Annotated in this window: 43 protein-coding genes and 2 pseudogenes (1 of these 45 running past the window's edge); 21 read left to right on the top strand and 24 right to left on the bottom strand. The window is 62.8% G+C overall.

All coding sequences use genetic code 11. The annotated features are described in order from the left end of the window. A protein-coding gene (locus tag BVH03_RS16580; protein ID WP_083640081.1) for a non-ribosomal peptide synthetase crosses the window boundary here: on the top strand, nt 1–12,242 show its 3' portion. 2,812 nt of this gene lie to the left of the window's left edge; the window shows 12,242 of its 15,054 coding nt (coding positions 2,813–15,054); its start codon lies beyond the left edge, outside the window; it ends in the stop codon at nt 12,240–12,242. A gap of 66 nt (nt 12,243–12,308) precedes the next feature. Continuing rightward, entirely contained in the window at nt 12,309–13,268 is a 960-nt protein-coding gene (locus BVH03_RS16570; protein ID WP_075962187.1) for an alpha/beta hydrolase, read from the top strand. Nucleotides 13,269–13,798: 530 nt separating this feature from the next. Here BVH03_RS16570 and BVH03_RS16565 read toward each other — a convergent pair. From BVH03_RS16565 to BVH03_RS16535, 7 genes are all read right to left on the bottom strand, one after another. Next, complete coding sequence (locus BVH03_RS16565) at nt 13,799–15,790, bottom strand: TonB-dependent siderophore receptor (RefSeq protein ID WP_256574729.1); 1,992 nt, start codon at nt 15,788–15,790, stop codon at nt 13,799–13,801. A gap of 1,393 nt (nt 15,791–17,183) precedes the next feature. Continuing rightward, complete coding sequence (locus BVH03_RS16560) at nt 17,184–19,646, bottom strand: TonB-dependent siderophore receptor (RefSeq protein WP_075962185.1); 2,463 nt, start codon at nt 19,644–19,646, stop codon at nt 17,184–17,186. Nucleotides 19,647–19,748: 102 nt separating this feature from the next. Beyond that, the gene (locus BVH03_RS16555) at nt 19,749–21,398 is read right to left on the bottom strand and encodes a cyclic peptide export ABC transporter (RefSeq protein WP_075962184.1); all 1,650 of its coding nucleotides are present in this window, start codon (nt 21,396–21,398) and stop codon (nt 19,749–19,751) included. Nucleotides 21,399–21,416: 18 nt separating this feature from the next. Beyond that, nucleotides 21,417–22,742, bottom strand: coding sequence for a lysine N(6)-hydroxylase/L-ornithine N(5)-oxygenase family protein (locus BVH03_RS16550; protein ID WP_075962183.1), 1,326 nt, complete (start codon nt 22,740–22,742; stop codon nt 21,417–21,419). Continuing rightward, on the bottom strand, nt 22,739–23,815 hold the full coding sequence (locus BVH03_RS16545; protein ID WP_075962182.1) for a GNAT family N-acetyltransferase: 1,077 nt from the start codon (nt 23,813–23,815) through the stop codon (nt 22,739–22,741). Before BVH03_RS16545 ends, BVH03_RS16550 begins: the two co-directional genes overlap by 4 nt. A 484-nt stretch (nt 23,816–24,299) precedes the next feature. Further along, complete coding sequence (locus BVH03_RS16540; protein ID WP_075962181.1) at nt 24,300–25,163, bottom strand: formylglycine-generating enzyme family protein; 864 nt, start codon at nt 25,161–25,163, stop codon at nt 24,300–24,302. 58 nt (nt 25,164–25,221) lie between these two features. Then, nucleotides 25,222–26,565: a dipeptidase gene (locus tag BVH03_RS16535; protein WP_177344917.1), complete on the bottom strand. Its 1,344-nt coding sequence runs from the start codon at nt 26,563–26,565 to the stop codon at nt 25,222–25,224. Nucleotides 26,566–26,697: 132 nt separating this feature from the next. Between BVH03_RS16535 and BVH03_RS26910 the strand changes: the two are divergent. Beyond that, nucleotides 26,698–26,860: pseudogene (locus BVH03_RS26910) on the top strand (DDE-type integrase/transposase/recombinase); the annotation flags it as partial. A gap of 72 nt (nt 26,861–26,932) precedes the next feature. Here BVH03_RS26910 and azu read toward each other — a convergent pair. Further along, nucleotides 26,933–27,382, bottom strand: coding sequence for an azurin (azu, locus tag BVH03_RS16525; protein WP_075962180.1), 450 nt, complete (start codon nt 27,380–27,382; stop codon nt 26,933–26,935). A 208-nt stretch (nt 27,383–27,590) separates the two neighbouring features. Between azu and BVH03_RS16520 the strand changes: the two genes are divergently transcribed. Then, entirely contained in the window at nt 27,591–29,210 is a 1,620-nt protein-coding gene (locus BVH03_RS16520; protein ID WP_168175633.1) for a PvdJ/PvdD/PvdP-like protein, read from the top strand. Nucleotides 29,211–29,440: 230 nt separating this feature from the next. Here BVH03_RS16520 and BVH03_RS16515 read toward each other — a convergent pair whose 3' ends face one another. Further along, a complete protein-coding gene (locus BVH03_RS16515) occupies nt 29,441–30,403 on the bottom strand; it encodes a FecR family protein (RefSeq protein ID WP_075962179.1) in 963 nt (320 codons plus the stop codon). Between the two features lie 162 nt (nt 30,404–30,565). On the opposite strand from BVH03_RS16515, the gene BVH03_RS16510 reads away from it, so the two are divergent. Further along, the gene (locus BVH03_RS16510; protein ID WP_256574724.1) at nt 30,566–31,075 is read left to right on the top strand and encodes a sigma-70 family RNA polymerase sigma factor; all 510 of its coding nucleotides are present in this window, start codon (nt 30,566–30,568) and stop codon (nt 31,073–31,075) included. 21 nt (nt 31,076–31,096) lie between these two features. On the opposite strand, the gene BVH03_RS25990 is transcribed toward BVH03_RS16510, so the two are convergent. Continuing rightward, nucleotides 31,097–31,309: a hypothetical protein gene (locus BVH03_RS25990; protein ID WP_143485983.1), complete on the bottom strand. Its 213-nt coding sequence runs from the start codon at nt 31,307–31,309 to the stop codon at nt 31,097–31,099. 307 nt (nt 31,310–31,616) lie between these two features. On the opposite strand from BVH03_RS25990, the gene BVH03_RS16505 reads away from it, so the two are divergent. Both BVH03_RS16505 and BVH03_RS16500 read left to right on the top strand, forming a co-directional pair. Continuing rightward, nucleotides 31,617–33,908 carry an acylase gene (locus tag BVH03_RS16505; protein ID WP_083640079.1) on the top strand — a complete coding sequence of 764 codons (2,292 nt, stop codon included), beginning with the start codon at nt 31,617–31,619 and terminating at the stop codon, nt 33,906–33,908. A gap of 370 nt (nt 33,909–34,278) precedes the next feature. Then, on the top strand, nt 34,279–35,064 hold the full coding sequence (locus BVH03_RS16500; RefSeq protein ID WP_075962178.1) for a sulfite exporter TauE/SafE family protein: 786 nt from the start codon (nt 34,279–34,281) through the stop codon (nt 35,062–35,064). On the opposite strand, the gene BVH03_RS16495 is transcribed toward BVH03_RS16500, so the two are convergent. Beyond that, nucleotides 35,065–35,583: an O-acetyl-ADP-ribose deacetylase gene (locus tag BVH03_RS16495; RefSeq protein ID WP_075962177.1), complete on the bottom strand. Its 519-nt coding sequence runs from the start codon at nt 35,581–35,583 to the stop codon at nt 35,065–35,067. Next, entirely contained in the window at nt 35,580–35,708 is a 129-nt protein-coding gene (locus tag BVH03_RS26905) for a hypothetical protein (protein WP_256574723.1), read from the bottom strand. The genes BVH03_RS16495 and BVH03_RS26905 overlap by 4 nt, the downstream gene beginning before the upstream one ends. Before the next feature lie 280 nt (nt 35,709–35,988). Here BVH03_RS26905 and pdxY point away from each other — a divergent pair, with 280 nt between their 5' ends. Both pdxY and BVH03_RS16480 read left to right on the top strand, forming a co-directional pair. After that, entirely contained in the window at nt 35,989–36,867 is an 879-nt protein-coding gene (gene pdxY, locus BVH03_RS16485; RefSeq protein WP_075962176.1) for a pyridoxal kinase PdxY, read from the top strand. Then, nucleotides 36,864–37,265, top strand: a complete 402-nt coding sequence (locus BVH03_RS16480) for a hypothetical protein (RefSeq protein ID WP_143485982.1) — start codon at nt 36,864–36,866, stop codon at nt 37,263–37,265. Before pdxY ends, BVH03_RS16480 begins: the two co-directional genes overlap by 4 nt. Before the next feature lie 101 nt (nt 37,266–37,366). On the opposite strand, the gene BVH03_RS16475 is transcribed toward BVH03_RS16480, so the two are convergent. Then, on the bottom strand, nt 37,367–37,675 hold the full coding sequence (locus tag BVH03_RS16475) for a DUF2845 domain-containing protein (protein ID WP_083640078.1): 309 nt from the start codon (nt 37,673–37,675) through the stop codon (nt 37,367–37,369). Between the two features lie 290 nt (nt 37,676–37,965). Here BVH03_RS16475 and BVH03_RS16470 point away from each other — a divergent pair, with 290 nt between their 5' ends. Genes BVH03_RS16470 through rbsD form a run of 6 tightly spaced genes read left to right on the top strand, consistent with a single transcriptional unit; the run spans nt 37,966 to nt 43,828 of the window. Continuing rightward, nucleotides 37,966–38,922 (top strand): sugar ABC transporter substrate-binding protein, encoded by a 957-nt coding sequence (locus tag BVH03_RS16470; RefSeq protein ID WP_075962174.1) that lies wholly within the window; start codon nt 37,966–37,968, stop codon nt 38,920–38,922. After that, a complete protein-coding gene (locus BVH03_RS16465; RefSeq protein ID WP_075962173.1) occupies nt 38,919–40,472 on the top strand; it encodes a sugar ABC transporter ATP-binding protein in 1,554 nt (517 codons plus the stop codon). The genes BVH03_RS16470 and BVH03_RS16465 overlap by 4 nt, the downstream gene beginning before the upstream one ends. Before the next feature lie 11 nt (nt 40,473–40,483). Further along, a complete protein-coding gene (locus BVH03_RS16460; protein WP_075962172.1) occupies nt 40,484–41,464 on the top strand; it encodes an ABC transporter permease in 981 nt (326 codons plus the stop codon). A gap of 6 nt (nt 41,465–41,470) precedes the next feature. Next, nucleotides 41,471–42,469 (top strand): LacI family DNA-binding transcriptional regulator, encoded by a 999-nt coding sequence (locus BVH03_RS16455; protein ID WP_075962171.1) that lies wholly within the window; start codon nt 41,471–41,473, stop codon nt 42,467–42,469. 49 nt (nt 42,470–42,518) lie between these two features. Next, a complete protein-coding gene (rbsK, locus tag BVH03_RS16450) occupies nt 42,519–43,427 on the top strand; it encodes a ribokinase (protein ID WP_075962170.1) in 909 nt (302 codons plus the stop codon). Continuing rightward, nucleotides 43,424–43,828 carry a D-ribose pyranase gene (gene rbsD, locus BVH03_RS16445; protein ID WP_075962169.1) on the top strand — a complete coding sequence of 135 codons (405 nt, stop codon included), beginning with the start codon at nt 43,424–43,426 and terminating at the stop codon, nt 43,826–43,828. Before rbsK ends, rbsD begins: the two co-directional genes overlap by 4 nt. A gap of 574 nt (nt 43,829–44,402) precedes the next feature. On the opposite strand, the gene BVH03_RS16440 is transcribed toward rbsD, so the two are convergent. The 6 genes from BVH03_RS16440 to BVH03_RS16415 form a co-directional block, all read right to left on the bottom strand. After that, complete coding sequence (locus BVH03_RS16440; protein WP_075962168.1) at nt 44,403–45,056, bottom strand: HAD family phosphatase; 654 nt, start codon at nt 45,054–45,056, stop codon at nt 44,403–44,405. Further along, the gene (locus BVH03_RS16435) at nt 45,056–46,042 is read right to left on the bottom strand and encodes an ABC transporter ATP-binding protein (RefSeq protein ID WP_075962167.1); all 987 of its coding nucleotides are present in this window, start codon (nt 46,040–46,042) and stop codon (nt 45,056–45,058) included. Before BVH03_RS16435 ends, BVH03_RS16440 begins: the two co-directional genes overlap by 1 nt. Continuing rightward, nucleotides 46,039–46,836 (bottom strand): ABC transporter permease, encoded by a 798-nt coding sequence (locus tag BVH03_RS16430; RefSeq protein WP_075962166.1) that lies wholly within the window; start codon nt 46,834–46,836, stop codon nt 46,039–46,041. The genes BVH03_RS16435 and BVH03_RS16430 overlap by 4 nt, the downstream gene beginning before the upstream one ends. Beyond that, on the bottom strand, nt 46,823–47,671 hold the full coding sequence (locus BVH03_RS16425; protein WP_075962165.1) for an ABC transporter permease subunit: 849 nt from the start codon (nt 47,669–47,671) through the stop codon (nt 46,823–46,825). The genes BVH03_RS16430 and BVH03_RS16425 overlap by 14 nt, the downstream gene beginning before the upstream one ends. Next, nucleotides 47,668–48,474 carry an alkaline phosphatase family protein gene (locus BVH03_RS16420; protein WP_075962164.1) on the bottom strand — a complete coding sequence of 269 codons (807 nt, stop codon included), beginning with the start codon at nt 48,472–48,474 and terminating at the stop codon, nt 47,668–47,670. Before BVH03_RS16420 ends, BVH03_RS16425 begins: the two co-directional genes overlap by 4 nt. Before the next feature lie 106 nt (nt 48,475–48,580). Continuing rightward, nucleotides 48,581–49,639 carry an ABC transporter substrate-binding protein gene (locus tag BVH03_RS16415; RefSeq protein WP_027904654.1) on the bottom strand — a complete coding sequence of 353 codons (1,059 nt, stop codon included), beginning with the start codon at nt 49,637–49,639 and terminating at the stop codon, nt 48,581–48,583. A gap of 294 nt (nt 49,640–49,933) precedes the next feature. On the opposite strand from BVH03_RS16415, the gene BVH03_RS16410 reads away from it, so the two are divergent. Together BVH03_RS16410 and BVH03_RS16405 are read left to right on the top strand one after the other, a co-directional pair. After that, complete coding sequence (locus BVH03_RS16410) at nt 49,934–50,650, top strand: UTRA domain-containing protein (RefSeq protein WP_075962163.1); 717 nt, start codon at nt 49,934–49,936, stop codon at nt 50,648–50,650. 443 nt (nt 50,651–51,093) lie between these two features. Continuing rightward, entirely contained in the window at nt 51,094–52,284 is a 1,191-nt protein-coding gene (locus tag BVH03_RS16405) for a sugar transporter (protein WP_075962162.1), read from the top strand. A 17-nt stretch (nt 52,285–52,301) separates the two neighbouring features. Here the strand turns inward: BVH03_RS16405 and BVH03_RS16400 are convergent, their stop codons facing one another. Then, nucleotides 52,302–52,847 carry a GNAT family N-acetyltransferase gene (locus tag BVH03_RS16400; protein ID WP_075962161.1) on the bottom strand — a complete coding sequence of 182 codons (546 nt, stop codon included), beginning with the start codon at nt 52,845–52,847 and terminating at the stop codon, nt 52,302–52,304. A 67-nt stretch (nt 52,848–52,914) separates the two neighbouring features. Continuing rightward, the gene (locus BVH03_RS16395; RefSeq protein ID WP_075962160.1) at nt 52,915–53,502 is read right to left on the bottom strand and encodes an NAD(P)H-dependent oxidoreductase; all 588 of its coding nucleotides are present in this window, start codon (nt 53,500–53,502) and stop codon (nt 52,915–52,917) included. A gap of 154 nt (nt 53,503–53,656) precedes the next feature. Here BVH03_RS16395 and BVH03_RS16390 point away from each other — a divergent pair, with 154 nt between their 5' ends. Both BVH03_RS16390 and BVH03_RS16385 read left to right on the top strand, forming a co-directional pair. Beyond that, entirely contained in the window at nt 53,657–53,962 is a 306-nt protein-coding gene (locus BVH03_RS16390) for a putative quinol monooxygenase (RefSeq protein ID WP_075962159.1), read from the top strand. A gap of 84 nt (nt 53,963–54,046) precedes the next feature. Next, nucleotides 54,047–54,631: a DUF4157 domain-containing protein gene (locus BVH03_RS16385; RefSeq protein WP_075962158.1), complete on the top strand. Its 585-nt coding sequence runs from the start codon at nt 54,047–54,049 to the stop codon at nt 54,629–54,631. 7 nt (nt 54,632–54,638) lie between these two features. On the opposite strand, the gene BVH03_RS16380 is transcribed toward BVH03_RS16385, so the two are convergent. Both BVH03_RS16380 and BVH03_RS16375 read right to left on the bottom strand, forming a co-directional pair. Further along, entirely contained in the window at nt 54,639–54,995 is a 357-nt protein-coding gene (locus tag BVH03_RS16380; RefSeq protein WP_075962157.1) for a DoxX-like family protein, read from the bottom strand. Further along, complete coding sequence (locus BVH03_RS16375) at nt 54,988–55,413, bottom strand: thiol-disulfide oxidoreductase DCC family protein (protein WP_075962156.1); 426 nt, start codon at nt 55,411–55,413, stop codon at nt 54,988–54,990. Before BVH03_RS16375 ends, BVH03_RS16380 begins: the two co-directional genes overlap by 8 nt. Nucleotides 55,414–55,634: 221 nt before the next feature. On the opposite strand from BVH03_RS16375, the pseudogene BVH03_RS27265 reads away from it, so the two are divergent. Both BVH03_RS27265 and BVH03_RS27260 read left to right on the top strand, forming a co-directional pair. Then, nucleotides 55,635–56,537: pseudogene (locus BVH03_RS27265) on the top strand (PAS domain-containing protein); the annotation flags it as partial. Further along, nucleotides 56,517–57,074 (top strand): methyl-accepting chemotaxis protein, encoded by a 558-nt coding sequence (locus BVH03_RS27260; protein WP_371915370.1) that lies wholly within the window; start codon nt 56,517–56,519, stop codon nt 57,072–57,074. The pseudogene BVH03_RS27265 and the gene BVH03_RS27260, both read left to right, overlap by 21 nt. A gap of 36 nt (nt 57,075–57,110) precedes the next feature. Here BVH03_RS27260 and BVH03_RS16365 read toward each other — a convergent pair whose 3' ends face one another. Further along, entirely contained in the window at nt 57,111–57,548 is a 438-nt protein-coding gene (locus tag BVH03_RS16365) for an Lrp/AsnC family transcriptional regulator (RefSeq protein WP_075962154.1), read from the bottom strand. Nucleotides 57,549–57,671: the final 123 nt, after the last annotated feature.

Raw genomic sequence — 57,671 nt, 5'->3', positions numbered from 1 at the left:
ACGGCCCGACCGGCCCGCAACTGGTGGGCTACGTGGTGCCGGCGTCCGGCGAAGCGCTGGATGCCGACGGTGAAGCCGTGTTGCGTGCTGCACTCAAGGCCAGCCTCAAGGCTGAATTGCCGGAATATATGGTGCCGGCGCACTTGCTGTTCCTCACGCAACTGCCGCTGACTCCCAACGGCAAAGTCGACCGCAAGGCCTTGCCGGCGCCCGACGCCAGCCAGTTGCAATCGACCTACATCGCGCCGCAGACCGCCACCCAGCGCACCGTCGCCGAAATCTGGCAAGCGGTGCTGAAACTCGAGCAGGTGGGGCTTGGCGACAACTTTTTCGAACTCGGCGGCCATTCGCTGCTAGTGACCCAGGTCGTTTCGCGCGTGCGTCAGGCGCTCAACGTAGAGGTACCGCTGCGTACGTTGTTCGAGCACGGCACGCTGATTGATTTCGTCGCCGCCCTCGGCGTTGAACAGGTGCAGCAGGAACCGCCGATTGTTGCGCTGCCGCGTCTGCAACCGCTGACGCTGTCCTACGCTCAGGAACGCCAGTGGTTCCTCTGGCAACTGGAGCCGACCAGTACTGCTTACCATGTGCCGGCAGCATTGCGTCTGCGCGGTGAACTGGATCTTCCGGCGTTGCAGCGCAGCTTCGATGAACTGATCGCCCGCCACGAATCCCTGCGTACCTGCTTTGTCGAGGAGCAGGGCCAGACCCATCAAGTGATCCAGGCTCAGGCAGCGGTGGCGATCGCCGTTGAACGCATCGACAGCGAAATCGATGAATTCGCGCTACAAGCCCTGGTTGCCGAAGAGACTCTGCGCCTGTTCGACTTGCAGAAAGGGCCGCTGTTGCGGGTGAAGCTGCTGCGCCTGGCCGGCGATGACCACGCACTGATCATCACCCTGCACCACATCGTTTCCGATGGCTGGTCGATGGGCATCATGGTCAACGAGTTGGTGGCGTTGTATGCCGCGCAAAGCGAGGGCAAGACCGCGCAGTTACCGGCATTGCCGGTGCAGTACGCCGACTATGCGGTGTGGCAGCGCCAGTGGATGGACGCTGGTGAGCGCGAGCGCCAACTGAGTTACTGGATCGCGCAACTGGGTGACGGCGATCAGCCGTTGCTGGAACTGCCGACCGACCGTCCGCGTCCGCCGGAGCGAAGCTATCGGGGCGCGCGTCAGGACATTCCGCTGAGCGCGGAACTGGTCGTCGGCCTCAAGCAAGTCGCGCAGCGGGAAAACGTCACCCTGTTCGCGCTGCTGCTGGCGTCGTTCCAGACCCTGTTGCATCGCTACAGCGGCCAGGCCGACATTCGCGTCGGCGTGCCGGTGGCCAACCGCAACCGGGTCGAGACCGAGGGCCTGATAGGCTTCTTCGTCAACACTCAAGTGCTGAAGGCTGAGTTCGACAGCCAGCAGAGCTTCCGCAGTCTGCTGCAACAAGTGAAGAACACCGTGTTGGGCGCCCAGGCCCATCAGGATCTGCCGTTCGAGCAGCTGGTCGACGCACTGCAACCGGAACGCAGCTTGAGCCACAGTCCGCTGTTCCAGGTGCTGCACAACCACCAGAGCCAGGCCCGTCAGGCCGAAGGCGCAACGCGTCTGTCGAAGATCGAGATCAAAGGACTGAGCTGGGTGTCGCACACGGCGCAGTTCGACCTGACCCTCGACACTTTCGAGTCGACCGACTACGTCTGGGCCGAACTGACCTACGCCACCGACCTGTTCGACGCGGTCACCATGGCGCGTCTGGCGCAGCACTGGACGAATCTGCTGCACGGCATCGTTGCCGACTGTGCCCAGCGCATCGCCGAGCTGCCGCTGCATGACGCGGCCGAGCGTGAGGCCACGTTGTTACAATGGAACCCGACCGTGGCCGACTTTCCGGGCGAGGCGTGCCTGCACCAATTGATCGAAGCGCAGACTGCGGCTGCGCCGCAAGCGGTGGCCGTGACGTACGGCGAACAAAGCTTGAGCTACTTTGAACTCAACCGTCGTGCCAACCAGTTGGCCCACAAGCTGATTGCCAGTGGTATCGGTCCGGACGTGCGCGTCGGTCTGGCCGTGGAGCGCAGCCTGGAAATGCTCGTCGGGCTGCTGGCGATTCTCAAGGCCGGTGGCGCCTATGTGCCGCTGGACCCGACCTATCCTGAAGATCGCCTGGCCTACATGATCGGCGACAGCGGCATCGGCCTGCTGCTGACTCAGAGTCATCTGCTTGGCCGTCTGCCAGTGCCGGATTCGGTGCGCAGCCTGATGCTCGATCAGGAGCGCGACGGTCTCGAAGGCTACAGCGACAGCAACCCGCAGGTGTCCATGAGCCCGGACAACCTGGCTTACGTGATCTACACCTCCGGTTCCACCGGCCAGCCGAAAGGCACCTTGCTCGCCCATCACAACGTGCTGCGCCTGTTCAAGGCCACCGATGCCTGGTTCGATTTCGGCCCGCAGGATGTCTGGAGCCTGTTCCATTCCTACGCGTTCGACTTCTCGGTCTGGGAGATCTTCGGTGCGCTGCTGTACGGCGGAAAACTGGTGGTGGTGCCTTACGAGACCAGCCGTTCGCCGGAAGATTTCTACGCCTTGCTGTGCCGTGAAGGGATTACTGTCCTCAATCAGACGCCGTCGGCGTTCAAGCAACTGATGCAAGTGGCGTGCGCCCCGGAACACGCGGCAGCGCAGCCGTCCCTGCGCTACGTGGTGTTCGGCGGCGAGGCGCTGGAAGTCAAGAGCCTGCGCCCGTGGTTCGAGCGCTTCGGCGATCAGGTCCCGCGACTGATCAACATGTACGGCATCACCGAAACCACGGTTCACGTGACGTATCGCCCGATCTCGCTGGCGGACCTGCAACGCGATGCCAGCAGCCCGATCGGCGAGCCGATTCCGGACTTGTCCTGGTATTTGCTCGACGGTGACCTGAACCCGGTGGCCAAGGGTTGCATCGGTGAGCTGTACGTCGGTCGCGCCGGTCTGGCCCGGGGGTATCTGAACCGTCCGGACCTGACCACGCTGCGCTTCATTCCCGATCCGTTCGCCGCCGATGGCGGGCGCCTGTATCGCACCGGCGACCTGGCGCGCTATCGCGCCGACGGCGTGATCGAATACATCGGCCGGATCGACCACCAGGTGAAGATTCGCGGCTTTCGCATCGAACTCGGCGAGATCGAAGCGCAGCTGTTCGAACAAAACGCCGTGCGTCAGGCCGTGGTGCTGGCGCAGCCGGGCCTCAGTGGTCAGCAACTGGTGGCGTACCTGGTACCCAGAGATGCTGCATTGCTTGATGCCGACGCTGCTGAACAGGGCCAGTGGCGTGACAGCGTGCGGGCCGCGCTCAAGGAAAACCTGCCGGATCACATGATCCCGGCGCACCTGCTGTTGCTCGAGCAATTGCCATTGACCGCCAACGGTAAACTCAATCGCAGCGCCTTGCCGTCGCCGGATGCGAGTCAGGCACAACAGGCCTATCAGCCGCCGCAAAGCGAACTGGAACAGCGCCTGGCCGAGATCTGGCAGGACGTGCTGAAACTGCCGCAGGTCGGTCTGAACGACAACTTCTTCGAGCTGGGCGGCGATTCGATCATCTCGATTCAAGTGGTCAGCCGCGCCCGTCAGGCCGGCATTCGCCTGAGCCCCAAAGATCTGTTCCAGCACCAGACGGTGCAGCGTCTGGCTCTGGTCGCCCAGACCGGCGACAGCGAATTGACCATCGATCAGCAGCCGGTCACCGGCCCGGCGTTGCTGCTGCCGATCCAGCAGCAGTTCTTCGAGGATGAAATCCCCGAGCGTCACCACTGGAACCAGTCGGTGCTGCTCAAGCCGCGTCAGGCGCTGACGGCCGAAAAGGTCGAGCAAGCATTGCGTGCTCTGCTCATCCATCACGATGCCTTGCGCCTGAGTTTCCGTCAGCACGGCAGTGTCTGGCAGGCCGAACACCTATCGGTCGATGCCTTGCCGCAAGACCTGCTCTGGCAGGAAACCATTGCCGACATCGCCGATCTTGAAGACGTGGGTAACCGTGCCCAGCGCAGTCTCGACTTGCAAAACGGCCCGCTGCTGCGGGCGGTGCTGGCGAATCTGGCCGATGGCAGCCAACGTCTGTTACTGGTGATCCATCACTTGGCGGTGGACGGCGTGTCGTGGCGGATTCTGCTGGAAGACCTGCAAAGCGCGTATCAGCAAGCCAGCAACGGTCAGGCCTTGAGCCTGCCGGCCAAGACCAGTGCCTTCAAGGACTGGAGCGAGCACTTGCAGCGCCATACCAACAGCCCGGCAATGCACGAGGAGCTGGCTTATTGGCAGGCCTGCCTGGGCGACGTCAGCACTGACTTACCCTGCAAACGTATCGACGCCGGCCAGCAGAACCGACTGGCGCAAACCGTACAGACCCGCCTCAGCGCGGAGCTGACCCGGCAGCTGTTGCAAGAAGCCCCGGCGGCCTATCGCACCCAGGTCAACGACCTGTTGCTGACTGCACTGGCCCGGGTGATCGGACGGTGGAGTGGACAGCCGTCGACGCTGATTCAACTGGAAGGTCACGGTCGCGAAGAGTTGTTCGACGGCGTTGACCTGACCCGCACCGTGGGCTGGTTCACCAGCCTGTTCCCGGTGCGCCTGACCCCGGCTGAAGGGGCCGGGGATTCGATCAAGCAGATCAAGGGACAACTGCGCTCGATCCCGAACAAGGGCATCGGTTTCGGCGCGTTGCGTCACCTCGGTGATGGCCACGCGCAAAACAGCCTGAAGGCGTTGCCGGTTCCGCGTATTACCTTCAACTACCTCGGTCAGTTCGACGGTAGCTTCGAAGCCGATGACGGCGCGCTGTTCGCACCGGCTCCTGACAATGCCGGCCTTGAGCAAAGCCCGGAGGCGCCATTGGGCAACTGGCTGACCCTCAACGGTCAGATCTATGGTGGCGAATTGAGTGTCGGCTGGACCTTCAGCGAAGAGCGTTTTGACAGCGCCACCGTTGAAGCATTGGCCCAGGATTACACCGATGAACTGGCTGCATTGATCGCCCATTGCCTGACACCGGGCGTGGAAGGCCTGACCCCGTCGGACTTCCCGCTGGCCGGCCTGACGCAGGCACAACTCGACAGCTTACCGCTGCCGGCTCCGCAGATTGCCGATATCTATCCATTGTCGGCGATGCAGCAGGGCATGCTGTTTCACAGTCTGTACGAGCAGGCGACCGGCGATTACATCAATCAGGTTCGCCTGGATGTCGAAGGCCTCGACCCGCAACGTTTCCAGCAGGCCTGGCAAGCGGCGGTGGACAGCCACGACATCCTGCGTACCAGTTTCGTCTGGCAAGGCCAGGTGGCGCGTCCGGTGCAAGTGGTGCACAAGCAACTGGAAATGCCGTTCAGCGTGCTCGACTGGCGTGAGCGCAGTGCCGATCCGGTAGCACTGGATCAGTTGGCGGCCAGTGAGCAGGCGCAAGGTTTCGACCTGAGCCACGGCCCGCTGCTGCGTATGGTCGTGGTGCGTTTGGACGATCAGCGTTGCCACCTGATTTACACCAACCACCACATCCTTATGGACGGCTGGAGCAACTCGCAGCTGCTCGGTGAAGTGCTCCAGCGTTATGCCGGGGAAACCCTGCCGGCGCTGGCCGGGCGTTATCGCGACTATATCGAATGGCTGCAACGCCAGGACGCCAGAGTCAGCGAACACTACTGGACCGCGCAACTGGCCAACCTGCAAGAGCCGACTCGTCTGGCTCAGGCGATTCAGGCTCGGCGAGACGACGAGCCGCGTGAAGGTCATGGCGAGCGCTACGTGTTCATCGACGCCGAGCAGACCCGACGCCTGGGCGAGTTCGCCCGGCAGCAGAAAGTTACGCTCAACACCTTGATCCAGGCCGCATGGCTGCTGCTGTTGCAGCGCCTGACGGGGCAGGAAAGCGTAGCGTTCGGCGCCACCGTGGCGGGCCGACCGGCCGAGCTCAAAGGCGTCGAGCAGCAGATCGGCCTGTTCATCAATACTTTGCCGGTGATCGCCAGCCCGCGTTCGGACTACAGCGTTGGCCAGTGGTTGCAGAACGTGCAGGCGCAGAACATCGGCCTGCGCGAACACGAACACACGCCGTTGTTCGACATCCAGCGCTGGGCCGGGCAGAGCGGAGAAGCGCTGTTCGACACCATTCTGGTGTTCGAGAACTACCCGGTGTCTCAGGCCCTGGAGCAGGGCGCCCCTCAGGGGCTGCGTTTTGGCGGCATCGACAATCACGAGCAGACCAACTACCCACTGACCCTGGCAGTGAACGCCAGTGATGAGCTGTCGCTGCACTACAGCTACCAGCGTAGGCACTTCACCGATTCGGTGATCGAGCAATTGATTGCGCAACTGCACAATCTTTTGCAGCAAATGGTGCAATCGGGCGATGCCATGCTCGGCGCGCTGGATCTGCTCGACAGCGCCGGCCGGCGCTTGATGGTCGAGCAGTGGAACGCCACCGGCATCGACTATCCGCTGGAGCAGGGCGTGCACACGCTGATCGAGACTCAGGCCCGGCGTACTCCAGACGCACCAGCGCTGGTATTCGCCGGCCAGACCCTGAGTTACGGGCAGCTCAATGCCCGCGCCAACCAGTTGGCGCATGCGTTGATTGCACGCGGGGTCGGTCCGGATGTGCTGGTGGGCATGGCATTCGAGCGCAGCCTGGAAATGGTCATCGGCCTGCTGGCGATCCTCAAGGCCGGTGGCGCCTACGTGCCGCTGGATCCTGAATACCCGCGTGATCGCCTGAGCTACATGATCGCCGACAGCGGTATCGACCAGTTACTCACCCAGCCGCACCTGCTGGCCAGCCTGCCGATGCCCGACGGCTTACAGACCCTGTGCCTGGAACCGTCCGGCGCGGACTTTGCCGAGTTGCCGACGCATAACCCGCAGGTTGAATACGACGCCAGCAACCTGGCCTACGTGATCTACACCTCCGGCTCCACCGGCCTGCCGAAAGGCGCGGGCAACGCTCATCGCGCCCTGACCAACCGCTTGATGTGGATGCAGCAGGCCTATGCTCTGGACGCCAGCGACACCGTGTTGCAGAAAACCCCGTTCAGCTTCGATGTGTCGGTGTGGGAGTTCTTCTGGCCGCTGATGACCGGCGCCCGACTGGTGGTCGCAGCACCGGGCGATCATCGCGACCCAGCGAAACTGATCGCGCTGATCAATGCCGAGCGTGTCACCACGCTGCACTTTGTGCCGTCGATGCTGCAGGCCTTCCTGCAGGACGCCAACGTGTCGAGCTGCACCGGTTTGAAGCGCATCGTTTGCAGTGGTGAAGCGCTGCCGGTGGATGCGCAGGTGCAGGTGTTCGCCAAATTGCCGCAGGCCGGTCTGTTCAATCTGTACGGCCCGACCGAAGCGGCCATCGACGTGACCCACTGGACCTGCCGCGACGAAGGGCGCGACGGTGTGCCGATCGGTCAGCCGATTGCCAACCTGTCGACCTTCATTCTTGACAGCGGTCTCAATCCGCTGCCGGTGGGTGTGGCTGGCGAGTTGTACCTCGGCGGCATCGGTCTGGCGCGTGGCTATCACCGTCGTTCGGGATTGAGCGCCGAGCGGTTCGTCGCCAACCCGTTCGTAGCCGGCGAACGCATGTACCGCACTGGTGACCTGGCGCGCTATCGCGCCGACGGCGTGATCGAGTACGTCGGGCGCATCGACCATCAGGTCAAACTGCGCGGTTTGCGGATCGAGCTGGGCGAAATCGAAGCGCGCCTTATGGAGCACGCCGCCGTACGCGAAGCGGTGGTCGTTGCCCGTGATGTGCTGGGTAGCCAGCAACTGGTGGCTTACCTGGTGCCGAGCGATCCGGCGACTGCCGACGCAACCGATGCCGCGTGCAACGAATTGCATGACAGTCTGTCGACCTGGCTGGGCGCGAGCCTGCCGGATTACATGGTGCCGACGCACCGGAGGTGGCTGGCGCAGATGCCGCTGAGCCCCAACGGCAAGCTTGATCGCAAGCGTCTGCCGGCGCTGGAGTTCTCGGCGTCGCAGCAACATGTCGAACCGGTCAACGCGATCGAGCAAGCGTTGGTGCAGATCTGGAAAGAAGTGCTGGGCCTTGAGCGAATCAGTACCACCGACAGCTTCTTCGCCTTGGGCGGCGATTCGATCATCTCGATTCAGGTGGTCAGCCGCGCCCGTCAACAAGGCATCGAACTGAGTCCCAAAGACCTGTTCCAGCAGCCGACCATCCAGCAGCTGGCCGTGCGTGCCCAAGCTATCGAAGGTACACAGGCACCGGTGGCCGCGCTGGCCGATCTGCCGCTGCACGGTTTGAGCGAGGCGCAGATTGCCGAGCTGCCATTGCCGGAAGGGCAACTGGACGGGTTGTACCGCTTGTCGCCGATGCAGCAGGGTATGTTGTTCCTCGGTCTGAATTCGCCGGACGGCGACCTCTACGTCAACCAGGTGAGCATTCCGGTGCAGGGGCTGGAGCCAGCACGCCTCAGGGCGGCGTGGGAGGCGGTGAGCCGTCGCCACGACATTCTGCGCACCGGTTTCCTCTGGCAGGACATGGCCGAGCCGCTGCAATTTGTGCTCGCCGATCCGCAACTGCCGGTGAGCCTGCTCGACTGGCGCGATCAGGATCACTCGAAAGAAGCTTTGCAGGCACTGGCCGCCAGCGAACGGGCCAAGGGTTTCGACCTCGACCGTCCGCCACTGCAGCGTCTGACGCTGGTGCAGGTGGGCGAGGGCAGCTATCAGCTGATCTGGACCTATCACCACATCCTGATTGACGGCTGGAGCAGTTCGCAGTTGATCGGTGAAGTACTGGGCGAATATTCCGGACAGCCACTCGCCGAAGCGGTGCCGTACCGTCGCTACATCAACTGGCTGCAACAGCAGGATGCCAACGCCAGCGAAGGTTTCTGGCGTGAACACCTGAGCCTGCTCGACGAGCCGACCTACCTTGCCGACGCCGTGACGCGCACCGGCGAAGGTCGCGGTCATGAAGCGCTGTACAGCCGTCTCGGCGAAACCCGCACCGAACAGCTCAAAGCCTTCGCCCAGTCCCAGCAGATCACCCTCAACACGCTGGTGCAGGGGGCGTGGCTGATGCTGCTTAGCCGTTATAGCGGTCAGCGCTGCGTGGCGTTCGGCGCTACGGTGGCCGGGCGTCCGGCGAGTCTGCCGGCGTCGGAGTCGATCATCGGCCTGTTCATCAACACCTTGCCGGTGATCAAGGACGTGCCGGCCGAACAGGCGGTCGGCCACTGGCTGCGCGACTTGCAGGATTTCAACCTGGAAATGCGCGAGCGCGAATACACGCCGCTGTCCGATGTTCAGCGCTGGGCCGGGCGCATCGGGCAGTCGCTGTTCGACAGCATCATCGTGTTCGAGAACCACCCGATCGATCAGGCGCTGCGCGACTGGCGCGACGACTCGCTGAAGTTTGGCGAGAGCGCCAGCGCCGGCCTGACCAACTTCCCGATGGACCTGATGGTCACCCTCGAAGAAGGGTTGGTGATCGAGTACATGTTCCTGCGCGAGCACTTCGACCGGGCCACCGTGGAAGGCATTCGCACTAATCTGGAGGGGCTGCTGGTTGCGCTTACGCAAAACCCTGCGCAACCGCTGGGCCGTATCGGCCTGCCAACTGCGCAGGTGGCAGACTCGCCGGTGGTTGCGGTGCAGCCGCCAGCATTGGCGGTGCATCAGCGCATCGGTCAGTGGGCCGCGCAACGCAGCGAGCAAACGGCGGTGGTCTTCAACGATCAGGCATTCAGCTACGGCCAGATCGATGCGCGGGCCAATCGACTGGCCCACGCGCTGCTCGCCGAGGGGGTCGGCCCGGAAGTACGGATCGGCGTGGCATTGCCGCGCAGCGAGAACATGATCGTCGCGCTGCTGGCGATACTCAAGGCTGGCGCCACCTACGTGCCGCTGGATGCGACCTATCCTCGTGAGCGTTTGAGTTATCTGATGCGCGATTCCGGCATCGCACTGCTGCTCAGCGATTCGAGCCTGCGTCAGGTGATGCCTTCGCAAGACAACCTGCACGTGCTGGAGCTGGATCAACTGGACTTGAGCGCCCTGCCGAGTACCGCGCCGCAGGTTTCGGTAGAACCGGGCAACCTCGCGTACGTGATCTACACCTCCGGCTCCACCGGCCTGCCGAAAGGCGTCGGCGTGGCTCACGGGCCGCTGGCGATGCACTGCGAGGCGATTGGTCAGCGTTATGAAATGAGCGAAGCCGATTGCGAATTGCACTTCATGTCGTTCGCGTTCGACGGCGCTCATGAGCGCTGGCTGACCACCCTGACTCACGGCGCGCGGCTGCTGATCCGTGACGACAGCCTGTGGACCGCCGAGCAGACGTACAACGCCATGCATCAACACGGTGTGACTGTGGCAGCGTTCCCGCCGGTGTACCTGCAGCAACTGGCCGAACATGCCGAACAACACGGCAATCCACCGCCAGTGCGGGTCTACTGCTTCGGTGGTGACGCGGTGCCGGTGGCGAGTTTCGAGTTGGCCAAACGTGCGCTCAAGCCACAGTACATCATCAACGGTTACGGCCCGACCGAAACCGTGGTCACGCCGCTGATCTGGAAGGCCGGTGCCGAAGACGTCTGCGGTGCCGCCTACGCGCCAATCGGCAGCGTGGTCGGTGAGCGCGACGGCTACGTGCTCGACAGTGATCTGAACCGGCTACCGGTCGGTATCGCCGGCGAGTTGTACCTCGGCGGCGCGCTCGCCCGTGGTTATCTGGGACGCGCTGGCGGCACCGCCGAGCGCTTCGTGGCCAACCCGTTCAGTAGCGATGGCAGCCGTCTGTATCGCACCGGCGACCTGGTGCGCCAGCGCGCCGATGGCACGATCGACTACCTTGGCCGGATCGATCATCAGGTGAAGATCCGTGGTTTCCGTATCGAGCTGGGCGAAGTCGAAGCACGTCTCAAGCAGCAGCCGGATGTGCGCGATGCCGCCGTGGTCGCCCGCGAAGGCGTCAGCGGCAAACAACTGCTCGGCTATGTGCTGGCCAGTGTCGATGCGCCGGTGGACGGTCTGTGCGAACGCCTGCGCGAACAACTCAAGGCCAGCCTGCCGGACTACATGGTGCCTGCGCACCTGATGTTGCTCGAACGCATGCCGCTGACGCCGAACGGCAAGCTCGACCGCAAGGCCTTGCCGGATCCAAACGCCGAACAGCGTCAGGACTACGTGGCGCCACGCACCGAGCTGGAAAAAGCCCTGGCGAATATCTGGCAGGAGGTGCTGAAAATCGAACGTGTCGGCCTCACCGACAACTTCTTCGAACTGGGCGGCGATTCGATCCTCAGCTTGCAAGTGATCGCTCGCAGCCGGGTGCTCAAGTCCCAGGGACTGAGCCTGAAATTGCGCGACCTGATGCAGAAACCGAGCATCGCCGAACTGGTGGCCAGCGTTCAGGGTTCTGCCGAGAAGGCCTCAGGGCTGCTGGCGATGAACGCCGAGGTCAAGAGCCGGGCACCGTTGTTCTGCATCCACGCCGGTTTTGGCACGGTGTTCGACTACGAGCCGTTGGCCCGTCGTCTGAGCGGTCAGCGCCAGGTGTTGGCGATCCAGTCGCGGATGTTGCTCGACCCGGGCTTCAGCGATACGTCGCTGGAAAGCATGGCGGGTGATTACGTGGCACAGATTCGCGAGAAACAGCCGCAGGGGCCGTATCACCTGTTGGGCTGGTCGCTTGGCGGTACGCTGGCGATGCTGATGGCGGCGCGGCTTGAGCGGGAAGGGCAGCAAGTGAAGTTCGTCGGTCTAGTGGACAGCTTCGTGGCTTCGGCTGCGATCAATGCCGGGGCCGTGGATGACTGGCGAGCCGATCTGCGGGAGTTCCTGCAGGTCACTTTGCCTGACGCCGCGGACGTGGCCATCGATGGCGAGGAAACCGCACAGAACCTGCGTGCGGTGTTCAACGCTGCCATGGGCGCCGAGAATGAGGCATCGACCTACGTGGCGCTGGGGGCCGATGAACTGGCCCATGTGTTCAGCGTGGCGCGCCGGCTCAAGCAGTTGTCACTGCAGCTCGACCGCAGCCCGCCGCTGGCAGTGCAGCCGGCTTGCTGGTGGACGTTCGGCCGCGAGGAGGAAGCGGTCGAACTGGCAGCGCAACTCGAACAGCCGGGCATGGGAGGCGAATGGTTGGACTGCGGGCATTTCCAGATCCCGCGCGATGAAACTTTCCTGTCCGAGGCTGAAGAAATGCTCGGCGGGTTCGTTGAATCAGTAGCCATGTCCTGAAGCTCGCTTTGTAACTGCAAACACCACTCGGGCGCCTAAGGCGCCCGAGTGGTCTGGAGAAATTGAATGTCGTTGAATCCTGATATCGCCGCATTTCTGCAATTGGTCGGCAACGGCCGGGCCAGTGGCAAACGTGTGGGCATGCATGAGCTGACCCCGGAACAGGCCCGTGAGCAGTTCGATCAGTCGTCGTTGCTGATGGACGCCGGCGGCGAAGATCTAGCGGTGGTCGATGAGTTGCAACTGCCGGTGCGTGACGGCTCGCTGCTGGGGGCGCGGGTCTACAGCAGCCAGGCCTTGAAAGCCGGGGCCGGGCGTCCGGCACTGTTGTACTTCCATGGTGGCGGTTACGTGGTCGGCAGCCTCGATTCCCATGACTCGCTGTGTCGGGCGCTGGCGTCGATGGTTGATTGCGTGGTGCTGTCGGTGGCCTATCGACTGGCGCCAGAATTCCGTTTTCCGACCGCCGCGAACGATGCACAGGACGCCTGGAACTGGCTGGTGGCCAGCGCTCAGGACCTGGGTCTGGACCGCTCGCGTCTGGCGATTGCCGGCGACAGCGTCGGCGGCAGCCTGGCTACGGTGCTGGCCGCACAATTGACGGGTGCCCCGGTGCAGCCGCGTTTGCAGGTGCTGATCTACCCGGTCACCGATGCCAGCCGCAGCACGCCCACCATCGAGCGTTACGCTGAGGGGTATTTGCTGGAGAAGGCATCGCTGGACTGGTTCTATAACCACTATCAGCGCGACGTTACGGACCGTCTCGATCCCCGTTTCTCGCCCTTGTTGGGTGAAGTCTCAACCGTTGTGGCGCCAGTGCTGCTGGTGTTGGCCGAGTGCGATCCGCTACACGACGAAGGCGTGGCGTATGCGCGGCATTTGCAGGCGGCGGGCGTGGAGGTCGAGTTGAAGGTGTACGAAGGCGTGACCCATGACTTCATGCGCATGGGCTCGATTATTGACGAGGCTGAACACGCGCAGCGGCATATCGCCGAGCGATTGATGGCGGTTTTTGCGCTGGGATAATCAGGGCAGCATGAGGCAGCGAGACAGGGCGGTATTTTACTGGAGTCCTATCTACGCAGCATGCACTGCGGCAAAGCACTATGTCATCGAAAGCCGGCATTGTTTAAGGCTTGACCTGTCAGCTGTTGGCATGGCGCATCAGCGCCTATGACTGGGCTTGCGCGGTCGCCGCAGTCGTTGCTGACGCAACCACAAGGTGTCGCTTGTGGGCGGGAGCGATCAGCCTGCACCTTTACGTCTTTGATCGGCAGCGCTGATCGCTACCGGTCGTGGCAAACCAGGGGGCTTCCCAGAATCGCGCTGGCATGTTCGCCGAGTACCCGATCTCCCGATTCACACCCGCGTATTCGAGCGATCCTGCTGATCCGGAGCAGGTTTCATTGGTGAACATCAGGCCAGGTCTTGCGCCCAGCATTCGATGACCAACAGTGGTGCTTGAACCCGTTTTCCAGGGCTTGATGAAAATGAGGGGGCTGGGCAGACGACGAGAACGCTCCGGACAGACAATGGCCTGTCCGGAGCGCATGGGGCTAGAAATTGGTGCGCATGGTGAACATCATGTTTCGAGGCGTCCCGTAGTACGTGCCGTTTTCAATATTACCGGTCTGCGCGTAGTACTTGCGGTCAAAGAGATTCTCGATATTGACCGACAGGTTGATGTTTTCGCTCAGGTCGTAGCCCACGCGTGCACTGTAAATCGCATATCCACCTGTTTCGCTCTTGATTCCCGCACCAGGAAGATCCCTCGTGTAACGGCCGTAAACACCGCTCTGGAGATTGGCACCAGCGCCGATTTGCCATTTCGAATAGTCAGCCGGTAGCTGGTAGTTGGCCCAGGCTCGTAACATGTGCTTGGGCATCGAGGGCAGATAACGGGTGCCTACCAGAGCCGGGTTGTCCGTGTGGCTGAGGTACTCACTGCGGTTATAGGTGTATCCCGCTGTCAGCTCCAGCGCAGGCAATACCTTGCCGCTGACCTCTGCTTCGAAGCCCTCGGCACGCACTTTACCGGCTGCTACATAGCAAAAGCATGACAGGGGCTGTGACGGGTCTTGTTGGGCGATTCCCGAGTAGTTGGTGCGATAGATTGCGAAGTTGGTGTTCAACAGGCCGTCGTAAAGCTCGCCTTTGAGGCCCAGTTCGTAGGTTTCGCCTGTGCGTGGGCCTAGCGGGCCACCGGAGGCGGTTTCGTAATTGACTTGTGGGTTGAAGATTTCGCCATAGCTGGCATAAGCCGACCAGTTGGGATTCAGTTCATTGACCAGAGCATAGAAGGGTAGCACCTTGGCGTTGGTTTTCTGCCCGCTCTTGATGCGCTCGCGGTCCGGTTCGTCACGTTGGCTTTGCTCGTAGTCCCACCAACTGGCGCGAGCGCCGACGATCACGTCCAGTGGGTCGAGTACGTTGACCCGTAGCGAGCCATACAGGCCCTGTTGTTCAAGTGTCGACGTGGTGGTTCGGTATTTATCGGTGCGGCGATACTTCGGTGCATTGAAGTTCAGGATGTCAGGAATGAAGTCGTACGCGCCCTCATGATCGGTGACGTTGTAACGCTTGGCGGTGCGTTTGGTATGGGAGATGTTGCCACCCAGAGTGGCTTCGCTTCGCCGGCCGAACCAGTTGAAGTTGCCGTTGATGAAAAGATCGGTGTTGTACTGGTCGTTCTTCTCGCCACGCGATTCCGCCCAGTTCTCGCCTCCTGAATTGTCGAGGGGGTCGAACGGACCGGGCGTGTTGCTATAGAGGGAGCCTAGGTTGAAGCGTGTGTAGTTGCTGGCCAGGGTGACTTGCCAATCTTCATTGAGGCGATGCTTGGCTTCGACGAAGTATTGAGTCGACTCGGTATCGTTGAAGTCCGACGGCGAGTTCACGTTGGTCGAGCGTTTGAAATCGATCTTCGAGCCATTCGCGTAGCCGGGCAGGCCCCAATCCAGGGTCGAGCGGTTATCAGCCTTCTGGTACGTGAAGCCGGTGCTGAGCAAGGTGTCCGGGGTTATATCGAATTCGAGTACACCGAAAGTCGAGGCTCGCTTGCTCTTGCCTTCATCGTAAAAGTAACGACGTGTACCGTAGGCAGTGGCGAGGCGAGCACGGACGGTCTTGTCATCGTTCAGTGCGCCCTGCGCATCGATTTCTTGCCGGTAGTTGTCCCAGCTACCAGCCTGGGTGGTGGTACCGAACTTGACGTCTGATCCTGCGCGTTTGCGGACCAGATTGATTGCACCACCGGGTGAGCCCGCACCTTGGAACAGGCCCGCGGAATCTTTGAGTACTTCTACGCGTTCGTAGGCAATAAGGTCTGACCAGTTCAGTGAGGTGATGCCGGTGCTGGAACCATGGGGAATCGGAATGCTGTTGATCTGAAAGTTATCGATCTCGAAACCGCGAGCGAAGGGTTGATTGTCCCCGCTCAGCGCTCCGTAGGTGATCAACCCGGGCGTTGTATGGTAGACGTCGTCCAGGGTGGTTATGTTTTGGTCCTTTATACGCCTTGCCGTCAATACCGTGACGGTTTGTGGAATCTCTTTGAGGCTGCGTTCGCTCTTGCCAATGGTATATTTTTATTTCGGTAAGTGACCGATTGAAACTGCCTGAGCTCGACAAACGTGCAGTGGTCTTTAGCTGATCGCTCGTGCTACGTCTCGGCACCCCGTTGCCTGAGGCTCGATCCAGTAACCCGTTGACCGGACAAGGTGCCCGAACCGGTGACGAATTAACCCTTGATTGGGTGAGTAGAATCTGCAGATTGGTTCGCTTGGCCAGTTGGTGACGTGCGCACGACCACGGTTAACGGCGTGGTCATGCCTGGTCGAGGTTGTATGAGCTTCGAGCAAACCAACGGGGTGCAGGAGCGTTGAAGTAATAAACTCGCTGATACGACAGGGCGCCGGTTCAGCAACGGCACGAGGCCTCAGGCGTTGTCGTAGTGCCACGTTTTCCATGCCGGTAGTAACTCCCAAGTGGTGTGTCGTATCGTTATTATTAATAAGCGCACTACTTGAAAAAGCCGGAATGTATCGGTCAGCTTTTTTATATGTACGCGGCGTCGAGTTCGCCCTGGGTTGAAGGGGCGCAACGCAAGCGCCGGCGACTGAACCCGGGCATGCCACCGCCCTTGTCTGAGGCGGTATCACCCGAGGTCATGCGCGGGCGAACTCATTCACCGCTTGGCTTGCGATGAACGCCGATGTCCCGAGCGTGGCGCCGCTGTTCTGCATCCACGCCGGCTTCGGCACGATGTCCGACCACGAGCCGTTGGCCCGTCGTCTAAGCGGTCAGCGCCAGGTGCGATTATCGAAGAGTTGCGGCAGCATATGGCGAGCGCTTGTTGGCGGTGTTTTACCATGGCGTGACGAGACTCTCGGTGCAGCGCCGATGACTGCCGATGGTAGTATTTTTATTGAAGGCGGATCACATGCGGCATCCATTGCAACAGTGGTGAAGCGCCAACGAAATGGGGTGTGTGAAACCTGGCAGGTTGCGTGTAAGCCCGAAGAAAACGCTTCCTTCAGGTGATGAGGGCATTGTCGTTTGTTGACTATATCTTGAACGAAGGTTGCCAACATAGCAGCTATTTCAGCCTGGATAGGTTGGTGGCAGATATTATCTGGTGCGTGTGATCGGGGCCCATGTTGCTCGCCTGCATTTGCTAACCCTGACGTTCAGTAAAGTGAGCCACTCAAGACCGGTCGTCCTAACTATGCTCCGGCGGATCTGATCAGGACGCCGCCAACCCACCATTTCAGTACTCGGCTCCAGTTGCCCGATCAGGCTGATGACTTGCAGCAGCGACTTGAACGGTCGCATTGAATCAACACAAACGCCACGGATACATCAGGCGCTTGTGTTGATCTGGCTTTAACTCAGAACGTTTTCATACGGTCTTCAAGGCTTGCGTTTTTCATGTTGAGCGTGTCACCAGTTGTAGGTCACGTCCACGGTTACGGCTCGGCTTTCGCCGTAGTAGCAGTCCAAGTCGCTGCCGCAGGAAGCAACATATTTTTTGTCGGCTAGGTTTTCCAGGTTCATTTGGACTTTTACGCCTTTGACGTGCAGCGGCGACTTCTCCAGATCGTAGGAAACCATGGCGTCATAAACGGTGTAGGACGGGATTTGGAAGGAGTCTTCCTTATAGTCTGAGCCATAGCTGCCGCGCACGTAGCGTGCGCCCAGACCCATACCCAGACCAGCCAGCGAGGTGGAAATGTCAAAGTCGTAGTTGACCCACGCGGAAGCGCTCAGCGGCGTGCCCACGGCCACGGTGCGGCCTTCGCGGCCATCGTTGGATCTATGCCATTTGCTCTGATTCCGTGATACGGAAGCTAGCACGCCGAGGTTGTGCGTGACGTTGACCTTGCCTTCGAGATCCACGCCACGCGAACGCACACTACCGCTCTGCACGCTGAAACCTGGATTATCGAGGTCAGTGGTCAGCATTTTTTCCTGGTCGATCTGATACATCGATAGTTGAATGAAGCCGTCGACAGACTTGGGTTCATACTTGATGCCGACTTCGTACTGCTTGCCAGTGGTCGGGTCAAACGCACTGTTGGACGCATCGACGCCTGTTTGCGGGAGGAACGATGTAGCGTAGCTCACGTATGGCGTCATACCGTTATCGAACGCATATCCAAGGCCGGCGCGACCGGTGAACTTCTCGTCTTTCTGCTTGCTACGGTCACCGCTCAATGGTTGTTTATTGTCGGTTTCGGCAAAGTCGTAGCGGCCGCCCAGGGTCAAGAACCACTGGTTCCAGCTCATTTGATCCTGAGCGTAAAGCCCGGTCTGCTTGATGGTGTTATCCCACCTGTATGGCTGGCGGAAATTGAATTCGCTGCCGTAGACCGGGTTGTACAGGTCAATGGCTGGGCCGGTGCGGTCATAGAGACCGAGGAACTTGGAATTGAAGTGGTAGTAGTCCACGCCCAGTAAAAGGGTGTGCTCCACATCAGCAGTATTGAATTTGGCTTGGGCGATATTATCGATACCGTAAACTTTATTGCGCTGCGACCAATCGACTCCAAAGCGAGTCTGGTAGCTACCGTCGTCAACGCCCGTGTTCGGGTTCGGCTCGAACGAGTAGCCATGTAGCGGGGCGATATAAAGGTCGTCGACGTCGGCGTAGCGAGCGTTCTGCTTGAGTGTCCAGGTGTCGTTGAGCTCGTGTGCGATTTCATAGCCGACGACGAATTGCTCGCGGTCGTACTTGTTCAAGCTCGGCTCGCCAATGAACAGATTTCTACTGATGCGGCCTCTGGGCGTGCGGTAGACAGTGCCTTGCGCTGGCAGGCCCTGGGCCTCTGGGGTGTCACGGTCTTTCTGGTACTGGCCGTAGACGGTGATGCTGGTACGATCGTTCGGTAACCAGGTCAGGCTCGGGGCGAGCATCATGCGTTTCTGATCGGCATAATCGATTTGTGAGTTGCTATCGTGAACCACGCCTGTTAGGCGATAGAGAAACTCACCCTGATCGTCGATAGGGCCGCCAAGGTCGAAGGCGCCGTATTTGCGGTCATAGCTACCGCCACCCAGGATTATCTCGTGCAACGGCGTGGCGGTCGGACGCTTGCCAACCATATTGACGATGCCACCTGGCTGGTTCTGACCATACAGTACGGATGCGGGGCCTTTGAGCACTTCGATGCGCTCCAGGCTGTATGGATCGATCTGCAGCGAACCGCCGGTGCTGCCACCGCCATAGGGCAGGTGTAAGCCATCGAGATACAGTGGGGTGGGCGTGAATCCGCGAGAGATCGGTTCGTCGAAGATTTTTACCCGGTCGGAAAAGCCACCGCCGGTCATACCTGCGGTGTAGCGCAAGGCTTCGGTGACCGTACGTGACCCGCGCATTTTGATTTCGTCTTGCGTAATGACATTGATGGTTTGCGGAATCTCACTCAGTGCTGTGTCGGTTTTAGAGCCTGTTGCGCTGCGTTTTGCCACTATGCCGGTCACCGGGCCCCACGCCGATTCCTGAGTCGTGGAAATGGTCGTCGGTGCCAGATCGAGGCTGGCGTCGCCACTGGCGAGCGAGCGCAACGCAATGGTATTACCCTGAGCGCTATAGGTGATGCCTGTGCCCTGAAGCAACTGCGCCATGGCGGCTGTTGCCTCAAGATTACCGCTGACCGCGGTACTGCGAAGCCCCCCAACTTGGTCAGAGTTGTAAAGTACCTGATGATTGGTTTGGCGGCCGAACTCCTGTAAAGCACTCCCGAGCGACTGGGCGGGAATACTGATGCTCTGGGCTGCGGCTTGAGCATGACCAATCACGGGCAAAGCGCAGGATAGGACACAGAGGCTCGGAAGTGCCGCGCTGAAGGAGCGTCTTATCAGCAAGGCTTTGGCAAATGGATTGAGTTTGCTAAGTGCGGGCATTGGTTTTCTACTCGTTCAATTCATGAGTGAGAATTATTTATAGTTGCCCTGATGAAACGCTGAACTCATCGAAAACCGGAAAAGCGCCGCAAATTTTCAGTATTACGCTGGTTGCGATTCTGTGAGTAGATTACCGGCTTGTAAGCGCACCAACTGATCGGCTATATCAAAATAGCGGTCATCATGGCTGATCACGATGATCGTCTTGCCCAGCCGCTTCAGATCGGGCAGCAGTTCGGTATAGAAAATCCGGCGGAAGGCTGGGTCTTGGTCGGCGGCCCATTCGTCGAACACCAGCACCGGGCGCTCTTCCAGCCAGGCGTTGATCAGCGCCAGTCGCTTGCGCTGCCCAGTGGACAGATCGGTGGTGGTGAAGGCGCCATTCAGCACACTCACTTTGTGAGCGATCTCCAGGCGCTTGAGGTAGCGGTTAGCGTCCTCCGGAATATGGGTGTCGCCTTGGACTATCTCGTCGAACAGGTAGTAATCGGCAAATACGGTGGTGAACAACTGGCGGTAGTCATCGCGGTTTTCAGCATCGACAACCTGACCATTTAGTAGGATCTGCCCCTGCTGTGGCGTGTACAGACCCAGCAACAACTTGATCAGGGTCGTCTTGCCACAGCCGTTCTCGCCGACGATGAACACGATGTCGCCTTGCTTGATCCGCAGGTTGACCGGGCCCAGTCGGAAGGGCGGTGCATCGCCGACCGCAGGAAACGCGTAGCTGATGTCGTGCAGGGACAATTCATGCACGGCGGGGGGCGGGGCACCTTTGTCATCGATAAGCAGATGGGGTTCCGGCGAGGAGAACTGTTCCGACAGCTGTGCGATGCGGCGGAAAGCGATCTGCGCCCGGCTGATGATCGGCAGTGTGCCTACCAGGTGCTCGAGAGGGCCTTTCATGTACAGCAATACCAGCACGAAGCCGCTCATCACCGCCGGGTTCGTGTTGGGCCACAGTGCGTGCATGGCGAGGGCGAGGCCGATGACCACGAAAAACAGCATCGAGCCGAGGCTCTTGGCGATCACGAAGGTATTGATCGAGCGAATCTGGGTGTCTCGAATCAGCTCCGCCGTCTGCTGTATGCCTTGGGTGAACATGCGTTTACGCCGCGGACGGTGGATACGCAGCTCTTTGGCGCCTTCGGCAATGGCGTTGTAATGCTTCTGCAAGTGGTCTTCTGCATCACGAGCCTGAAGGAACCCCTGTATACCGCGTGCTTGTGCGATGTACTGGATCACCGTGCCAATCCCTATTGCTGCCAGCATCAAAAGGAACATCGGCCAGGACAGGACGGCGAGATAGCCGAGGCAGCCCAGGGTGACCGTCAGTGAGATCGCCAGTGGCGTAAAGGCGAAAGCGAAATCGCTGATGGTGTCGACGTCATGGGTCAGTACCGGGATGAGTCGATGACTGCGATAGCGCTCGATCTGTTCGATTGGCGCGGACAGCACCTTCTCGCCTAGTTCCTTGCGCAACGCCGCGATGATGCTCTGGCCGACCCGGTTGGTGCCGATGTCGGACAGAATCGAGCAGGAGAGCGCTAGCAGGCAAAGCCCGGCAAACCCCCAGACCAGGCCCTGCCCAAGGCCATTCTCGGAATGCAATGCGCTGTTGATGGTGGCCAGCAGCAGGGTAATGCTGAGGCCGCCGACCATGCCCAGTACGATGGAGCCCGCGACGATGAACTTGAACGGTCGTAGCAGAATGAACAATTCGTACAGCGGGCCTTTCTCGGGCTGGGACATGATCGCTCCTCGGGGCAGTCAGGCGCTGGCCAGTGCGCTGGCCTTGGATGGTTTGGCGGCAGTAGGGATATTCAGCGCCTCGTAGAGGGCTGTGCCGATTTCCTCGCTGCGCATCGGCAGTACCGACAGCAGGGTATCGCTGAGGCCATGGGTCGCCTCGCAGAAGCCTTGCAGAAACACCGGGGCCTGGAGTGGAGCGGTGGCCAGGGCACGGTAGTTGCGATCGACCTCAAGGCCCGGCAGATAGACCTGCAGTGGGGCGAGCAGGCGCCGGTGGCTCTGGCGTTCGTAGCCTGTCGCGAGGATCACCGCGTCGTAGCGATGGGTGCGCCGTTGCTGGGTTGCCAGATCCAGCAGGGTCAGTTCTATACCGTTCTCGCTGGCCAGCGCCTGTTCAACCTGCTGCCGGCAGAGCACCGCGTGGCGGAACTGGCGGGCGACCTTCTGGCGATAGAGCACACCGTAGATACGTTCGAGCAACTCCGGGTCGACCACTGAGTAGTTGGTGTTGTGGTATTCCCTGATCAGTTTCTCGCGATCAGGCGCGGCCTGCTGGAATACCAGGTCGGTGTATTGCGGGGCGAAGATGTCATTGACGAAAGGCGTATCGTCGGCAGGTTTGAGTGCGGTGCTGCGCAGGATCATGTCCACCTTCACCGAGGGGAAGCTGTCGTTGAGGTCGATGAAGGCCTCTGCGGCGCTCTGCCCGGAGCCGACGATGGCGATGCGCATCGGTTGCCCGGCGCTGCAGGGCAGTTCCTTGAGAGCGCTCAGGTACTGGGAGTGGTGGAACACCCGTGGATCATCGCGGAACGCAGCGAATAGCTGAGGGATTTTCGGGGATCCACCCGTGCTGATCACCACCGAGCGAGCCCGTCGTACCTGTTCTTGTCCCCCGTCGGTGCGGGAAACGAGTTTCAGGTGGTGAATGATGCCATTGTCGAGTTCAGGTTCCACGCGAACCACTTCTTCGCCGTAGGCAGCCTTGTCGGCGAAGCGCTCGGCGACCCAGCCGAGGTAGTCGTTGTATTCCAGGCGGCAGGGATAGAAGGTGCCGAGGTTGATGAAGTCGATCAGGCGGTCCTGTTGCTTCAGGTAGTTGACGAAGCTGTAGGGACTGGTCGGATTGCGCAGCGACACCAGGTCCTTGAGAAAGGAGATCTGCAGCTCGCTCTGGGAGGAGAGCGTGTCGCCATGCCAGCGGTAGTGCAGTTGCTTGTCGATGAACAGCGCGTCCAGGCTCTTGCCGCTGTGCTGGGCGATTTCCTCGAGGGCGATGGCCAGGGCCAGGTTGGAAGGGCCGAAGCCCACACCGATGACGTCATGAATCTTGCTGGTGTTCATGCGATGGTTCCTTCATGCAATGGCTGGACGACGTCCAGGGGCGTATACAAACGATCGGAAAAGAAGCGCTCGCGGGACAGCATCACCAGCAGCGCGTGTTTATGCGGGAAATCGAAGTGCTTGATTTTGGCGAAGCCGCTGCGGTCGAAATTGGCGATTTGCCGATAATTGTCGTGCCGCGGCTCGCAGACGATGCGCTGGGTACGCGGGTCGTCGAGAAACAGGTAGTGGCAGATCGAGGAGAACCAGGCGGTGTAGAAATGCTTGCCACGAAAGGCTTCCTCGCCCACCAGCAGATGCAGGCCGCGGTCATAGTCATGCGCCTGATAGAACGGCGCGATACGGTCTTCCTTGGCCCAATAGACCTCGAAGTAGCCGAAGGACTGGCCATCGAAACGACCGACCAAGGGCAGCGTATGAGTGTCGTCCAATTGCTTTTGCAAGTAGGCGCGGTGCGCTTCCAGGCTGCCTTGCTCCTCCCAGAAGCGGGCGACGCGCGGGGTGTTCATCCAGCGGTTGAAGGCTGGCAGGTCGCGCTGCAGGTCGACCTGCTCGAACGTTAGGGTCTGCCCCAGCCAGGGGATGAAGCGGCTGTAGAGCGTGCCTGGCAGTGGGGCAGGGCGCAGTGGATGGCGGACCGGACCGCTTTGTACGAAGTGCTGAGGATAGGCCGCGGCGTTGCCCTTGTGTAACCAGGGGCGGGTCTGTTGCCAAAGCGCATGGGCTGAGCAGACGACCTTGTCCGTGGCAACGCGCTGGAACAGGCCCTCGGCCACCAGGCTGTCGATCGCCACATGGGACGACGCCGTCGCCAGGCGCAACTGATCGAGGTTTGGCCAGCGGGCGAATGCCGCCTCGCAGGCAGCCAGGACCAGGTGCGTTTGTTGTACTTCGTTTCCCGAAAGGCGGTCGAGGGTGCCCGACAGCGACCGCTCGGACGCCGGCTCCAGCAGAAGTTCCAGATGACACAGGTCATTCAGCGACACACCGATGCGTTGGTCCGTGCAGTGCGCTCGCAGCTGGCGATCGGGGTAAAGGCTGCTGAGGACCGGAAGGGGGGTATGAACATTCATCTGCACGTCCGCACGATAGGGCTTTAGCTGTCAGACGAGCATGGGAAGGCTGGATTTAAAGAGGCGATGACTTTCTCGGAGCCCATCTGGGTCGTTTGACGGGACCCTCACCCTTCGGTCAAGGATTACGCATTCAGTTAGGGTCTTTCAGAAAAAAGACGAATAAGCGGTAGCAGGGCGGCGGCAGTTCGGTGACCCCCCTGTGGGAGCGGGCGAGGACGCCTAATCCACACCCGCGATTCGCGTGCCGGGCGCGCCTCCACAATCGCGAACGTCAGTCGTCTGCCTCTGCCTTTTTTGCGGCCACGGCAGCAAACCTGTCGCCTGAAGCTCGCGAGCGCGCACCAAGGCTTAATCCGGCCTGGAGCGTGCCTGAGGCCGACCCTGGCCGTGGTCTTTCTGCGAGTTGACTGCCCGGCGACAGTCAGGTTCATCGAGGTTGCAGTGGCCCACTGGTGGATATCGACCGCCGTCCGCTTCGGCCTCACAGCTCGCGCGCCACCCTGAACCCCAGCCAATCGCCGCGTGTGTCTCTGTAGGCGTTGTTGCGATTGCCCGAGCGAGAGAAAATTGGCGGTTCACCCCAGTCGTTGCCGCGAATCTGTACCAGTTTGCATTGGTCGTCGTCGATCCAGGCGCTGCCATTCACAGGGGCGCCGTTGTAGTGGTCGTGCCAGCAGTCGGCCACCCACTCGTAGACGTTGCCATGCATGTCGTAGACACCGAAGGCGTTCGGCGGATAGCTGCCCACGGGCGAGCTGTAAGAATAGCCATCCCTGGGGCCGTAGGTGTTCGCGTGCTTGTTGATCTGATACTCGCCGTCCTCGTCGAAGGGGAACGGGAAGGGGCCGGTGGAGCCGGCGCGGGCGCCGTACTCGCGTTCCGCTTCACTGAGCATGCGATAGGGCTTGCCGGTCTTCTTCGATAGCCATTGGGTATAGGCCTGTACCTCGTCATAGTCGATGCAGACGGCTGGCTGTCTTGGCCCTTGCTCGTAGCTGGGCTTGCTCGCGTCACACCAGCGCCCTGGGCGTTCGTCGCCACTCTTGATCACCACCCCCGATTGCTTGATGTAGGCATCGAGTTCGCCGGCGGTCACCTGGTAACGGCTGATGGCGAAGGGTTTGGCAAAGGTCACGGTATGCTGTGGACCTTCGTCGGGCTGGCGCCCTAGCTCGTCGTCCGGCGTGCCCATCACGAAGCTGCCGGCCGGCAGCACGACCATTTCCGGGCAGTCCTGGCAATCCTTGAAGATGCTTCCAGGGTGGAGAGGCTGCTCCGTCGCCTGGGCTGCCGAAGCCGCGGCCAGGTAGAGTAAAAGTTGGCTGAAGGGGTAGAAGTAACGCATTTCGTTGAATCCCTATTCGAGTCAGTTTTTACGGGAGCGGTGCAGAGGGCGATGCTTCCTATTGTTGGTTGCCAGCGGCGCGCGCCTGTACCGTCTCCCAAGTTCGCAGGAAGTTTCCGCCCCAGAGTTTGGCGATGTCTTCATCCGAGTAACCCCGCTGGATGAGCTCGGCGGTGACGTTGCGCGTGTCGGCGACGCTCTCCCAGCCGATGATGCCGCCGCCATCGTTGAAGTCCGAGCTGATGCCCACATGGTCGATGCCGATCTTGTTCACCGCGTAGTCGATGCTGTCGCCAAGCTCTTTCAGTGACGCCCGTGAGTCGGCTTCAAGAATCGGATAGAGCCGGCTGGCGTATTCACCGAAGCGCTTCTCCGGCCAGATGGAAAAAACCGGGTCGGCGGGCATGCTGGCCTGAGCCAGGTTCTGTACCGCGGGCAGGTCGAAATCGGCGCGCATACGATTGACCTTGTCCAGGGTTTCGCGGGAAAAGGCCTTGAGCTGGGAGCTAAAGCCGACGATATGCACCACCCCGCCGGTATCGCGGATCAGGCGCATTTCCCTGTCGGTGAGGTTGCGCGGCAGGTCCACCAGGCTGCGCACGCCGGAGTGCGAGGCGATGATGGGGGCGCGAGTGAGCTGGGCGGTCTGCTCCAGCGCGGCGCTGGACATCTGCGAGACGTCGATGACTACGCCGAGTTCGTTGAGACGGCCAACCGCCTGGCGGCCCAACTCGGACAGGCCGCCCAGTTCGTCGGGCGAGTCGCCGAAGAACGGCATGGGCCGCGACGAGTCGGCCCAGGCATTGTTGGCGACGTAGCTGAAACCGAAGATACGCATGCCCCGGGCGGCCCAGTCGTCCAGTCGGGATATGTCGTCGCCCAATGGGTAGGCGTTGAGCAGGCTGATGACGATGGCGAACTTGCCTTCATGAGCCAGGCGCCGGAAGTCGGCGGGGGTGTAGGCGATGCCCGCGCGCTCGGGGAAGTCGCGGGCGATGCCGGTGATGATGCGATAACGGGTTTCCTGCTCGTGGCGTGCTGCCTCGACGAAGCCAGCGTTGGGACGGTGCGGGCTGTTGGCGCCTGTCCAGAATTCGGGCCAGGCGAATACCGTCAGCGCGGCGCCGCTCAGGCGCCCGCGCTCGGCCTTGACCAGGTCGAACTGCCCGGAGCCGTCGCGATTCGCCTCCGCGCCCTCGCTGCCGAAGTCGGGCGGGATGTCCAGATGCGCGTCGAAGGAGAGAATGCGTTCCTGCAGGGCGTTGGCGCGGGCGATGACCTCCTTTGGGTAGAGGGCGGTGTCGCGGATCAGGAACCACCAGATCAGCAGTGCGGCTGTCGCCAGGAGCAACAGCGACAGAATCAGCAGTGGCCATTTCCAGGTGGTGCGGCTCGTTCTCATGGGGCTCCCGTGTGGACGGTTCAGCGCCGGCTGGGATGCCGGCGGTCGTTGGGAGAACGAGTGGCGTGAGGAAAAATTTACGCTGCCAGGAGCCTGTAGGAATAGCGCTCGGCGACGGTGCTCTTAGTGCCGCTGGCTGCCGTGCTGGGCCTCTACTCGCGCAAGGTAGTGGGTTGGGCCATGGCGTCCAAGATGCCCGCCGAGCTGGTATGCGCGGCCTTGCAGATGGCCATCGTCCTACGGCAATCCCAACCTGTATTGAATGCATACCAACCGAAGCAGTCAGTACGCCAGCTGGCCTGAACGGCTTGACCGCCAGCATGAGCCGTAAAGGGAGTGACGCCACCGGCACTGGCAGCCTGATGCTTCACGAGTCGAGCCTGAGGCGACCTTTCATCAGCACCGAATGGGCGGGGAAGGAGCAGAAGAACTGGTAGTCGCCGTCTGCCTTCAGTGCTTTCGTATCGAAGGTCACGCTGTCTTCTTCGCCGCCGCCGAGCAGGCGGGTGTGGGCGATGACGCGAGGGTCTTCGGGCTTCAGGTAGCCCTGTTCGACGCCGGCGGCGCTGCCATCGGCGATGATCGCCGGCATGTCGGCGGTCGTGCTCAGGACCCAGTTGTGCCCCATGACCTCTTTTGGCAGGGTGCCGGGGTGTTTCAGGGTGACCGTGAAGCGCTCGCACTGGGCGGGCACGACGATCTCGCGCTTGTCGAAGGTCATCTGGTCGGTGCCATGGATTTCGATCGCGCAATCGCTGGCCGACCAGGCCAGGCCGGGAAGGGCAAGGCCAAGAGTCAGAAGCAGGGCTCGTTGCATGGGGTTCTCCGCAGGGGTGGAAGGGGCTCTACCGTTTCAGCGCGAGCCGGAGACGGCGTCGCGGGGCACTGAAAGCTCGACAGCCGCCAGGGTTGAGCTGATTGAACGAATGGCGGGGGCAGGGCTTTAGGGCGGCGGATAAATTCCACGTCCGGGCATTCGTTCTTGGGGCATACGCTCATGGGAGCGGACGAGCGGATGGGTACAGATGAAGGTTTCTCGGCGTGGGTTGCTGGCGGGGGCGGCTGCGGTGGCGGCCACGGCGGGTGGGGTGGGGTTGCCCCTGGTGGGCTACCGGCACTATCGCGCCATCGAAGAAGCGGCGTTGGCCGAGGACCCCACCCTCGAGTCGCCCTCCCTCGCACAGAATCTGCTGGCCGGGCGCCTGGTCGGTATCTGGGATTTCCAACTGCTCGACGGGCATGAGGCGTTTGCGGACTTCACCGGCGACGGGCTGGAGCTGCTGCTGGATGTGGGGCCGTCCGGTCGCGCGTTACGCGGGCATCTCGGCCGCCGCCCCTTCGGCTCGGGTGGCTTCGAGCTGTTCGGCGACCTGTCGCCCGACAAGGGGGCCAACCTGCGTTGGAAACTGGTCGACGACGCCGATCAGGCCTATGAGTGCACGGCGATATTCGACGAAATCTGGGATGTCTGGAGTACCGGTGGAGGGCCGGCGACGCTAACCGGCAAGCTGCGTCGGCGCGGCAGCCAGCCGGGGTGGTCAGTGGTCGAGGCCGCGTTCCTGGCCAAGCGCCGGCCGTTCGTCCAGGCGCGTGAGCGTTTGCCCTATGAGCCGGCTTTACACGCCTGGCTGGTGGCCCCCTGGCACCGCCTGTTCCACCAGCTGTGGCATGCCAGCCGAGACCTCTGGCACGGGCTCGACGACAGTCGGCGCCAGTCTCTGCGCGGGTTGGGCTGGCAACCTGGGCCACTCGGTCAGGAGCGCGATGCCCGTGGCAAGCATCGACACATGAACGGCTCGGGCGAAGATTTCCTGTACATGCACCGCAGCATGCTCAGAGAAGCTCGCAGCTTCCAGGAATTGAAATCCTGGAAACGTTTTCCGCCGCCCAAGCCGTTCATCGGCCATGGCATCCAGTCGTTCGTGGATTACCTGGAGAACAGTGATGGCTACTCGGTGCCGCCGGCCTGGGAACAGCCGGGCGACGACGCCTTCAACCAGTGGTTGCGGGACGTTAAGAGCAGCGAGGGCTTTTACGGCAATTTCCAGCTCTGGGAAGCGCAGTACCAGAACCCCGAGTACCTGGCCACCCTGTGTCTGGGGGAGCTGGGCAGTCGCATCGAACTGGGGCTGCACGATTGGTTGCACATGTGCTGGGCGTCCGTGGGCCGGGATCCGAACAGCCAGTACCCGATGATCTACGATCGAGCGCCGAACGACTTCTCCGAGCGCTGGTTTCGCCCGCAGAACGATTATCTGGCCGATGCCTTCTCCTCCCACGTGAACCCGGTGTTCTGGGCCTTCCATGGCTGGATCGACGACCGCCTGGAGGACTGGTTCCAGGCGCACGAGCAGGCACATCCCGGACAGGTCAGGCGTCGCGAGGTCGATGGTGTTCCGTGGTTCGCCAAGGGGCGCTGGGTCGAGGTCGATCAGCCATGGCTGGGCCCGGCGCAGGCTGGCTGTGGCGCCTGGGGGCGCAGCAATGGCGGCGGTGGCGGTGAACTGGATATCGAAACCATGAAACTGGCGCTGCACGTTATCCATGATGCCGAGGAAGAGGCCCGCCGCCTGGCCGGGCGCATCCCGCGCCGGCCCTGGTACGCCCGCCACCTGGCGGCGGGGCCAGAGGCGTCTGGTCGATGACGGGCCTCAGAAGCTGTTCACAACCTTCCGGCGCCGTGTCCTGTGCGATGACTGCAACGAGGCGCAAGCGGCCATCGGTTGAGTATTTGTAGGCGCGGGCCATGCCCGCGAAAAATCACGGGGGTGGAGCTAGGTGTCTGTTCCCACAGGTAAAACAACGATAACCGCTTCCGCCTTATTGCCGTCGATCCACAAGAGCAGCAGCCACCGCCCGTTAGGGCGGGCATCGTTCAGCGGCGCCGGATGACGGTATTGCCGGCTTCATTCCGGGCCAAGGTAATGGGCAGGACCGTCGGCAGCATGCGCACCAGGCCGGCGATGTCGTTGGTATTGTAAATGCCGCCGATGCGCATCTCGGCCACGGCCCGGCCCGCCAGCAAGACCGGTTTGTCCAGGTAGCGGTTGATCTGCGGCAGCGCCTCGGCCAGTGTCAGATTGTCGAGAATCAGCTTGCCATCTAGCCATGCCAGGGCCGAGCTGCTGGCTGCGTCGATCTGCGGCAGTTCGCCGTTGGCGTCGTAGCGCGCCTGCAAGCCGGGCGTCAGATAGGCTGTCTGGTCAGGGCGGTCGGCGGGACTCTGTACCCTTACCGAGCCCTCGCTGAGGGTGACCACCACCTGATCCAGATACTTCCAGACATTGAATCGCGTTCCGGTCACGGTGACGCTACCTGCGCCAGCGTGCACCACGAAGGGGTGATCGGCGTCATGCTGCACATCAAAAAACGCCTCACCCTCGCGCAACGTGATGCTGCGCTGGTCGCGGAAGTTGGCGAACCATAGCGTGGTGCCGCGGTTCAAGCGGATCTGCGAGCCATCACCGAGGATTACCTGGCGGCTCTGAGTGTCGGCCTGAAAGCGTTGCACATCGTTGGGCACCCAGCCCTGCTGCCAGCCAAACCAGCTCGAAACGGCCAGACACAGTACTGCGGCGCTGGCCAGCGCCGGTCTGGCGATGCGGCGGGTAGGGGGCGATGCCGGCCGCGCATGGTGCCTGGGCAGGTGTTCGCTGATCTGCCAGATATCCAGCATCGCAGCGTACTCTTCGGCGTGGCGCGGATCGCTATGTAGCCAGCGCTCGAAAGCCTCGCACTCTTGTGGCGTACGATCATCGGCATGCATGCGCATGCACCAATGTGCGGCCTCGTCGATCAATGGGTCGCTCGCAGGGACGGAAGAGGGTGGGAGAGGCATCGGGCTACCGGTTACAGGGCGGGACCAGCCCCTCGACAGGACTGCGCTTCGTGATGAGAACTATTATGATTTGACCTTTCGTCAGTATAGAATGCACAGCTTGCCGGCTCAAGGCTCGTGCCGGTGTGGGCAATCGGCAGTACTGATCATGGGCGCGAAATCATGGAAAAATACTACCTGCAGTTGGTTCGCTATCTGACGGTTCGATTGCGTGACAGGCACATGGCGGCCGATATCGCCCATGACGCCTACGTCAAGGTGCTGGAAGGCGCGCGGCACGATACCCTCGAATACCCGCAGGCCTATCTGTATCGCACGGCGCTGAATCTGGTTGTCGATTCTCACCGCCGTGCGGCGGTGCGGCGCAGCCACTCGATCGAGGATGTGCAGGCCGAGGAACAGCCCGCCGAAGACGCGCATGCGCCTCATGACTCGCTGTACTTGCAGCAGCGTGCCGCACTGGTTAGCAGGGCGTTGAACGAACTTTCCGAACCCTGCCGTGAAGCGTTTCTGTTGCGCAAGATCGATGGTCTGGCGCATCCGGAGATCGCCGCGCGCATGGGCATTTCCAAGGGCATGGTGGAAAAGCACATCGTCAATGCCATGCGCCATTGCCGCATCCGGGTCAAGGAGATGGAATACGCCAGGGCGGGCGCCGGGACTCTGCAGTGAGGCCCTCATTGTAAGGCCCCTTCAAGGCCAACATTCGGTCGAGCGGTACAGCGTGGCGCTGTCGACTGCCCGGCCTTTTCCAAGAGCCTGTTCATAATCTTTCGGCTCAGCTTCGCCGATTTTGGTTGCCAAGTGGCGAGAGCGCACATCGGTGCAGTGCCTGCGATTTTTCGCGCGCATGGTGCGCTCACAGTAGATCGGCGAACTGCCTTGTAGTTGCCGCTTCAGGCGCATGAAGATCGTGAACAGACCCTAGGATCGAACTGGTGCATCCTGTGCGATGCACGTCACCTCGGCTGTGCGGTAAAGCGATTGTTTGTCGACTCGCGCGACGCCACTGAAAAAGGTTATCGCGACTTCCCCGTTCGGCCTCGCCGACTCAGCTTGCAGCCTGGCAATTCATCGGTGGATCGATGCGCTTGTCGCCTGTGTGCCCTCGCCAGCAGCCAACCCGACTCGGCGTGGCGACTGCCGGCTAAATTTTCCGCCTGGTTCAGCGTTTTCCCTGTGCCGCGCTTTGTCGCGTTCCTGTGCTGGGCCAATGGAGGTAACGGTGTACAAAACCATGATGCTGGGTATTGCCTTCCTGGGTGGAGCAAGTTTGGCGAGCGCTGCCGATATGGCACCCACACGGTCGGTGGAGATTCGCTGGACAGCCTTCGGGGTTCCGCATATCCAGGCGGCCGATGAGCAGGGGCTCGGTTATGGCATCGGCTATGCCTATGCCCGCGACAATCTGTGCCTGCTGGCCGACGAGGTGCTCACCGTACGCGGCGAACGCGCCCGTTTCCTGGGGCGCGAAGGGCATGCATCCAGCGGGCTGGACAACCTGTCCTCGGACCTGTTCTTCCGCTGGTTGAACCGCGATCAGGCCCTTGCCGAGTTCCGTGCGGCGCAGAGCCCGGCGGTGCGGCAGCTGCTCTCCGGCTACGTCAAGGGCTTCAACCGTTACCTGGCCGATACCGCGCAGCCGGCCAGTTGCCGAGGGGCTGCCTGGTTGCGCCCGCTGCACGAGGATGACCTAGTGCGCCTGGTGCGCCGCCTGCTGGTCGAGGGCGGACTCGGGCAGTTCGTCGAGGCGCTCCTGGGGGCTGCACCGCCAGGCGCTTCCGCGGCCCGCGTGGCGGCGCCACCGAGCCTGGCGCGGCTGGCCGACTTTCGCCTGGAACGCGGCAGCAACGCCATCGCCGTGGGCGGCCAGCGTACCGAGAACGGCAAGGGCCGGCTTCTGGCCAACCCCCATTTCCCGTGGTCCGGCGGCATGCGTTTCTACCAGATGCACCTGACCATACCGGGGCGCCTGGATGTCATGGGCGCCGCCCTGCCGGGCCTGCCAGTGGTGAACATCGGTTTCAATCGCCACCTGGCCTGGACCCATACCGTGGATAATTCGAGTCACTTTACCCTGCACCGCCTGGCGCTCGACCCCAAGGATCCGACCCGCTACCTGTTCGATGGCCGCAGCCTGCCGTTGAGCAAAACCACGTTGCAGGTCGAGGTTCGCGAGGCCGACGGCAGCCTGTCGACCGAGCGTCATACTCTTTACGAGTCGCGCTTCGGCCCGTTGCTGAACTGGCCCGGCAAGCTCGACTGGAACCTGGAACAGGCATTCGCTCTGCAGGATGTCAACCTGGCCAACCACACCGTTCTCGAACAGTGGCTGGCCATCAACCGCGCCACCGATGTGGGCGGCTTGCGCAGTTCCATCGAAACCTACCAAGGGATTCCCTGGGTCAATACCCTGGCAGCCGACGATCAGGGGCAGGCACTGTACTTCAATGGTTCGCGCATCCCGCACATCCCGCTGCAACGCCTGTCCACCTGCGCGCTGCCGGCGCTGGTCGCCGAGGGGCTGCCGGGCCTGGATGGCAGCCGCAGCGAGTGCGACTGGCAGAATGACTCGGGCGCCGCGGCCCCTGGCGTGGTCGCGGCGTCTCACCTGCCGCTGCTGCAGCGCGAAGATTTCGTACAGAACTCCAACGACAGTGCCTGGCTGAGCAATCCGCAGCAGCCCCTGAGCGGTTTCTCGCCGCTGGTCAGTCGTGATGCCCACCCGCTCGGGTTGCGCGCCCGCTACGCCCTTGAACAACTGGGCAAGCAGGGCGACCAGCCGTTCAGCGAAGCTTTCCTCAAGGCGCTGGTGGACGACAATCGTGTTTATCAGGCCGATCTGCTGCTGGACGATCTGCTCGCTTTCTGCGCGAGTCGCGCTCGCGACGCGCAGTTGGCGCCAGGCTGCTCGGCCTTGGCGAGCTGGAATCGCAAGGCATCGCTGGATGCCGGGGCAGGCTTCCTGTACTTCCAGCGTTTCATGGCCGCGTTGGAGCTGGATGAGGTGCCCTGGCGCGTACCGTTCGATCCTGCGGATCCGCTGAATACCCCGCGCGGCCTGGCGTGGCGACAAGCGAACGCCGCCAGCCGCCTGAGCGATGCCCTGCGCCAGGCCAGCCGTGAGGTCGCCGATGCCGGCCTGCCCGCGCAGGCGACCTGGGGACAGGTTCAAGGGGTGCAGCGTGGCAGCACCTGGATCCCGATCCCCGGCGGCGATGGGCGCTTTGGTATCTACAATGCGATGCAAAGCGAACGGCAGGCTGACGGTCGCCTGGCCGTGGTCAGTGGCAGCAGTTACCTGCAACTGGTCAGTTTCGATGACCGCGGGCCGGTGGCCCAGGGACTGCTGGCGTTTTCCCAGTCCAGCGATCCGGCTTCGGCGCACTTCAAGGACCAGACCGAGCTGTTCACCCGGCAGGCCTGGCGGCGATTGCCTTTCACCCGCGCGCAGATTGACGCCGACCCCGAGCTGCAGGTGCTCAGCCTGCAGATGGACGACTGAGCCTGCCATCGAGCGAGGCACCGTGTCCTGAACATCTGGCACCACGGCGGGCCGACCGCCATGGGTTTATCGGTGGCGATGCCGACAATAGCGCTGTTGATTGACGGCTGCGGTCAATCAACAGAACCCGGCCTGCCAAGGTTTCCGTCGCCGATGGGATCTTCACGGCTACCGCGCAATACACGGGCAGGGGCGTCCGTTTCCGCTGAGGCATCGGTAAGTTTCGGCTGAACACGGATCGGCACCGAGCCTGGTGGTGCCGAGCTTTATAACTGTTATAAGCAAATGCTTACTCGGTATATGTCCTTTATGTTCAAGTGGTTATCCTGCGCGCCTGACAAATGAGCCGACGACGGCAATTGGGGCAGGTATGGATTTTGGTGGCTTGGGCTTCGTCATCGCGGGGCTGGTAGTAGGCTTTATCGTGGGCATGACGGGGGTGGGCGGCGGCTCGCTGATGACGCCCATTCTGCTGTGGTTCGGCATCAACCCGGCGGCGGCGGTTGGCACCGACCTGCTGTATGCGGCGATCACCAAGGCCGGTGGGGTTTTCGTTCACCAGCGTAACCGCAATATCGACTGGTCGGTGACCGCCTGGCTGGCGGCGGGCAGTGTCCCCGCGGCCTTGTTGACGCTGCTGGCGCTGACTCTGCTGCCGGGCGATCAACACGCCACCAATGAATTGATCAAGCATGCGCTGGGTATCGTGCTGCTGTTGACCGCCACGGCGATCTTGTTCAAGAAACAGTTGTTCGCCTTCGCCAGCCGCCATGCCGGCGACGGGTTTCACTTCAGCCCGGGGCGGCTCAACGCGTTGACGGTCGTGGTCGGCCTGGTGCTCGGCTTCATGGTCACCCTGACTTCCATTGGCGCCGGCGCCCTCGGCACCGTGGCGCTGTTCCTGCTTTACCCGCTGATGCCCACGCGCCGCCTGGTGGGCACCGAAATCGCCCACGCCGTGCCGCTGACTCTGGTGGCGGGCCTTGGCCACGCCGGGCTCGGCAACCTGGACTGGGGCGTGCTGGGCTACCTGCTGCTGGGCTCGCTGCCGGGCATTTTCTTCGGCAGCCACCTGTCCGGGCGCGTGTCCGACAACGTGCTGCGACCGTTCCTGGCGATCATGCTGATGGTGATCGGCTTCAAGCTGGCGTTCTGATCAACTGATGCGCTCATCCAGCGCACGCTGGTAAACGGCCAGGTCGCCGGCCGAGAAACAGCAGAACAGCACCTCGTCGATGCCGGGATACCGCGTCAGTTCGGCCCGCACCGTGCTCACCGCGGTGTGGGCCGCCTGCTCGATGGGGTAACCGAAGATACCGGTGCTGATGCTTGGAAAGGCGATGGAATGGGCGTCCACCTCGGCCGCCAGGCGCAGGGCGTTGCGGTAGCAGTCGATCAGCAGCGCCTCTTCACCGTACGCGCCACCGCGCCATACCGGCCCCACGGTATGCACGATGAAACGCGCCGGCAATCGGTAGCCGCCGGTGCGCTTGGCCTCACCGGTCTTGCAGCCGCCGAGCAGACGGCATTCGTGCAGTAGATCGCTGCCCGCCGCGCGATGGATGGCGCCATCCACGCCGCCGCCACCGAGCAGCGACGAGTTGGCGGCATTGACGATGGCATCGACCTCGAGCGTGGTGATATCCGCTTGGATGGTGCGTATTCGTGCGGTCATTGGCGTGGCTCCCTTGGCTTGTCGGTATTGACGACCATGAACCACTTGGGCTGCATGCGCCAGAAGTCGGTGCGCACGTTGTGCTTCAGCGTGCGGGCTTGCCCGGCGTCGCGGGCGAATACCACCCAATGCCAGGACGGCTCGGCCTATTCCAGGCGCCAGCGGATGGCCAGCAATGCGCGGTCCGGCAAACGCCCCCAGCCCGGAAACGGCGCCGGCTTTCGCCGTAGCTGACCCCAGTCAGCACCGCGCAGGCAGCGATGCCACAGCCCGAGGGTTGTTCCTGAATGACCGGGTCGATGGGGCAGGGCATTGGGCACTCCGTTTGCCATGGAATCTCAGGGGGGATTGGCGAATAATGCCGGCACTGGCCTTGCGCCGTCCATGACAGGATCCCGCCCGCCCATGAGCGCTACTCAACCACCTCTGGTGCTATCCATCCAGTCCCACGTTGCCCTCGGCCATGTCGGCAACGACGCCGCGGTGTTCCCGCTGCAGCGCCTGGGCTTCGAAGTGTTGCCGGTGCACACGGTGCAGTTTTCCAACCACACCGGCTACGGCCAGTTTCGCGGCCAGGTGTTCGATGCCGAGCACATTCGCGAGGTGCTCGCCGGCCTGCGTGATCGCGGCGCGTTGTCGCGGGTTTCGGCGGTGCTGTCCGGTTACCTGGGCGATGCGGCCATCGGCGCGGTGATTCTCGAGGCGGTGGACGAGATCCGCCGCGACAATCCCGGCGTGCGCTACCTCTGCGACCCGGTGATGGGCGATGTAGGGCGGGGCGTGTTCGTCAATGCGGCGATCCCCGATTTCCTGCGTAACCTGGCGATCCCCTGCGCCAACATCATCACCCCCAACCAGTTCGAGTTCGAGCTGCTTACCGGCAGCAAGCTGGGCAGCGTCGACGAGGCGGTGCGGGTGGCGCGCCAGTTGCGTGGCCGCGGGCCGGACGTGGTGGTGATCACCAGCCTGGCCACGCCGGACATTCCCGCGGACCAGCTGTGCACCCTGGCGGTCAATGGCGAAGGCGCCTGGCTGGTGAACACGCCGCGCCTGGCATTGCATCCGCTGCCCAACGGCATGGGCGACGTGTTCTCGGCGACCCTGCTGGCGCGTTTGCTGTCCGGCCATGCCTTGCCCCAGGCACTGGCGCTGGCTACCGCCACGCTGTACGCCCTGGTCGGAGCCACCGCCGAAGGCTCGCGCGACCTGCCACTGGTCAGCGCCCAGGAGCAGATCGTCCAGCCGGCGCAGCGTTATGCGGCCAGCGAAGTGGTGTGCCCATGAGCGGTCGTGCCTGGTGTGCGATGGCGCTGCTGTTGGCCAGCGCGCAGAGCCTGGCCTGCGAGGTGGACACCGAAGCCGCGTTTCGCGATGAGGTGCACGGCAATCTGGTGATACCGGTGCGAGTCGGGCTGGGTGAGCGTTGCGTGGTCCTCGACCATCTCACCGAGGAAGGGCGCAGGACGCGCCGCGAGTTGTGGATGCCGGTGGAGAAACTGGGTAACAGCGCGCCCAGACTGGGCCGTTGGAAACGCGAGTACCGGGTCGAGGGTGACGTGGCCAAGGTCGACCGTTTCGTCTACCTGGCGGGCGAAAAGCCGGGCGAGGATTCGGTGACGTTCTCCTCCTTCCCGAACCAGCAGGAACGGCGGGCCGTCGAGTACCGCATTCGCATCGAGTGACCCATCGGGGCCAGTAGGAGTGTATGCGTCAGCCCTGCGGTGCCTTGCCATCGCTCATGGTTGTTGTGGGCGCTTGAGGCATCAGGTGCCTTGATCGCGCACTAACGCTGGCGCTCGATGCTGATATCGACCAGCTTTCCGTCGATGAAGCGCAGATTGCGCACCGCGCCATTTCTAGGCGGATAAGACCAGGTTTGCACCTCTACCGAATGCGTTCGATGCGGATTGGCAGGCCGCCTATCCGGCGGCTCTACACGGCTTTGAGCGGGTGTTCCACAGAGGGTCTGTACCCGATCAAGCGTATCGCCCAGAGCGATCAGCGAGGTGCCGCAGCGCATGGATGCCAGGCCCGGCATCGTGACGAAAAGCAGGGCCCATAGCAGCGTCGTTTGATTCATCTTTTTCTTCATGGCGCTTTCTCGCGGTTCTCAGCTGCGGTCAAGCCTACGAAGCTTGTCAGCGAAAATGATGGGTAGAGAGTCTGCTAAACGTAACCCAGGATCCAGCTCGGTTGCAGTCGCAAAGACCGTTTTCACCATCTCACGGCCATGCCGGGGGCAGCAGCCGGTTTGCATGTTCGACTCGGACGATAGGCTTTGACGGCTAGTGGCAATTGACAAAAAGCCGACCATTTCATAGTTTTATAGGCACGCAAACGTTTGCGTATCGATAACAACGACAATAATCACGGAGTTCGCCCATGTCCGGTTTCCGTCCTGCCCGTCTGTGCGCCGCCATCGCCCTTGGTGCCGCCGCCCTTGTCAGTTTCTCCACTGCCCATGCCGCCGAAGGCGAGCCACCTCGCGTCGCACTGGTGATGAAATCCCTCGCCAACGAGTTCTTTCGCACCATGGAAGACGGTGCCAAGGCCTACCAGAAAGAGAACCCCAGTCAGTTCGAGTTGATCGCCAACGGCATCAAGGATGAGACCGATACCTCGGCGCAGATCCGCATCGTCGAGCAGATGATCGTCGCCAAGGTCGATGCCCTGGTGATCGCGCCCGCCGATTCCAAAGCGCTGGTGCCGGTGATCAAGAAGGCCAGCGATGCCGGCATCAAGGTGGTCAACATCGATAACCGCCTCGATCCGGAAGTGGTCAAGAGCAAGGGCCTGGATGTGCCGTTCGTAGGCCCGGACAACCGCAAGGGCGCGCGCCTGGTCGGCGAATACCTGGCCAAGGAAAAGCTCAAGGCCGGTGACGAGGTCGGCATCATCGAAGGCGTGTCCACCACCACCAACGCCAAGCAGCGCACCGCGGGCTTCAAGGACGCCATGGAAGCGGCCGGTATGAAGATCGTCGGCGTGCAGTCCGGCAACTGGGAGATCGACCGCGGCAACGCCGTGGCCTCGGCCATGCTCAACGAGTACCCGAACCTCAAGGCGCTGCTGGCCGGCAACGACAGCATGGCCCTCGGCGCGGTGTCCGCAGTGCGTGCCGCTGGCAAGAAGGACCAGGTGCAGGTGGTCGGTTACGACAACATCAACGCCATCAAGCCGATGCTCAAGGACGGCCGCGTGCTCGCCACCGCCGACCAGTTCGCGGCGCGCCAGGCGGTGTTCGGCATCGAGGCGGCGCTCAAGCTGGTCAAGGGTGAGCCCACCGATGCCAAGGACGGTGTGATCGAAACCCCCGTCGAACTCGTGACCAAGCCGTGACCCATGCGGTAACCGGCGGCGAGACCGTTCTCGCCGCCCGCGATATCGGCAAGACCTACGTTCAGCCCGTGCTGGGCGGGGTCGGGCTGGAGCTGCGCGCCGGTGAAGTGCTGGCGCTGACCGGCGAGAACGGCGCCGGCAAAAGTACCCTCTCAAAGATTTTCTGTGGGCTGGAGCAACCGACCACGGGCTCCCTGAGCTTTCTCGGCCAGCCCTATGCACCGGCCAGCCGCCGCGATGCCGAACGCCTCGGCGTGCGCATGGTGCTGCAGGAACTCAACCTGCTGCCCACCCTGACCGTGGCCGAGAACCTGTTTCTCGACAACCTGCCCAGCCGCGGCGGCTGGATTGCCCGTGGCCGCCTGCGCGAAATGGCGCGCGAGGCCATGGCGCGGGTCGGCCTGGAAGCCATCGACCCGGACACGCCGGTGGCATCGTTGGGCGTCGGCCATCAGCAGATGGTCGAGATCGCCCGCAACCTGATCGGCGAGTGCCGCGTGCTGGTGCTCGACGAGCCGACCGCCATGCTCACCGCCCGCGAGGTCGATCTGCTGTTCGAGCAGATCCAGCGCCTGCGCGAGGCCGGGGTGGCCATCGTGTACATCTCCCACCGCCTGGAAGAACTGGCGAAAGTGGCGCAGCGCATCGCCGTGCTGCGCGACGGCCAACTGGTGGCGGTGGAGCCCATCGACCGCTACAGCAGCGACGAGCTGGTGACCCTGATGGTCGGCCGTGAGGTCGGCGAAGCCATCGACCTGGGCGAGCGAAAGATTGGCGCACCGTTGTTGCAGGTCAGCAAGCTGTGCCGGCGCGGCAAGGTCGACGACGTGTCATTCACCGTGCGGGCCGGGGAAATCTACGGTATTTCCGGGCTGATCGGCGCGGGCCGTACCGAGTTACTGCGGCTGATCTATGGCGCCGACCGCGCCGACAGCGGCGAGGTGGCCATCGGCAACCCGCCTGCACCGGCGCGCGTGCGTTCACCGGCTGAGGCAGTGAGCCACGGCATCGCGCTGATCACCGAAGACCGCAAGGGCGAAGGCCTGCTGCTCGGCCAGCCGATCGCCGCCAACCTAGCGCTGGGCAACATGCCTGCAGTGTCCAGACACGGCGTGATGCGCCCAGCGGCGGAGCAGGCTTTGGCGCAGCGGCAGATCGACGCCATGCGCATTCGCTGCAACGGCGCCCACCAGGCGGTGGTCGAGCTGTCCGGCGGCAACCAGCAGAAGGTGGTGATCGGCCGCTGGCTGGAGCGTGACTGCCAGGTGCTGCTCTTCGACGAGCCGACCCGCGGCATCGACGTGGGCGCCAAATTCGAAATCTACGGCCTGCTCGGTGAGCTGGCACGCCAGGGCAAGGCCCTGGTGGTGGTGTCCAGCGACCTGCGCGAGCTGATGCTGATCTGCGACCGCATCGGTGTGCTGTCCGCTGGGCGCCTGATCGAAACCTTCGACCGCGATGACTGGACCCAGGACCGTCTGCTGGCTGCCGCCTTCGCCGGCTACCGCAGCCGCGAGGCCTTGCTCGGCGACGTCGCCCCCCCGTTATAGGAGCTTTGCCAATGACCACTCCATCCGCCACGCCGGCCAAGCGCAGCGGCACGCATCAGGGCCTGGGCACCTACCTGGGTCTGGCCGGTGCGCTGCTGGCGATGATCGTGCTGTTCTCGACCCTGAGCAGCCACTTCCTGTCCTACGCGACGTTCACCACCCTGGCCAACCAGATTCCCGATCTGATGGTGCTGGCGGTGGGCATGACGCTGATCCTGATCATCGGCGGCATTGACCTGTCGGTGGGCTCGGTGCTGGCCCTGGCCGCGGCCGTGGTCAGCGTCGCCACCCTTGGTTTCGGCTGGGGCATCCTGCCTGCCGCGCTGCTGGGCATGGCCTGCGCGGCGTTGGCCGGCAGCGTCACCGGGATCATCACGGTGGCCTGGGGCATTCCCTCGTTCATCGTCTCCCTCGGCGTGCTGGAGATGGCCCGAGGCCTGGCCTATCAGCTCACCGATTCGCGCACCGCGTATATCGGCGACGCCTATGCCTGGCTGTCGACGCCGTTCGCTGCGGGCATCTCGCCATCGTTCGTGATCGCCCTGCTGGTGATCGCTGCCGCGCACCTGCTGCTCACCCGCACGGTGTTCGGCCGTTATCTGGTGGCCATCGGCACCAACGAGGAAGCGGTACGTCTGGCCGGCATCAACCCCAAACCCTACAAGATCTCGGTGTTCGCCCTGATGGGCCTGCTCGCCGGCCTGGCCGCGCTGTTCCAGATATCTCGCCTGGAAGCCGCCGACCCGAATGCCGGCTCCGGCCTGGAGCTACAGGTGATCGCCGCCGTGGTGATCGGCGGTACCAGCCTGATGGGCGGTCGCGGCTCGGTGATCAGCACCTTCTTCGGCGTGCTGATCATCTCCGTGCTGGCCGCGGGGCTGGCGCAGATCGGCGCCAGCGAGCCGACCAAGCGCATCATCACCGGTGCGGTGATCGTCGTCGCGGTGATTCTCGACACCTACCGCAGCTACCGCGCCAAGCGCCGGGCCTGACTGCTCATGGCCACCATCAAGGACGTCGCCGCCCGGGCAGGCATTTCCTATACCACGGTTTCTCACGTGGTGAACGGTACGCGCCCGGTCAGCGACCTGGTGCGCAGCAAGGTGGAGGCCGCCATCGCCGAACTGGGCTACGTACCCAGCGGCGTGGCGCGCTCGCTGCGGGTGCGCGCTACCGGCACCTTGGGCCTGCTGGTGCCCAACGCCAGCAACCCGTATTTTGCCGAGTTGGCCCGCGGCATCGAGGACCACGCCGAGCGCAACGGTTACAGCGTGATCCTGTGCAACTCCGATGACGACACTGACAAGCAGCTGCGCTACTTGCGCGTGTTGCTGGAGCGGCGCATCGACGGGCTGATCGTCGCCACCGTGGCCAGTGACGCGGCTTTCGCCAAAGCCCTGGCCAACCTGCGGGTGCCGCTGGTGCTGGTCGACCGTTCCCTGGACGGCGTCAGCGCCGACCAGTTGCGGGTCGACCATGAGCAGGGCGCCTACCTGGCCACCTGTCACCTGCTGGAGTTGGGCCATCGACGCATCGTCTGTATCGGCGGCCCGGCCAGTACCCAGGTGGCCCAGTTACGTGCCGCCGGCTACCGCCGCGCGCTGGACGAGGCGGGCATCGAAGCCAGGGCGGTGGTGGACTGCCCGTTCACCAGCCCGGCCGGGCATGCCGCCGCCCAGGCGCTGCTGGCAGGCGAGCAGCGGCCTACGGCGATCTTCGCCGGTAACGACATGATTGCCCTCGGCGTGCTGCGTGCCGCCGCCGAGCGCCAGTTGCAGGTGCCGCAGCAGCTCTCGGTGGTGGGCTTCGACGACATCGAAGTGAGCCGCTACCTGCACCCGGCGCTGACCACCGTCGGCCAGTGCATCGGCGCGCTGGGCGAGCAGGTGGCCGCGCGGCTGCTGGAACGTATCCGTACGCCCGGTCTGGCCGTCGCCCAGCGGCTGATCGAACCCATTCTGGTGCTGCGCGAATCCAGCGCAGCCCCCGACGCATGATTCACCGCAAGGCCCGGCGCCTCGCGGTCGATGGAGAGGAACACCTGCAATGCAAGCGAACGTAGTGGTGATGGGCAGCCTGAACATGGACCTGATCGTGCGTGCGCCGCGCCTGCCGGTTGGCGGTGAAACCCTGGCCGGCCAGGGTTTCTCCACGGCGCCGGGCGGCAAGGGCGCCAACCAGGCAGTGGCCGCGGCGCGCCTCGGCGCACGGGTGGCGATGGTCGGCTGCGTGGGCGATGACGCCTACGGCAGCGAACTGCGCGGCGGCCTGCTGGCCGAAGGCATCGACTGCAGCGCCGTGGAGGTGGCCGCCGGTGTGCCCAGCGGCATTGCGTCGATCCTGGTCGACGATGCTGGCCAGAACGCCATCGTCATCGTCGCTGGCGGTAACGGTGAGATGAGCCCCGAGCGCGTCGCGCATCACGATGCCCTGCTGGCAGCGGCCGATGTGGTGATCGCGCAACTGGAAGTGCCGGCCGCCACGGTCGAGGCCACCTTGGCGCGCGCCCATGCCCTGGGCCGCACGGTGATCCTCAACCCGGCGCCGGCCATCGGCCCCTTGCCCGCGCACTGGTACGGCCTGGTCGACTACCTGATCCCCAACGAAAGCGAGGCCGCCTTGCTGACCGGGCTGCCGGTCGAAGGCCCTGACACGGCGCTGCTGGCCGCCCGGCAATTACTCGCGGCAGGCGCCCGGCGAGTGCTGATCACCCTGGGTCGCCAGGGCGTACTGTACGCCGACGCCACCCGGCATCTGCATATGCCGGTCGAGCCGGTGGTGGCGGTGGACACCACCGCCGCCGGTGACACCTTCGTTGGCGGCTTCGCTGCCGGCCTGGCCGAGGGCCTGCCGCTCGAAGAGGCCATCGCCCTGGGCCAACAGGCCGCCGCCCTGGCCGTTACCCGGCCGGGCGCCCAACCTTCGATTCCCCATCGCCACGAGTTGCCCGCATGAAAAAGACCCCGCTGCTCAACGCCGAACTCTCCGCCGTCATCGCCCGCCTTGGCCATGGCGATGTGATCGTCATCGGCGACGCCGGCATGCCGATACCGCCTGGCACCCCGTGCATCGACCTGGCGCTGACCGCCGGCGTACCGGACTTCGTCACCACGCTCAAGGTGGTGCTCAGCGAGATGCAGGTGCAGGGCCATCTGCTGGCGCGGGAAACCCTGGAAGTTGCGCCGGTCGGGTTGGAAGCTATCGAATCGCTGACCGCTCAAGGTGAGCTGGGCGAGCGCCAACTGGTCAGCCACGACGAACTCAAGGCCGCGTGCCGCACCGCGCGGGTGCAGATACGCACGGGCGAGTGCCGGCCTTACAGCAATATTGCGTTGATCGCTGGTGTGACTTTCTAAGAAACTGTTCAGAATGTTCATGAACGTGTTACTTGCCCGCTTCAGGGCGATTGCAGCTGCTGAACGGGCAGCTACCGGCCAGAAGCGGACGGGCCTCTATAGCTCGGGGGGATCTACGAAACCTGGGGCGATTCATAGGCTGTAACTCGCATAATTCACCTCAGAAATAGAGCTCCGTCATCCCAACCGACTCATGATTGGGGAAAGGCTAATTGATGGCTTATTTATGGAATAAAAGCACTGTAAAGGCCAAGGCGTGGCTAGGAAAAGCGACCCTCAATTACGGTAAGCCGAGATGGAGAGTTACGATGCGGATAGAACTCTGATCATGAGGCCCGCGTTACAGGCTTGTATCGCTGATCGGCCCGCGGAACAGCATTGTCTTGGACAGAGTTCGATGAATATATCTGGCTCCGCCGAAAGCGAAAGGTGAACGGAGCTGTTGTGGGAAAGGCCGGGCGGCGATCCGCTTAGCAACGATCTTTGCCAGGTTAGGCGTAAGAGCTTGGGGCTAAAGCCCCTGCCACGATCGTGAACGGCCGCTACCGCCATATTGCGGCTATCAGCCTCTGCCTCAACTCCAGCTCAAGATCGGCCAGCCCTCGCGTTCGGCATGTTCGCGCAGCACCGGGTCGGGGTTGACTGCGTGGGGGTTGTCGACCCGCTGCAGCAGCGGCAGGTCGTTGCGTGAGTCGGAGTAGAAGTAGGCGCCTTCCAGTGTTTCGCCGTGTTCTTCCAGCCAGGCGTGCAGGCGGGTGACCTTGCCTTCGCGGTAGGTCAGCACGCCTTCTGTCTTGCCGCTGTAATGGCCGTATTCCTCGTGCAGATCGATGGCCAGCACTTCGTCGACCTTGAGGCGTTCGGCGATGGCGCTGACCAGGAAGTACGCCGAGGCGGAGATGATCAGAATGCGGTCGCCGGCCTCGCGGTGGGTGGCCAGGCAGCGGGTGGCGTCGCTGAAGAAGATCGGCTCGATCACGTCCTCCACGAACGGCTCGACCACGAAGGCGACTTCTTCCGGCGTGCGCCCCACCAGCGGCGAGAGGCTGAAGATCATGTAGTCTTCCATGGCTAGCTTGCCTTCGGCATACAGCGCCATCAGTTGGTGATCCTTGGCGATGAAGCTCTCGCCGTCGACCCAGCCCAGCGTGGCCATGTGTTCGCTCCACAGGCTGGCGCAGTCGCCGTTGATCAGGGTTTCGTCGAGATCGAAAATTGCCAGGGCCATCAAGCTACCTCTCGCACGGCATGCGCCGCGATATCCAGTGAGATCGGGTGGCCGTTGGCGTGCAGGTCGTCGGCGCTGCGATTGAGCACATCGACCAGCAGTTCCACGCCGTCGGCGTCCACCCGGTAGCGGATGATATTACCGAGCAGGGCGTGGCTGCGAATGATTGCGCTGATCGGGCCCTGGCCGAGCACGATGGCTTCCGGGCGGATGGCCACCTGGCTGCTGACCGGATAGCCGAGCAGGCGGCTGGCGCTGGGTGCGTCGAGCAGGTTGTAGTTACCGATGAAACCGGCGGCGAAGGCGTCGGCCGGCGCGGTGTAAAGGGTTTCCGCGTCGCCGCTCTGGACGATGCGCCCGGCGTTCATCAGGAAGATGCGGTCGCTCATCACCAGCGCCTCTTCCTGATCGTGGGTGACGAAAATCGTGGTCAGGCCCAGCTCCTGCTGGATGCTGCGGATCTGCTCGCGCAGGTGCTTGCGAATGCGCGCATCGAGGGCCGACAGCGGCTCGTCGAGCAGCAGCAGCCGTGGGCGGGTGACCAGCGAGCGGGCCAGGGCGACGCGCTGGCACTGGCCGCCGGATAGCTGATGTGGGTAGCGGCCGGCGAAGTCGCCCAGCTCGACCATCGCCAGGGCTTCCTGCACGCGGGCGGTGGATTCTTCCTTGCCGACCTTCTGCATGCGCAGGCCGAAGGCGACGTTCTGCGCGGCGGTCATGTTGGGGAACAGCGCGTAGCTCTGGAACACCATGCCGATGCCGCGCTTTTGCGGCGACAGCGGCACCAGGTCTTCGCCGCCGAGCAGGATCTTGCCGCCGTTGACCTCGGTGAGGCCGGCGATGCAGCGCAGCAGGGTGGATTTGCCGCAGCCCGAAGGGCCGAGCAGAGTGACGAATTCGCCTTGCTCGATCTCCGCGTTGATGTCGCTGAAAATCGCGGTGCCGCCGTAGCGCTTGTGCAGGTTCTGGATGCTCAGGAAACTCATGCCTTGTCCCTGTTCAGTTGATTGGCCGCCCAGGTGAACACCAGGACGAAAAAGAAGTAGGAGATCACCAGGGCGCTGTTGAAGTGGCCGCTGCTGTTCTTCATGTTGTTCAGATACACCTGCAGCGTCTCGTAGCGCGTGCCGACCAGCAGGTTGGCGAACACGAATTCGCCGAACAGGAAGCTGAATGACAGGAACAGCGACACCATCAGGCCCTTGCGCAGGGTGGGCAGCACCACCAGAAAGGCGGCTTTCCAGGTGCTGGCGCCGAGCAGGTGGGCGGCGTCCATCAGGTCGCGCAGGTTGATCGCCTGCAGGTTGTTGGTGATGGCCCGGTACATGAACGGCAGGGCGATGGTGAAGTAGCAGCCGATCAGGATCCACGGCGTGCCGACCATCGCCAGCGGCCCGGAGCCGTAGAGCTGCAGCAGGCCCACGGCGGACACCACCGGCGGCACGGCGAACGGCAGCAGGATCAGCACGTTCATCACCGCGTCGAGTTTCGGGAAGTGGTAATGCACCACGAACAGCAACGGCAGGATCAGCACCACCGACAACGCCAGGGCGCCGAAGCAGACCAGCAGCGACTGGCCGAAGGCCTTGAGAAAGCGCGTCTCGCCCCACAGCTCCAGGTACCATTTGAAGGTCAGGCCATCCGGCAGGATGGTCGCCGACCAGCTGGTGGACAGCGAATAGAGCAGGGTACCGGCCAGCGGCAGCAGCAGGATCAGAAACAGCAGCCAGACCACCACGCGGTGGTAAAGACTCGTGGCGGCAGCATCAGCGCGGGACATGGTAGCTCCTTCGCAGCAGCAACTGATGGACGAGGGTGATCGCCGCCATCAGGCCGACCAGGATCATCGCCAGGGCGCTGGCCATGTTCGGGTCGAGGGAAATGTCCCCGGAAATCATCGCGGCGATGCGGATCGGCAGCACGTTGAAATTGCCGGTGGTCAGGTAATACACCGTGGCATAGGCGCCCAGGGCATTGGCCAGCAGGATGACGAAGGTGCCGAGCAGCGCCGGGGTCAGCACCGGCAGGCCGATATGCCGCCAGAAGGCCCAGGTGCCGGCGCCGAGCAGTGCGGCCGACTCGCGCCAGTCCTGGCGCAGGGCGTCGAAGGCCGGGTAGAGCAGCAGCACACCGAGGGGAATCTGGAAGTAGGTGTAGAGCACGATCAGGCCGTTCTTGGAGTACAGGTTGAAGCTGTCGATCAGCCCGGCCTGGATCAGCAGCAGGGTCAGCGCGCCGTTGAAACCGAGCAGGATGATGAAGGCGAAGGCCAGGGGCACGCCGGCGAAGTTGCTGGTCATGTTGGAAAAGGCGATCACGAAATCGCGCAGTTTCGAGTCCACCTGGCGCAGCGAGTAGCTGCCGACGATGGCGATGAGCATGCCGAACACACTCGACCAGAAAGCGATCTGCAGGCTGTGCTTGACCGCCTGCATGTAGAACTTGGAGGCGAAGGCCTTCTCGAAATTGCCCAGGCCCCAGCCGTCCGGGGTGTTGAGGCTGTTGATCGCGACCCACACCAGCGGGGCCACCTGAAAGGCGATAAAGAACACCGTGAAGGGCAGCAGGCACAGCAGGGCCGGCCATTTGCCGCGGGGTTTGTGGGTGGCGCTCATCGCAGCAGCTCCCGGCACGAGGGTTTGTCATGGGGCACGCCAAGCAGCTCGCAGATCGTGCCGCACAGTTCGAGCTGCTTTGGTGCGGCGGCGTCGCTAAGGCTGAAGGCATCACCGAGCACGAACAGCGGCACTTCGCGTTCTTCGGGCAGCAGGCCGTTGTGGGAGCGGTCGTCGTTCATGCCGTGGTCGGCGGTCACCAACACCTGGTAACCGGCGTCCAGCCAGCCTTGCAGGTAGTTGGCCAGCAGGATGTCGGCGACACGCGCGGCATTGCGGTATTGGCTGCTGCCCAGGCCATGCTTATGGCCGGCGTCGTCGATATTCATCGGGTGCACCAGCAGGAAGTCCGGCGCATGGGCGAGGCGCAGGCTCTCGGCGTCGTCGAACAGGTGCGAGTCCGGGTAATGGTCGACGTAATAGAAGTGCCCGTGCTGGATCGGCAGCTCGGCATCACGGGTATGCCGATCGCGTGCGGCCACGAAAGGCGCGCGGTTATACAGCTCGCTGACCCAATGGTAAGCGGCAGCCGCGGTGCTCAGCCCCGCGGCGCGGGCGTAATGGAACACGCTGCGCTCACTGCTCAGGCGCACCACGTTGTTGTGCACGATGCCGCTGTCGATGGGCGCGACGCCGGTGAGAATGCACTCGTAGAGCGGCCTGGACAGCGACGGCAGTTCGCACTCGAGCTTGTACAGTGCGGCACGCCCGGCAGCGCGATAGGCCTGCAGGTGGCCGAGCGCATGCCGGGCGACCTCGAAATTGAGGCCGTCGAGCAGAACGAGGATGACCTTGGACGGCATGGGTGATCCTGAGTTGAGAGAGTCGTAGCCTGGGATGAGCGCAGCGATACCCAGGGCAGGTTTCCCGGGTGTCGCTACGCTCGACCCGGGCTACAGGTTGCCTGGATCACTCCATGTTGATGATCACGTTTTCCTGCCACTGCTGCGGCAGGGCCTTGGAGGTCGCTTCCCAGGCGGCGGCATCCTTGATCGGCTTGACCTTGGCGTACTGCTCGTTGGGCAGCAGCTTGGCCTGTACTTCAGCCGGCAGGGTCAGGTGCTCGGCGCGAATCGGCCGGGCGTTGCCCTTGGCCAGGTTGATCTGCCCGGCATCGCTGAAGATGTATTCGCGGGTCAGCTTGGCGGCGTTGGGGTGCTTGGCGTATTTGTTGATGATGGTGGTGTAGCCGGAGATCACCGAGCCATCGGACGGGATCAGCACCTCGAAGCGGTTCGGGTCGATCTGGTCGCGGTAGGACAGGCCGTTGAAGTCCCAGACGATACCGACTTCCACTTCACCCTTCTCGAGGGTCTGGATGGTCGGGTTGGCCAGCGACAGGCGACCCTGCTCGGCGATCTCGGCGAAGAAGTCCAGGCCCGGCTGGATGTTCTTCTCGTCGCCGCCATTGGCGATGGCCGCGGCCAGCACACCGTTGACCGCCTGGGCGGCAGCGCTGACGTCGCCGATGGCGACGCGGTACTTGCCGGTCTTGAGGTCGGCCCAGCTTTTCGGCACGTCCTTGACTAACTGCTTGTTGACGATGAAGGCGATCGAGCCGGTGTAGGCGAGCGCCCAGTGGCCGTCCTTGTCCTTGGCCCACTCGGGTACCTGGTCCCAGGTGCTCGGCTTGTAGGGCTGGGTCACGCCCTGCTGCACGGCGATGGGGCCGAATGCGGCGCCCACGTCACCGATGTCGGCGGTGGCGTTGTCCTTCTCGGCCGCGAACTTGGCAATTTCCTGGGCCGAACTCATGTCGGTGTCCATGTGCTTGAGGCCGTATTTGTCGGCCAGGTCCTGCCAGGTGTCCTTCCAGTTGGCCCAACTGTCCGGCATGCCGACGCTGTTCACGGCGCCTTCCTTGCGTGCGGCCTGTTCCAGTGCAGTTAAATCCGTCTCGGCGGCCATGGCGTGGGAGGCGAGAGCGATGGCGCTGCCCATCAGCGATGCCAGTAGCAGTTGTTTCATTGGGAAACTCCTTTGCATTGAGAGGTTGGTCTAGATCAGCAAGAGCCAAGCCAATGTAGGTGCTGCCAATGACAGTTTCGTGTCGACGGGATCGGGCGCCTGGCATCGGCGTTGCGCTTAAAGAGCGTAGACCAGCTCAATCCTTTGAATTGCCTGGCATGGGCCCTGCTTGCAGCCTGGCTGTCATCTGCCGGTCATGGTGCTTGCCTAGGCTTGCCGGACCAGAGGCAGCCGCACGGATGGCTGCGACATGCCCTGTAATAAGGCTGGTCTAGTCCAAAAGGAATCAAGGTGATGCGCGATGACACGCCGCGGGCCGTTACCATCATTTGCCGCGCGTTGCAGGAGCAGATCGAACACGGCCTGCTGCCTGCCGGTTGCAAGCTGCCGGCCGAGCGCCGCCTGAGCGATCTGTTCGACACCACCCGCATTACCCTGCGTGAGGCGTTGGGGCAGCTGGAGGCCCAGGGGCTGGTGTACCGCGAGGAGCGCCGCGGCTGGTTCGTGTCGCCGGCGCGGGTGGCCTATAACCCATCGGTGCGCACCCATTTCCATGCCATGGTCGCCGAACAGGGCCGGGTGCCGGCCACCGAGGTGCTGAGCGCCCGGTTGATGCCGGCCAACGCGCAGATCTGCCAGGTGCTCGGCCTGTCGGGGCTGTCGAGCGTCTACCAGATCCGCCGGGCGCGGCGCATCGACGGGCGCCTGGTGCTGTACGTCGAGCATTACCTGAACCCGGGTTACTTTCCCGGCATTCTTGATTTCGACCTGACCCGCTCGCTGACCGAGCTGTACGCCAGCGAATACGACGTGCGTTACGGCCGCGTGCGCTTCGACATGGTGCCCACCGCGCTGCATGCCGACGCCGCGGCGGCGCTCAAGGTCGCCGCCGGCAGCCCGGCACTGCGCATCACCCGGGTCAACCGCGACCAGCATGGTCGGCTGATCGACTGCGACCTGGAGTACTGGCGCCATGATGCGATTCATATCAGTGTGGAAGTGCCGGATTGATGCCGGTAAAAACGGATTTCGGCGTATTACTTGTGGGAACGGGCCATGCCCGTGATTTCGCGGGCATGGCCCGCTCCCACAGGTACTGCATCGATGGCTGCTTCTATCTTGAAACTGCCTCGCCCACGCCCGTAAACGGCAACCCATGATCGTTCCGAAGACCGGCCGTCGCCCATCCAAATAACGTTTTCCCGAGCATATTGTTCAGCCGCCAGGCCGTGCGTAGAATCGCCGCTGCAGGCCATCCCATACCTATAATTTTCCGCACTCCGCATCGCCACTCCCAGCGTTCATCGCCATTGGGAGCGCGAGCTGCCGTGTGCGTGTTCGTCGTGTATGGGGCTCATATTTTTTCGTTCGCTTCCTACCGCGCTCGTTGCCATCCGGCTTCGGGCGATTGGCCGTTGTAGCCGAGGCGTTCCCCAAGGGCGGATATCAGCCACATGAACACACCGGAACAAGCGCACAGCGGTAGCTGGCTGAGCGTGATCGCCTTGGCGCTGGGCGCCTTCATCTTCAATACCACCGAGTTCGTGCCGGTCGGCTTGCTGAGCCAGATCGGCCACAGCTTCGAGATGACCACCGCCAGCGTCGGCCTGATGCTGACCATCTATGCCTGGGTGGTGGCGTTGGCCTCGTTGCCGCTGATGCTGCTGACCCACAATATCGAGCGGCGCAAGCTGTTGGCCTTCGTGTTCGTGCTGTTCATCGCCAGCCATGTGCTGTCCGGCATCGCCTGGAATTTCACCGTGCTGGTGATCAGCCGCATCGGCATCGCCCTGGCCCACGCGCTGTTCTGGGCGATCACCGCGTCCCTGGCGGTGCGGGTGGCGCCGCCAGGCAAGCAGGCGCAAGCCCTTGGCCTGCTGGCGACCGGCAGTGCGCTGGCCATGGTGCTGGGCATTCCCCTGGGCCGGGTGATCGGCGAGGTGCTGGGCTGGCGCACGACCTTCACCACCATCGCCGTGGTGGCCGGTGTGGTGGTGCTGTGCCTGATCAAGAGCCTGCCGCTGCTGCCGAGCCAGAACTCCGGCTCGTTGCGCAGCCTGCCGGTGTTGTTCAAGCGCCCGGCGCTGGTCACCGTGTACGTGCTTACCGCCCTGGTGATCACCGCTCATTTCACCGCGTACACCTACATCGAGCCGTTCGCCCTGGAAGTCGCCGGCATCACTGCAGATATGGTCACCGTGCTGCTGTTGCTGTTCGGCTGTGCGGGGATCATCGGTTCGATCCTGTTCAGCCGCTACAGCACGCGCTTCCCACGTGGGTTCGTGATCACCGCCATCGGCACGCTGAGCCTGTGCATGCTGCTCCTGCTGCCGGTAGCTCGCGAGCATGCTTATCTCGCCACGCTGAGCGTGATCTGGGGCGTCGCCATGATGTGCTTCGGCCTTGCCTTGCAGGCCAAGGTGCTCAACCTTGCTTCGGACGCCACCGATGTGGCCATGGCGCTGTTCTCGGGCATCTTCAACGTCGGTATCGGCGGTGGTGCCTTGCTTGGCAGCCTGGTGAGTAGCCAGCTGGGTGTGGCCAATGTGGGCATCGTCGGCGGCCTGCTTGGCATCGCCGGCCTGCTGCTGTGCGGGGTGACCACCTACCGCTTTTCCCGGCCACTCAAGCCGCAGCCGCTGTGATGCAGCACCGGCAGATTTCAGGTCTGCCGGTTTAGCCATTCCTCGCGGCTGAGCGCCCAGGTCTGGGAGGGCAACCGGCCGCACACATAATCGCTCTCGCCGGTCGCCACCAGGCGCATGCCTTCACGTTCGGATAGTCGCTGCGAGGCGATATTGGCCAGCGCCTTGGGCACCTCCATCAGCGGGCGCTGCAGCACCTCGAACCAGTAGCGGTTGACCGCCACGCAGGCCTCGCTCATCAGGCCCTGACGTTGCCAGCCTGGCGCTATCCAGAAGCCGCGGTTGTTGCCCGGCGTATCCATCAGGCTGACCACGCCGATCACCCGCTCTGGCTCGGCGATGGGCCGCAGCGTCCAGTGCCATTGCTGGCCGGCGGCCATGGCGGGCAGGGCGACATCGCGCAGGTAGCCTAGCGCGCCATCGGCCGGGTAGGGCCAGGGCACCTGGGCATTGAGGTAGCGCACCACCTCCCATTGGCCGAACAGCGGCTGGATCTGCTCGGCGTCAGCCAGTTGCAGGGGCTGCAACAGCAGGCGCGGGGTATGGAGGCTGGGAAGGGGCATCGGGGGCAGTCCATGGCGAGGCGGAGCGACCGATAGTGCCGGTCGCGGCCCCGTTTGTCATGCCGTGTCAGGCGCTCTGCAGCACGCGGGCCAGGTGTTCGCGGTAGCGCTGCACGTCACGCTCGACATCCGGGCGCTTCATCACGTCCACGCACAGAAAGGTCGGCAGGGCGCGCATGCCCAGGAATTGCTGGGACTTGTGGAAGGGGAAGTAGACCGCGTCCACGCCCTTGCCCTCGAAGAAATCGCTGGGGTCATCAAAGGCCTGCTGCGGGGCGTTCCAGGTCAGCGACAGCATGTACTGCTTGCCGTGGATCAGGCCGCCGCTGCCGTACTTCTGCGAGGCGTCGGAGCGGGTGCGGCCGTCGTTGGCGTACAGGCTGCCATGGCCTTCGGTGAACACTTCGTCGATGTATTTCTTGACGATCCACGGCGCGCCCATCCACCAGCCCGGCATCTGGTAGATCACCACGTCGGCCCAGAGAAATTTCTGCACTTCCTCGGCGACGTCATAGCCGGCGTCGATCTCGGTGGTCTTGAATTCGCTACCGGCCTGGTCGAGAAATGCGGCGGCGGTTTCGTGCAGCGTGCGGTTGAGGCGGCCGTCGGAATGGGCGAATTGCTTGCCGCCGTTGAGGAGCAGGATCTTTTTCATGGAGGCGTCTCCGTAACTGATCGAATGGGCTCAGGTTACGGCTTCACGCGCAGGAGAAAAATGCCGCCAAGGGCAAATTACTTTTGCCTCGAATGCATGAATACCTGGCTTTTATCTGCGCTAGGGTGCAGCAGTACTTACCAAGGAGATTCCCATGTACGGCTTCATTCTTCACGCCCACACCCGCCCGGAGCGAGCCGATGCCTTCGAGCAACTGTTTCGCGCTTACGTCGAGCCGAGCCGCGCCGAGCCTGGCTGCATCGAATATCACATGCTGCGCGATGCCGCGGACCCGACGCTATTCATCTTCTTCGAGGTCTGGCAGTCCCGCGAGCACCTGGCGATGCACACGGCGCTGCCGCACATGCGCGATTTTCACGAGCGGCGCATGGAGTACCTGAGTCGCGATTTCGATATCCGCGAAATCCAGATGCTCAGCCCGTCGTCGTCCGGCGCGTAGGTAATTGGCTATCCTCCGCGGCAGGGCTGGACAAGCGCAGCGGCTGACGCCATGGTCGCCTCTTTGGTCGATCGAGGGCGACGCATGTCCAAACGCGTTCTGTTGTATGTGCTGTTGACGGTTGTGCCGGTGCCTGCCGCATTGGCCTGCGCGCCGGGTGAAACCCAGGTGTGCCTGGGCGGGTGCATTTGCGTGCCGGACCCTAACGGCGTGCTCGGGCCGATGCAGGAGCGCGCCGGCACCCTCACCGCAGCCGCGCTGGAAGGCTGGATCCTGCGCTCGCGCGAGTCGGCTGTGCGCCAGGGTACCTTGCCGATCCCGCCGCAGATTCGCCAGCAGTTATTGCCGTTCTACGCCGCCGAACTGCTCGATGCGGTGCGTTATAAAGTGGGGGATCTGGACGAGCTGAGCGCCGCCCGCAACGTCATGCAGAACCCGGACATCCAGGCGGTCACCCTGATCGACATCATCGTCTTTCGCGATGCGCGGATGGCCGTGCAGGATGCCACACTGTGGGCCCATGAACTGCTCCACGTGCAACAGTATCGGGAGTGGGGCACGGCAGGCTTCGCGGCGCGCTACAGCCGCGACTTCAATGCCGTCGAGGCGCCGGCCTACCGCCGCCAGGCCGAAATCGCGCGGCTGCTACGCGAGCAGGCCGGCCAGTGATGAGGTGTCAGGCGTGCGGCCGGCCGCGCAGTGCGATCATGCCGAGCACCAGGGCGGCGAGGTTCAGCGTCAACGGATTGAAGGCCTGGGTCAGTAGCGCTGGCGCGAAGATCGCCACATCCACCAGCAGCACCAGCAACGCAGCCTGCGCCACGTAGAGCGGCCAGCGCTGCCGGTGCAGCAGGGCGATGAGCAGCCCCAGCAGCAATTCACCGGCACCCGCCAGGGCCAGCACACCGTGCGACAGGCCGTGAGCATCGAGCAACTGCAGTTCGGTGGCGTCGCGCATCAGCAGCTTGGGCACCAGCCCGTGGTAGATGAAGATCGCGGCCACCGTCAGGCGCGCCAGACGGGCGTCAGTCATGCAGGAAACGCTCGCGGTCTTCTGGGCGTGGCACCTGGCAATAGTCGTGGCGACCGAACAGGCGGTAGCGATTGTGGGCGATGGGGTCGTACATCCAGTCGCGCAAGCGGCGTGGTATGACGCGCACCACCGCCGCCCAGCGCCAGGGTGCCGGCAACTGACCGAGGATGGCTAGAATGGCGTCGCTGCGTTGCAGGGCCTTGTCGCCTTCGACAAACAGCAGCGTATCGAAACGATCCAGTGGCATGCCGAACCACGCCAGAATCGCCTGGCCCTGGGGCGACTGTACACTGCACAGCTTGAGCTTGCGGGAGCGGTCATGGCGAATCACAAAGCGGCTCCAGCCGTTGCACAGCTTGCACACACCATCGAACAGCACGACGCGATCACCGGCCTGCAGGTGGGGTGGGTAAGCCATGGATGTGCTCCGTACTGAAGGAAGTCTCAGCTTAACGCAACCACGCCTGTAGAACCGGTATTTTGCCGGGTTCGAAACACGACAGGCATGCTGCGACCGTCAAACAGGAAGAAGGGGTGTTCCCTGAACGGAAGAACTTTCGTTTCTCTGGTCGACGACTATTTTCCGCTTTGACATTTGGCCTGCCACAGGCGGCGCGTATTTTCCTCGCAAAACCCGCGATGACCGTGTGCCTACCTTCTATGCTTGATGGCAGATCGGCATCCAACTTCGCCGATGGTCGGCCCCTCAACAAATCGGCAGGGCAGCCGATGACCTTCCACATCGTTGCTTTTTGGAGAAAGAGCATGTTCGGTAGTCACCTCAAGAAAGAACTGCAGGCCAAGGATGCCGAACTGTCGCTGCTCCGACAGCTGTACAAAGGCATTGATAACGAGATGATCACACTGACCATCGATCCCGATTTTCGAATCATCGAAGTCAACGCCAACTTCTCACGCTTCATTGGCCACGCCCCGGAGCAACTAGCCAACCGGCCGATGAGCGACATCGTGCCGGCGTACGTGAAGAACCTGCCGTGTTTCAAGAAACTCAGCGAGGCGGTGCGTACCGGGCGTTCGGTCAGCGACCGCTACCGGTTCACCCGCGCCGATGGTGCCCTGGTGTGGATCCAGGCCTGCTGGCAGCCGGTGGTCGATGAGAGTGGCAAGGTGCGCCGCGCACAGTGCTTCGGTTCCGAGATCACCGAAAGCATGAACCGTGCGCGGGAAAACGAGGACTTCATCAACGCCCTGTTACGTTCCACGGCGGTGATCGAGTTCGATCTGGCTGGCAATGTGCTGACCGCCAACGATCAGTTCCTGCACGGTATGGGCTACAGTCTGGAGCGCATCAAGGGCAAGCACCACAGCATGTTCTGCGACTCCCAGGAAACCCATTCTTCCGAGTACAAGCAGTTCTGGGAGCGCCTCAATCGTGGCGAGTTCGTGGCCGGTCGCTTCAAGCGCATCGACAGCCATGGCCAGGTGGTCTGGCTGGAGGCGACCTACAACCCGGTACACGACACTCAGGACAAGCTCTACAAGGTGGTCAAGTTCGCCACGGTGGTCACCGACCAGGTCAACCGTGAGGAAGAGGTCAACGATGCGGCGGGAATAGCCTACGGCATTTCCCAGCAGACCGACACCACCGCCCAGCGCGGCGCCCAGGTGGTCACCGATACGGTGCAGACCATGCAGCGCATCTCCGAACAGATGGGCTCGGCTTCCGAAGGCATCGAGGCGCTGGGCAAGCAGTCGGTGCTGATCAGCACCATGGTGCAGACCATCGGCAGCATCGCCCAGCAGACCAACCTGCTGGCGCTCAACGCTGCCATCGAGGCGGCGCGGGCCGGCGAGCAGGGGCGCGGCTTCGCGGTGGTCGCTGACGAAGTCAGGCAACTGGCCAGCCGCACCAGCAAGGCCACCGAAGAGATCGTCGGCGTGGTGCAGGAAAATCAGAAGCTGGTCGATGCCGCCGTGCGCGATATGGCCAGCAGCCGTCAGCAGGCCGAAGCCGGGCTCGAGCTGGCCAACCAGGCCGGCGACGTGATCGTCGAAATCCGCCAGGGCGCCAAGCAGGTGCTCGGTGCGGTGGAGCGCTTCGCCAGCCAGTTGAAATGAGGCCGGGCACGATGGCGAGTCGTCTCGCCATCGTGATCATTCCATCGGCGGCAGCCGTCGTTTTACCGTGGTCTTCTTGACGATGGCGGTGTTGGTCAGGGCATAGACGTTGATGTGGTCGAGTATCTCGTCCAGCTGCTCCATCGAGCGTACGTGGAGGCGGGCGATGAAACAGTCCTCGCCGGTGACCTTGTCGCACTCGGTGAATTGCGGCGTGGCCTCGATCTGCCGCTGCACTTCGTGCAACTGGCCGGGTAGCGGGCGGATGCGCACGATCGCCTGCAACTGGTAGCCGAACGCGCGTGGGTCGATGTCCACGCCGTAGCCTTTCAATACTCCTTTATCTTCGAGTTTGCGCAGCCGCTCCGCCACGCTTGGTGAGGACAGGCCGCTGATCTGCGCCAGGGCCTTCAGCGAGCGGCGCGAGTCTTCGGTCAGGGCCACGATCAGTTGCTGGTCGATTTCATCGATCATGCTGGCTCCAAAGGCGATTCTCCATTTAGGCCTTGATAGTAAAGCCGGATGGGATGTTTTGCCTGTCTTTCGCCATGGAGCGCCGCTGCGCCGATTGCCATAATCCGTGCCTCACACAAGGGG

Source organism: Pseudomonas sp. PA15(2017) (assembly GCF_001945395.1).
Lineage (GTDB): Bacteria > Pseudomonadota > Gammaproteobacteria > Pseudomonadales > Pseudomonadaceae > Aquipseudomonas.
Note: the sequence above shows the minus strand (reverse complement) of the source record. Positions and strands in the feature narration are given on the sequence as shown.

Bases quoted from the DNA above. Each gene is read 5' to 3' on its own strand.
- BVH03_RS16570 (WP_075962187.1), top strand. From the start codon at position 12,309: ATGTCGTTGAATCCTGATATCGCCGCATTTCTGCAATTGGTCGGCAAC.
- BVH03_RS16560 (WP_075962185.1), bottom strand. From the start codon at position 19,646: ATGCCCGCACTTAGCAAACTCAATCCATTTGCCAAAGCCTTGCTGATA.
- BVH03_RS16555 (WP_075962184.1), bottom strand. From the start codon at position 21,398: ATGTCCCAGCCCGAGAAAGGCCCGCTGTACGAATTGTTCATTCTGCTA.
- BVH03_RS16550 (WP_075962183.1), bottom strand. From the start codon at position 22,742: ATGAACACCAGCAAGATTCATGACGTCATCGGTGTGGGCTTCGGCCCT.
- BVH03_RS16545 (WP_075962182.1), bottom strand. From the start codon at position 23,815: ATGAATGTTCATACCCCCCTTCCGGTCCTCAGCAGCCTTTACCCCGAT.
- BVH03_RS16540 (WP_075962181.1), bottom strand. From the start codon at position 25,163: ATGCGTTACTTCTACCCCTTCAGCCAACTTTTACTCTACCTGGCCGCG.
- BVH03_RS16535 (WP_177344917.1), bottom strand. From the start codon at position 26,565: ATGAGAACGAGCCGCACCACCTGGAAATGGCCACTGCTGATTCTGTCG.
- azu (WP_075962180.1), bottom strand. From the start codon at position 27,382: ATGCAACGAGCCCTGCTTCTGACTCTTGGCCTTGCCCTTCCCGGCCTG.
- BVH03_RS16520 (WP_168175633.1), top strand. From the start codon at position 27,591: ATGAAGGTTTCTCGGCGTGGGTTGCTGGCGGGGGCGGCTGCGGTGGCG.
- BVH03_RS16515 (WP_075962179.1), bottom strand. From the start codon at position 30,403: ATGCCTCTCCCACCCTCTTCCGTCCCTGCGAGCGACCCATTGATCGAC.
- BVH03_RS16510 (WP_256574724.1), top strand. From the start codon at position 30,566: ATGGAAAAATACTACCTGCAGTTGGTTCGCTATCTGACGGTTCGATTG.
- BVH03_RS25990 (WP_143485983.1), bottom strand. From the start codon at position 31,309: ATGCGCCTGAAGCGGCAACTACAAGGCAGTTCGCCGATCTACTGTGAG.
- BVH03_RS16505 (WP_083640079.1), top strand. From the start codon at position 31,617: ATGGAGGTAACGGTGTACAAAACCATGATGCTGGGTATTGCCTTCCTG.
- BVH03_RS16500 (WP_075962178.1), top strand. From the start codon at position 34,279: ATGGATTTTGGTGGCTTGGGCTTCGTCATCGCGGGGCTGGTAGTAGGC.
- BVH03_RS16495 (WP_075962177.1), bottom strand. From the start codon at position 35,583: ATGACCGCACGAATACGCACCATCCAAGCGGATATCACCACGCTCGAG.
- pdxY (WP_075962176.1), top strand. From the start codon at position 35,989: ATGAGCGCTACTCAACCACCTCTGGTGCTATCCATCCAGTCCCACGTT.
- BVH03_RS16480 (WP_143485982.1), top strand. From the start codon at position 36,864: ATGAGCGGTCGTGCCTGGTGTGCGATGGCGCTGCTGTTGGCCAGCGCG.
- BVH03_RS16475 (WP_083640078.1), bottom strand. From the start codon at position 37,675: ATGAAGAAAAAGATGAATCAAACGACGCTGCTATGGGCCCTGCTTTTC.
- BVH03_RS16470 (WP_075962174.1), top strand. From the start codon at position 37,966: ATGTCCGGTTTCCGTCCTGCCCGTCTGTGCGCCGCCATCGCCCTTGGT.
- BVH03_RS16460 (WP_075962172.1), top strand. From the start codon at position 40,484: ATGACCACTCCATCCGCCACGCCGGCCAAGCGCAGCGGCACGCATCAG.
- BVH03_RS16455 (WP_075962171.1), top strand. From the start codon at position 41,471: ATGGCCACCATCAAGGACGTCGCCGCCCGGGCAGGCATTTCCTATACC.
- rbsK (WP_075962170.1), top strand. From the start codon at position 42,519: ATGCAAGCGAACGTAGTGGTGATGGGCAGCCTGAACATGGACCTGATC.
- rbsD (WP_075962169.1), top strand. From the start codon at position 43,424: ATGAAAAAGACCCCGCTGCTCAACGCCGAACTCTCCGCCGTCATCGCC.
- BVH03_RS16440 (WP_075962168.1), bottom strand. From the start codon at position 45,056: ATGGCCCTGGCAATTTTCGATCTCGACGAAACCCTGATCAACGGCGAC.
- BVH03_RS16435 (WP_075962167.1), bottom strand. From the start codon at position 46,042: ATGAGTTTCCTGAGCATCCAGAACCTGCACAAGCGCTACGGCGGCACC.
- BVH03_RS16430 (WP_075962166.1), bottom strand. From the start codon at position 46,836: ATGTCCCGCGCTGATGCTGCCGCCACGAGTCTTTACCACCGCGTGGTG.
- BVH03_RS16425 (WP_075962165.1), bottom strand. From the start codon at position 47,671: ATGAGCGCCACCCACAAACCCCGCGGCAAATGGCCGGCCCTGCTGTGC.
- BVH03_RS16420 (WP_075962164.1), bottom strand. From the start codon at position 48,474: ATGCCGTCCAAGGTCATCCTCGTTCTGCTCGACGGCCTCAATTTCGAG.
- BVH03_RS16415 (WP_027904654.1), bottom strand. From the start codon at position 49,639: ATGAAACAACTGCTACTGGCATCGCTGATGGGCAGCGCCATCGCTCTC.
- BVH03_RS16410 (WP_075962163.1), top strand. From the start codon at position 49,934: ATGCGCGATGACACGCCGCGGGCCGTTACCATCATTTGCCGCGCGTTG.
- BVH03_RS16405 (WP_075962162.1), top strand. From the start codon at position 51,094: ATGAACACACCGGAACAAGCGCACAGCGGTAGCTGGCTGAGCGTGATC.
- BVH03_RS16400 (WP_075962161.1), bottom strand. From the start codon at position 52,847: ATGCCCCTTCCCAGCCTCCATACCCCGCGCCTGCTGTTGCAGCCCCTG.
- BVH03_RS16395 (WP_075962160.1), bottom strand. From the start codon at position 53,502: ATGAAAAAGATCCTGCTCCTCAACGGCGGCAAGCAATTCGCCCATTCC.
- BVH03_RS16390 (WP_075962159.1), top strand. From the start codon at position 53,657: ATGTACGGCTTCATTCTTCACGCCCACACCCGCCCGGAGCGAGCCGAT.
- BVH03_RS16385 (WP_075962158.1), top strand. From the start codon at position 54,047: ATGTCCAAACGCGTTCTGTTGTATGTGCTGTTGACGGTTGTGCCGGTG.
- BVH03_RS16380 (WP_075962157.1), bottom strand. From the start codon at position 54,995: ATGACTGACGCCCGTCTGGCGCGCCTGACGGTGGCCGCGATCTTCATC.
- BVH03_RS16375 (WP_075962156.1), bottom strand. From the start codon at position 55,413: ATGGCTTACCCACCCCACCTGCAGGCCGGTGATCGCGTCGTGCTGTTC.
- BVH03_RS16365 (WP_075962154.1), bottom strand. From the start codon at position 57,548: ATGATCGATGAAATCGACCAGCAACTGATCGTGGCCCTGACCGAAGAC.